The organism is Xenorhabdus vietnamensis, from assembly GCF_002127535.1.
GTDB lineage: Bacteria > Pseudomonadota > Gammaproteobacteria > Enterobacterales > Enterobacteriaceae > Xenorhabdus > Xenorhabdus vietnamensis.
On sequence record NZ_MUBJ01000006.1, the window covers coordinates 65604 to 123274 of the forward strand.

The window sequence follows — 57671 nt, forward strand, 5'->3', positions numbered from 1 at the left end:
GATCGCCGTTATCAGCACCGATTATTTGGGCGTTATAGGCCACACCATGCATTGCTTTGCCATCTCGGCTACCTGCTGCAATACCTGCAACATGGACGCCATGATCGCCTAAAGTGCCGCCTTTATCTATGGATGGTGAGCCGTCATAACGGAATGAATCGCCTTTTTTCACCTTAATATAAGGATCGGTATATTCACGTATCCCAGAGGTAACTAAGTTGATAACCTTATCTTTTCCCACAAACTCAGGATGCTTGGCATAAACGACCTGATCAAATATCCCCAGCTTGATCCCTTTACCGGTATAACCTCTGGCATAGGCTTCATCAGCATGAATGACACCAAGTCCCCATTCAGCCAAAAACTCACTGGAACGCCAGGTTGCAGGATCACCAAGCCGCCCTTTTTCAACATAATTTTCCGCATAAGCTCCAAAGCTGGCTGCTGCCAGACAGCAAGCTATGGCGTGGTAAAGTATTCGTGGCTGGGTTTTGACCGATAAACGCGTGGTAGTCAGGGTGCTCCGAGGTATTCTGTGTCGCTCATTCATCTTAGTTACCATCCATTATTAATTTGCAAAAATACCAGTTCTTATGTTTTTTATTATGTAGGCGGGTTGAAACCATCACCTGCATCACCTAAACACACCATAAAATGCCACATTTCATTAGTAGTCATTTAATGATTTTTTAATAAAAAAATAACAAAAAGTATTATTTTGAAAAATTGGCGTGGTTCTTTCTATGTTAAGCGTGACGGCGTGGTATTGAGACCACGCCGTGATTTGTTTAACTGTGGGATACTTTTGCTAATGATCGCAGGCGGGCTTCATACCCATTAGTTATCACTTTGCTTAGCTTCACTTTCTAAAGGTTTTTTTTCTGATAATGGCATACTGCCGCGCAATGTAGAATGGCGTAAAGGTTTTGCTACTGCTGCAAGCAACAGGCAGGTAAGTGCAGCAAAAGCCCCAAACGAAAAGACGGTCATTACAGGAGACAACAAGCGTCCCATAAAACCCAGCCCCAACGCTCCCAAAGAATCACCACTAACATCTTGTGCAGTAACAAAACTGTTCACCCGCCCCAATAAGTGATCCGGCGTATGGCTCTGAACAAGGGTAAATTGCAGTAAGGATGCAAACGCATTCAAATATCCATAACAAACCAAGACAAGTAATGCCAGAACGATATTTGTGACAACTCCCAGTAGGGATAAGGTGATAAAGGAGCACAGTACACATACAACAAGCAGAACTCCTGATCGTGAGCTTCGCCCTATCCATCCACTGGTGAAAGCACCTAACATAGCTCCCAAAGGAACGGCGGAATACATCAGGCCAGTCGCTGACGGCCCTTGGTGATATACTTCCTGAGATAATGCAGGAAACAGAATGCGAACCGCTCCTGCGATACTGAGCAGCATCCCCACCAATATGACACTGCCCACAATTTTATGCTGACAAACAAATTTCACCCCGCTTACCAATGCACTGATCGGATGCTCTTTATTGCTTAGCTGAGGCTTCATTTCCGGAAGCCTCATCAGGGGTAATAATGTGGCTAATGTACCGATTGCTGCAACGGCAAAGTTCCATCCTGGCCCACCAGCAACAATAATAATACCTGCCAATGCCGGTGAAATAATGGCACCTATGCGAACAGTAATCATGCTCAAGGCACCTGCAGCGGCCAGATTTTCCCGCCCTACTAAATTGGGGATTGCCGCCATTAACGCCGTCATCCCCAACGCACCAAAAAAGCCATCCCAGATAGAAAGAAAATAGAGCATATACAATGATGGCGAATCTAAAAATGCGTTAAAGCTCAATGCCACAAAACCGATACCACAAGTGCCACGGGCAAACAAAATAAGTTTACGCCGATCATAACGGTCAGCCAGTATTCCCCCCAGAATTAACCCGATAAACATACCGACTCCATCCAGTGCAACCACAATTCCTACCTGTAAGGTAGATCCCGTCAGAAACTGCATCTGGACAGGAACACCAACTGTCAGCATTCCCAATGCAAAGACAGATAACATACGGGCAACAAAAATGGCTCGGAAATGCGCATTATTTCTGAGCAAACTAAAATCCAAAAAGAGTGATGAACTGGCCATAATGCTCCATACGATGCGATGGCGTTAAACGCGATAAAGTTACTTGCGGTCTTGTTTCAACAGGCTATTGTTTTCAACAGGCTATTCTTCTCAACAGACTATTCTTCTCAACAGACTATTCAGCAGCGGTCCCCACTGTTTCAATGAAACAGGAGAAAGGATATCTGCATGTTCACAATCTTGCCGATAGACCTTCAAATGGCGAATCCAGGGTGCCCATGTCTCTTCGACATCCAAATCAGGAGGCAACGTCCGCTCAGCCACAAATAACGTGGCTTCACCATCATATTTTTGGTTAACGGCAGATAATAAACTACGAACAGCGTCTTGATAGTTAGCCACAATATCCTCGAACATTGCCTGTTTTTCCTTGCGCAGTTGCGGATCACGCTCATCTTCTGTCGTCGCCATAAACTCCGCCTGTTCACGGGCAATTTCTTGTTTGGCTTCCTCTTCGCTTAACCCTCCCCAATCCTGACCTTCCGGGGGATAAGCGTCCAATAATCCTAAGAAAACGACTTCTTCCCCTTCCTGCTGTAAACGAATCGCCATTCCCTGAGCCAACATTCCACCCAGAGAATACCCCAGCAAGCAGTAAGGCCCATAAGGTTGGATATTCCGCAAAGTCGCCAAATGACGTGTGCACATTGCATCAAGGCTGTAACAATCAGCAATCACGCCATGAGGACGAGGGGACTGTAACCCGATAATCGGAAAATCCCCCTCCAGATAACGCAACAGCCCACTGTATTGCCAGGCAAAGCCCGACGCTGGGTGTATACAAAACAGCGCTGGCCCAGAGCCTTCCCGTAACGGTAAAACCTCTCCCATTCCACTGTTTTCAGCCAAATTTTTCTTCTGTTCATCCGTGAGTTCATCAATTGCTCGTTCAGCAACCATTCGCTCGGTAACCAATAATGCACTCAATTTTTCTACACTTCGCGCGACTATGATGTTGCCAACTGAAACATGATAATTAAAGCGTCGGCGTATTTCGGCTGCCAGACGCATTGCCAGCAACGAATGCCCTCCCAGAGCAAAGAAATCATCATCAGCCCAAACAATTTCACACTCTAAAATTTCGGCAAATAACTTAGCTAGCTGACTTTCTAAACCAGCTTGTGGTAACCGGCCTGCCGTTAGTTTCTCTGGCAACGGGAGAGCCTTGCGGTTCAATTTTCCATTTGCACTCAGCGGGAAATTTTCCTGTATTACATAGCTGACAGGCAGCATATAAGCTGGCAATCGTTTCATCATCGTTTGTTGCAGTGCGGCAATATCCAATGTCACACCTGATTGAGGAATCAGCCAAGCAATCAGCTGACGTGCATCGACATTCCCCATTGCCTGACCTGATTTACCCAACTCGCGTGCAGCGACCGCGGCCTGAGCTATTCCGGGTTGTTCCAGTAAAACTTGTTCAATTTCACCCAGTTCAATACGCTGACCACGTATTTTTAATTGCTCATCACTGCGCCCCAGATATTCAACTTCACCATCTTCTGACCAGCATGCAATATCTCCTGTTCGGTACATCCGTTCGCCAGATGCAAATGGATCAGCCACAAAGCGGCTGGCTGTCAGATCGGGTCGGTTCAGGTAGTTTGTCGCCAACTGAATTCCGCTGAGATAGAGATCACCAGCTACTCCAATAGGGACAGGGCGCAACCAAGGATCTAAAATACGCAATTGGGTATTCCATACCGGGCGGCCGATAGGCACTCCAGAGCTACTGCAATGCGCCAATGCCTCGCCGAATGCCGGTTGCCATGTCACATCCACCGCCGCTTCCGTTGGCCCATAAAGGTTATGCAAAGGTGCCGCCATCAATGTCTGATAGCGATGCGCCAGTTCACATGACAAGGCTTCACCACTACAGAAAACCCGTCTCAGGCTATGGCAGAACGGCGCTTCTTGTTCTCGTAACGCTAATGAGTCAATTAAAGTTGCCAGCATTGATGGCACAAAATGCAATGTCGTAACATTGTAATCATCAATAAGTTGGAGAAGCGCTATAGGATCGCGATGTGCTTCTGGCGGTGCCATCACTAATTGGGCGCCTGTCATTAAAGGCCAGAAAAACTCCCATACAGAAACATCAAAACTACATGGTGTTTTCTGCAATACCACATCATCCCCTGTCAATTGGTAAGCTTCCTGCATCCACAATAAACGGTTAATAATAGCTTGGTGGCTCACCATAACCCCTTTGGGTTTTCCCGTAGAGCCAGAAGTGTAGATAATGTACGCTGTATGTTCAGGCGTCACATTGGCGGCAGGATGGACAGGCTGCTGTGTTTCATTCGCCAGTTTATCCAATAACAGTTTATCCAGTAACAACAAAGGCGCCTGATTGGCAAAACGTGCCCGATGTTCACTTTCCGTAATTACTAATCGAGGTTGGGCATCTTCCAGCATGATGGTCAAACGTTCATCAGGATAACCGGTATCAAGAGGCAACCATGCAGCTCCCGCTTCCAAAATCGCCTGTAACGCCAGACTCAGCCGAACCGAACGTGATAATGCAACGCCGACAATGTCCCCTGTTTGTACCCCCGCTTCAATTAGACGATCAACTAACAAGCGAGTTTGGAGGCGCATTTGCTGGTAAGTCAGACGATGATGGCAATCCAACAATGCCAAATCGTCAGGTGTTTTTCTTGCTTGTTCAATGACAGCCTGATGAAGTGTCCCGGAAGGGATATCATGATAAGTGTCATTGATTTCCTCAATGAACGCGACCTCATCAACCGATTGCAAAACCCACTCACGCAGTGCAATCTCGGGCTGTTCAATTAATTGTCGGATCAAAAGCAGTATGCGTTGTGCCAAACGCTCAGGCTGTTTAACACTTTCACGATATTCCATCAATAGACGCAGACGCTTACCCGGCAACACCAGCAATGTTAAAGGATAATGGGTATAACCACGGTTATTGACACTCTGACAGGCGATGTTTTGGATCTCTTCTTGATTCTGCTTCACTTCCGGATAATTTTCGACCACCAACAAAGTATCAAAAAGCGTGCCAGTGCCGGCAATTTGCTGGATTTCACCCAACCCAATATTGTCATGTTCAATCAATTGGATCTGCTGGGTCTGTAGTTTTTCTAGTTGTGGCAACAGAGGTTGTGCCATATCTAGAATAACCCGAACCGGTAAGGTATTACTAAACAGCCCAACATGCTGGTCTAGCCCGTCAGTCTGCCCAAACCGCCCTGAAACCGGGGAACCAAAAACAACATCAGGCGAGCCGCTGTGAATACTCAATAGCAAAGACCAAATGCCTTGCATCAGAGTATTAAGGGTTAAACCGCGTTGCTGGCACAGGCCGATTAACTGCTGTTCCATCGCTGGCTCGAGTAATACTTCAAGCTCCTTAACCTCACCAGTATGGTGTTGTTCACCGAACAAACATGTTGGTTGAACATTTTTCAATACCTGTTGCCAACATTGGCGGGCAGGCTCTGCCTCTCGCGCCAACAATTGTCGAACCACGTCTTGATAACGTCTTTCAGGTTTATTTATTTTAGGTTCATGTAAGGCCTGTTCGCCCTGATTCAGCAATGCCAAAAGGTCTTGCACCAGAATAGGTGTTGACCAGCCATCAACGATCAGATGATGGGCATTCAGTAATATCGTATGGCGTGAACTTTTACCGTGGCGAACCAGCAATGCATGTAACATCGCTGCTGGCTGCTGGAAGAGATCTCGCGCAAGTTCTGTTTTCTCCAGTTCCCGCAACGCCATCTCTTCCTCTTCCGCTGTTAATTCAGGCAGTTGATGGAAATCGAGCGTCCAATAATCTTTATCATCAGAGATGAGCGGTATCAATTGCAGTGGAGAGGGGTATTGCTCAGTATCAAATTTCGCAGCAAGCTGAGGATGATGCCGGACTAAAACTGACAACGCCCGACGTAATTCAGCAACGGTCAATGACCCGAACAGGGAAAGGCGTGTCAATGAATTATAACTGCCATGTTCGGTGGCTGTTTGTGCGTGGAATAATAATCCTTGTTGCAATGGCAGCAACGGTAATACCGCAGATAATGGGCCATAACGTTCGGTCAATTGAGTCAGATCGTTTTCCTCAAGCTCTGCCAGCCCAGTTTCTGCGGCGACTAACGTTGCCATAGCCTGTAGGGGCTGCTGTCTGGCAAACTGAATTAGGCACTCAGCCGCCCATGCCATACCTTGATGTAATTCTGCAATATCCTGATGACTAAAAATACCATCAACCCATTGCCAGTTAATTACCAACTGTGGAGTGTTCCCTTGTTCATCAACAAATAGGTTGATTTCCAAACTATGGTTCAGTGGCATTTCGGGGTCTTGGTAAACAGCAAACGCATCCCGGAAAAGATTTTTAGTCCGTTGAGGTGCCCATAAATTATCTGCCTCGATAAAACGCCCCAGGTAATTAAATAATATCTCCGGCGTTTTTTGCTTCGCCAGTATTTCCCGTCCCGTTTGGTCAAGGTAGCGCAACAAACCATAACCTATCCCGCGATCGGGCACCGCACGCAAAACACTTTTCACCGCCCTGACCATCTCAACCGGTTGGTATTCTCCTGTTTGTGGCAGACCGACCACTATCGGGTATTCAGCAGTCAACCAGCCAACAGTCCGAGCCAAATCGCCATTTTCATCTAATTCAACGCGACCATGAGATTCTAGCTGGAAGCGTAACTGACTGACGTTAAAATGGCGATAACAAGCCATTGCCAATATGGTTAATAAAACTTCTTCAACATTCGCCTGATATTGCTTGGGCAATATTCCCAATAATGCGGCCGTTTGTTCGCCGCTCAATAATGTTCGTTCCGTACAGGCGCTTATTTGGCGATCCCGCTGTACATCCAACGGACGCAGCCCTAATAGAGGCGTTTTTTTATTCAACATTCGCTGCCAAAAAGGCAATTCGGCTGCTCGTTGTGGCAGATTTTGGCGCAGATAATCGTTCCAATCGTACAGAGAATACTCTTCCGTTGGCAAAGTCATGGTTTTGCCGTTTATTGCAGCTTCGACTCCCTGACGTAATTCATCCAATAATATTCGCCACGAAACGCCATCTGTTGCCAAATGGTGAATAACAAACACTAATCCCTTAGATACATCTTCATTGCCATCACTTTTTTGTTGTAATAAACAAGCGTGGAATAGCTGACCATTCGCGGGTTCCAGATGCATAACCGCATCGTGGAAGGCTTTCTCTGCACAGGTTTCAATATCTGCGCAATTTTGCCGTATGCTGCAATAAGTTTCCTCAGATACAGAAATTGGATCACGGGTAAATTCACCAACTATAAGCTGGTCATCACGGGTCAACGCGCGCAATACAGGATGCGCTTGCACTAAAGCAATCAATGCCTGCGTTAAATGTTGCGGCTGTAATTCTGCGGGGACACGGATAAATACACCATGAGCAAAACGGGTATTAATCCCATGAGATTCAGCAAACCAACGCAAAATAGGCAGACTATCAATCGCCCCTTTCTGAATACGCTTAGAAGTCTGTTTTGCAATGGTAACAGGCGTCATTTTCAACGCCATACGCGCAGGTGTACGCTCACTGAAAATATCCCGCGGACGTAACTGCCAACCGAGACGGCGTAATTGTGTCCCCAGCGCCATCGCAGAAATACTGTCACCTCCCAGTGCAAAAAAATCATCATCTGCACTGACTTCCTGCACTGCCAATAGGCTGGAGAATGCTGCACAAATGGATTTTTCCTGCTCACTTTCCGCTTTTCTGCCCACTGGCAATGGAAGTTGCTGTGGCTTGGGTAATGAATTGCGGTCGATTTTGCCATTAATTGAGGTAGGTAAGGTTTCCAACACCATCAAGAGAGAAGGAACCATATAATCAGGCAGCTTCTCTGCCAGTGCAGCCAACAGTAAAGCAGAGATATTCGGCAGAGCGCGCTGTTGCCCATCTGGGACGGCACAATATCCCACCAACCGATATGTCGCACCGATAGGTTCAGCAATCACTACCGCAGAACTGATCCCCGGTAAATCAACCAAAGCATTTTCTACTTCACCTAATTCAACGCGGAAACCACGCACTTTAACCTGATGATCCACCCGACCAATAAATGCAAGCTGCCCGTCAGACCGCCAGCGCATAAGATCACCAGTGCGGTACATCACTTCACCATGACGGAACGGATTAGCGACAAAGCGTGTTGCCGTCATTCCCGGACGATGCAAATAACCACGGGCGATACCCGCACCTGAGAGATACAGCTCTCCCACCGCACCAATTGGCACGGGTTGTAGATAACTATCTAAAAGCCAGATATCGGTATTGGCAACCGGACGCCCAATCACTGGCTGATCGGCCACCTGAATACTGGCTCCCAGCGTATCAATGGTATATTCGGAAGGGCCATAATAGTTATGGATATCAATTTGCGGCTGCTGTTTAAGTAATTCCCATAACCGTGGTGTGGCCGCTTCGCCGCCAATCATAATAAACGCAGGTTGGTGGTTGCCTTTTTCCAACAATCCACTGTCAATAAGTTGGGTCAAAAAAGAAGGGGTAATATCCATGATATCAATCGGCAGCAGATTCATTTGCTGTACCACGCCCCACGCATCCCGTCTCAGCTCCTCATCAAAAATATAGAGTTCACAGCCTAAAATCATACAAAACAGGGGTTCCCAAGAGGAATCAAAGGAGAAAGATGCAGTGTGCCCCGCCCGTGCCCTTCGGCCATGTTGCTGATAAAAATTCTCGATAACAGGCCCGAACAGATGCGTAGCATGGGAGATTAATAAATTCAGTAACCCACCATGTGTGCTCATAACACCTTTTGGTTTACCTGTCGATCCTGAGGTGTAGATCATATAAGCCAGATGTTCACCGCTCAGTTTTTCGCGTCGTTCTTCGTCTGTGACAGGTAACGAAGATAAACCGGAACATTGTGCCACTATCTGCTGATCGTCCAGACAAATGGCCTTGGGTACTTCAGGCATTCGTGCCAACGTATTCAAGTGAGTGATCAGCAAGGCTGGCTGAACATCGTCACACATTAATTGCAAACGTTCCGGCGGGTAATCAAGATCAAGGGGAATATAAGCAGCACCACTAGCCAATACTCCCAGAATCGCAATAATTGAATCCACTGAACGAGGAATGCCGATGGCAACCACATCCTCCGCCCCCATTCCCTGTAACAACAAGAAACGTGCAAGCTGCATCACTTTTGTCATCAATTGGTGGTAGCTAAGCTGTTCATTGTGACAACGTATAGCGATAGCATCAGGTTGCCGTTCAACCTGCTGCAAAAAGAGATCCAGCACAGAAGCACTAGTTACGGGCGCCTGGATTTTCGGCCCACAAGACCATCTATCAAGCCGTTGTTGTTCCTGTGGTGGAATGAGAAAGGCGAACGCAATAGGCTGCTGCGGCTGTATCAACAATTGATTCAACAAATAGCTGATCCGTTCAGCATGCCACAGTAAAGTTTGTTCACTATATTTTTTCCGATTCGCAATCAGTACCAGCTGGAGCTGATCATCGTAACAACACAATTCAAACTCTAAATCATCCACCGGCCCCATGGCGAGTGTATGCGTTTTGATCGGTTTACCGCCTAGTTTCAACGTCTCATTGTAGATTTTGTAGTTGAAAACAGGGCCATAAAGCGCATTGCTGCTACCAGATAATCCCAGATCACAACGCAGTTGTTCAGCTTCATACCGCTGGTAACGGCGAACCAGCTTCATTTCATCCACGAACGTTCTTGCTACTTCTGCAAGAGTCATACTTTCTTGCAGTTTTATTTGCAGCGGCAAGAGATTGACTACAGGTCCCATCGCACAAAGTGCCTGAGAACCCAGACGCCGCATAAAAGGAAAACCGATTGACAGATGTTTTTCTCCGCTCATGCGATAAAAATAGATGCAGAGTGTAGCCATCACAATTTCAGCCGGCGGGAACTGCCGCAGTAAATGATCCTCACTGAATGGGGCAAATTGAGAAAGTGGGAAATAGCAATGGTGATGTAAAGGTAAGGAAGTTCCTGTATTCGCAATCTCTTCAGTGGAAAGTGAAACGGAAGCACCACGTTCACGGGTATGTTGTTGCCAGAATTCGGCTGCCTTTGCTTTTGCCGGTGATTGCTCCCATTCCTGATATTCTTTAACGACCAAATCGAATGAACAGAAAGGGTTTTCAGCGGGCTGTCTCCCCACGCTTAACGCGTTATAGATATCAATAATGCGCCGTGTCAGTGCCTCAAAACTGAAACCATCAAGCATAATGTGATGGAAACGCTGATACCAGAACCATCGTTCAGGCTGGGCATCGACCTTCATGATTACCTGCCGATAAAGCGGACGTTCCCCGTCAGCGGGCAATTCAGCGGCTAGATCTGCCTGCATTAATGCCTGTGACGCACTTTCCCCCCGCTCGTGGGTAAAATCAAACCACTCCGGCGCAACAACCTGTTGTGCATGACGGAAAGCAGGGATTTGCTGTACAGCTTCTCCCTGTTCATTAATAAAATAACGCGCATGAACGGTATCGGCCTCAGCCAAACCTTGGCGGATCGCCGTATCAAATAAGGAGCGATCCAGTTCTCCATGAATTTCAATATAATGCGCAATGGTAAACACATTACGGTGACTGGCAATTTGGTCAGCCATCCAGATTCCGGGCTGAGCAGCCACAAGCGGCAACGTCAGATTGACTGATTTAATTTCAGAAAGTTGCAATACATTAGGCACGTTTGATTTCCTTGCTTATCTACTCTACAGACTAAACCATCGGCATTATCACTTTGATTTATCTATGTTTTATGCAGATGTGTTTTATGCAGATGCAGTTCACGCAGACTGGCTGGGCGCATATCCACCCAGTGCTCTTCTATGTATGCGATACAAGCCGCCCGTGAATCCGGGCCAATAATCTGCTTCCAACCAGCAGGATGGTCAGCAAAAGCTGGCCAAAGGCTATATTGCTGTTGATCGTTTATCAGTACATAAAAAGTGGCTTCATCATCATCAAAAGGATTCTTTTGTTGCAAATTCATCGTTGGTTCTCGTCATAGTATTTGGGACTTCAATAATCGGTTTACTGCATCATTTTTCAGCCAGTAACCAACTAAGGCCATCAATTAACCCACCACGCCAGCACAGCGCATCATGCCCACCATTAAACACGCGATAATTCACGTTGTGTCCTGCCTCCTGTAATGCGGCATACATTTGCTCATTTACAAAATGGATATCTGCTTCGCGGGAACCCGCTTCCTGAAAGATTTTCAATGACGAAGGCATAACTTTTTGCTCAAGCAGTTGCTGGGTCAGCCAGCCGGGTTTATGTTCTTCGGATGGCATAAACTGTCGAACAATTTTGCTGTCAGGCCACCAAAAAGAACCCGATTGCGTGAGAACACAACCAAAGCGTTGTGGCCAATGAAGTGCGGCATACAGTGCCGCCAGCCCACCGTAACTCTGCCCTGCAATAACAGTTTGTTCAGGATCATCGCTGAAAGCGGTATGCTGTGCGGCAAGCGGCAAGAGTTCATCCTGAATCGCTTGCCAAAAATCAGAGTTGCAGGGAAGCTCCCGCTCTCGATGAGGCATATCAATAACATCAATCAAAAGCCAAACAGCCTCCGGTATCTGTTGTTTTTCAGTCGCTGCATCAATCACCGGAAAAATTGGCATTCTCTCCGCCCAATTCAATCCATCCAAGAGAATGATAAGAGGACGAGAGCATGCGTTTTCTTTTTCCGTTTCTTCACCACTGGAATAAAGCCAAACATGCCTTTGATTGTTGAGCCGCTCACTATTCCAATGCAAAAGCAAAGGCTCTCGTTTATCTACCTGCGCAATATGATTTGGGCTTATTCCATTAATTGGGGTTAATGCCCATGCGCTTTGTTCAAGTGCATAGGGCATGTGAATTGCCGATAAAGGCAAGCCAAGCCCATTACGGTGATGGCTCTGTAAATTCAAAGGATCTGGAATGGATAATGGAAAGAGTGAAATCCACCATTCACGTTGCTGTTGATTACGCTGTTTGATTTCATCGGAAAATTTGGGGGGGAGATATGTGTCAGTGGCAGGTATAAATCGATAGCTTCCTCTCCAATCATCTTCAAGGTTTACTGACCAATACCAGATATCTGTTTCAGGCAATCGTTGCAAACTTTGTGGATCCGGACGATGGTGATTGGTAATGCCATTGATATCGATATAGATTTTTCGAAAATTTGAGTTTTGTTCATTCCCGTAAGGATCTTGCCAGAAGAAGGTTGTTTGAACTTGCTGGTTCCTCGTCACTTCTATGATCGGAGTTCCTAAAATAGCAATATGTTCCCACCATGATTCACTACCAACATTAGGGGCAGATAATAAATTATCTACCGTACCTGATGGCTGAAATACTAACTTCATCCCCTTCTCCCCTGCAAAAACATCTGCTCATAAATGACATATACATTTGATACACCGCGCCTGATGCAACTCACTCGCAACGATTCACCAATGGAAATAATTATCATATAGTAATGATATTGATAATTATTTTCGTTTGCAATATCATTCAATTTATTTTATTAATCTTAATCACTGGCTAACAGAGTTAATGGAGCATTATCAGGAAATATGGCAGGAGGCCTTCACTATTCAGCTTAGCCAGAATGGTGTCGCCTTATTTATCTAACTGATTTTTAAATTTTTATTTTGAAAATATCTATATTGAGAGATGAAATCCATGGTACTGCCTATCAAGAACAAAGCATCTAAAACCGCAAAAATAATAACGATAAACTATAACTATAATAAATTATTTTTAACGTTTACTTCTGCCTTACTGCTATCTCCATATGCTTCAGCAAACAATGGGACTGTCAATAACAACGAATACACCGTAACTGTCACAAGTACAATTAAAGGGAGTTCTGAAAAACACTTTGTAGAATCAGACAGTACCGCCGGCACCAAAAGTCTCACTCCTCTTATCAAAACTCCCCAGTCAATCAGCGTTATTAATCGCACACAAATGGAAGCACAAGGTGCAACAACTGTTGCTGACTCCCTGAATTATTCAAGTGGTGTTGTGACTAACTACCGCGGCTCTTCCAACCGTAACGACGAAGTGATTGCTCGTGGTTTTCGTTATGCGCCTAAATTCCTTGACGGCTTGAGTTATGGTACGAACAGTTCAGGAGGCACCGTAGGTCAAATTGATCCCTGGCTATTAGAACGCATAGAGTTGGTGCACGGACCAGCATCTGTGCTATACGGTCAGGTCAGCCCTGGCGGTTTGGTTAACATGACCAGCAAAAGACCCACAGCAGAGACCATTCGTAAGGTCCAGATGAAAGCAGGTAATCAGAGTCTGGGTGAATTAGCCTTTGATTTCGGTGGGGCATTGGGTGATGACATTCCCGTTCTTTATCGTTTAAATGGTATCGTCAGCACCCAAAAACAGTTCGTCAAAGATTATAAAAAAGAGCGAATTGCCATTGCTCCTGCGCTAACATGGATCCCCAACAATAATACGACGTTTACATTATTGACCAGTTATCAGTACGATCCCAAAGCGGGATTCCGTAATTTCTATCCCAAAAAGGGCACTGTAACGCCAGTTCCCAATGCGGGTTATATCCCCCATGATATGAATCTCAGTGATCCTTCATATAATCAGGTCAGACGGGAACAATCCTCTATCGGTTACATCCTTGAACATGACTTCAACGATATCTTCTCTTTCCAACAAAATCTGCGTTATTCAACATCAAATGAACGTTCAAAATATTTAGTTTTTGCATCAGACCCTACTCCTCCCACCATTAAACGTTTTCCACAACGCGAGCATAATGAGTCTCAAGGAGTGAGCATGGATAACCAACTGAAAGCGTTTTTTTCAACAGGAAACTTTGAGCATAGCGTCATCAGTGGGATCGATTATAAGTGGGTAAATAACCACAATAAATTCTGGCGTGACTGGGATGAAAAAGGAAAACACAATTTTGATTGGTCAAACCCAGTTTGGGGTATTCCCGTCGATGAAAAAGAACTCTCCCTTGCTTTAAATGATAAAAAGAAACTCCACCAGTTAGGCGTTTACGTACAAGATCAACTCAGTTGGGAGAACTGGAATTTAGCTCTGTCGGGACGTTATGACTGGACCGAAACCAAGCAACAAGACATCATCAAAAATAAATCAACAACCCAGAAAGACCGTGCTTTTACAGGACGTGCGGGATTACTGTATGCCTTTGATAACGGTATTTCGCCTTATATCAGTTACAGCACCTCCTTTGAACCTAATCTGTCTCAAGGAGCACCGGGGACACCTGCCTTCAAACCAACAACAGGTGAACAAACTGAGATAGGCATCAAATTCCAGCCAAAAGATCACAATACCCTGTTAACCCTGTCTCTGTTCGATATCACCCAGAAAAACGTGACCAGTCGTAACCCTGTTACCCGCTTTAGCGAACAAATTGGTAAAATTGGCTCAAAAGGGGCAGAAGCCGAAATTAATTCCCAAATCACGCCAGAAATCAATCTTATAGCCAGCTATAGCTATACAGATACCAAAACCAAAAGCGATAACAATACCTCACGGATCGGCAAAAGAGTGCCTTCAATCCCTGAACATGCAGCTGCTGCATGGGGGAGTTACAGCTTCACTCAAACTGCTCTGAAAGGATTCACACTGGGAGCCGGTATGCGCTACATCGGCTCCACGTCTGGTGATTATGAAGAAACATTCCACGTTAAGCCCTATACCCTCTACGATCTGATGGCGAAATACGATCTTGGTGAAGCCTCCCCGCAATTAAAAGGAGCCAGTGTACAGCTGAATGTGAATAACCTGACCAACAAGCGTTATGTTGCTTCATGCACAAATGAAGGTGCTTGCTTCTATGGTAACGGACGCAGCATCGTTGCCACGGTGGAATATACCTGGTAAGCCAAAACTTATTGATCTCAGTGGCAAAAATCAAAAACTTTCTGCCACTGTAAGTTGCTTCCATCAAGGCGCATTTATACTGATTGGAATGATATGTATTGGAGTACTTTTGTATTTCAAGCGCAACAAGCCATAAAACTGAATAATATAACCAATCTATTATTTAAAAATAATAGGGAAACATCGTGCTTAATTTAACTGCTGAATATCACACATCCGAATTACTTGGCTTTAATTGTGATGATTTTGTGTTCCTGTCCTCAAATAAAAGCCTGCATGCACAAGGGTGTTTTACCAAAATAGCAACCCCCGCCAGTCATCATGACGATATTGGCAATTTATTAAGTGGTAATTCATTAAGTGGCAATCTATCTCAATTATTCCATCAGGCTGAACAGGCGGGGATTAAAAACCCCATTGCAGTAGGGGCAATTCCTTTTGATAAACAACAACCTTCTGCTCTCTATATACCTTACGAATACCGTTGGCTAGAACGGGACACCTTACGTTTTTCGGCTCTGTCCCCCCTGCCACGGTTACAATTGCAGCAGAGTCATTTATGGCCGGAAAAAGAAGAATTTTGCCGGATGGTCTTTCAGGCAGTCGACGCTATACATCATGGTCTGCTTGATAAAGCCGTCCTTTCGCGTCTGCTGAATATTGAATTTGATCGAAAGCCTGACACTATCCGGCTTTTTATGCAGCTTAATGCCCAAAATCCCTATAGCTACAACTTTCATCTTCCGCTAGAAAACAGCACGTTAATTGGTGCCAGCCCAGAACTTCTACTACGCAAGCAGGGCAATACCATTATTTCTCAACCATTGGCAGGTTCGTCACGCAGAAGCCGCAATATCGCAGAAGACAAAGCCTTGCGCCAATCGCTGCTGCATTCAGCTAAAGATCAGCATGAACATCAATTAGTGATTAGTGCGATACGAACCGCACTCACTGAACATTGTACTGAACTCATGATCCCTGATTTGCCCTCAATATTCAGTACCCCTTTACTCTGGCACCTCGCCACAGAAATACGAGGCGAATTACGCAATAAACATGCAGATTCCCTTTCGATTGCCAGTTTACTCCATCCAACGCCAGCGCTTTGCGGGACACCAAGAGAGCGGGCATACGAACTCATCGCTCAACTCGAACCTTTCAAGCGCAACTATTTCGGCGGCATTGTCGGTTGGTGTGATGCCAGAGGCAATGGCGAATGGGTTGTTACTATTCGCTGTGGGGAAGTATTCGAAAACCATATTCGACTCTTTGCCGGAGCAGGCATCGTTGCTGACTCCCAACCCAGTTCCGAATGGCAAGAAACCGGTGTGAAACTTGGCACCATGCTACAAGCGCTAGGATTATCTGATAGTAAGGAACGTGTGTTATGAGTATTGAATTTAATCGCTGGCCTGAACCATTATCACAGCGTTATCGTCAGCGCGGCTACTGGCTTGACCTCCCCCTTTGCGACATACTCAGTCGTCAGGCTGACAACGAAAATATCGCTCTGGTTTGCTCAAATCAGCAATCCGCTAATCAACAATACAGCTATCGCCAATACAGTTATCGCCAACTTAATCAACTGGCGGATAATCTGGCCGCATCCCTCAAGCGCCGAGGTGTCCGGCATGGGCAAACCGCCTTGGTGCAGTTAGGCAATATCGCAGAATTTTATATCACCTTTTTTGCTCTACTACGTTTGGGCGTAGTTCCCATCAATGCGCTGTTCAGCCACCAGCGTAGTGAGCTATTGGCTTATGCTGAGCAAATTAAACCCTCACTCTTGATTGCAGACCGTAGCCATTCACTGTTTTCTGACCATGCTTTTATTCAAGAACTGCATACCCGTTACTCTTCACTAACCAATATATTTCTGCGGGGAGATAACAACAGCCCGATAGACTTAACTGTATTGATTGATGAAAAAGCAGACAACTTTATCGCAACACCCACGCCAGCGAACGAAGTGGCTTTCTTCCAGCTATCAGGTGGCAGTACGGGTATCCCCAAACTGATCCCCCGAACTCACAACGATTACTACTACAGTATTCGCGCCAGCGTTGATATCTGCCATTTCAATGAACAAACACGCTATTTATGCGCCCTTCCTGCCGCACATAATTATCCGATGAGTTCACCGGGAGCATTAGGGGTTTTTTATGCCGGGGGACAAGTGATTATGGCTAATGATCCCAGTCCATCAAGTTGCTTCCCTTTGATTGAACAGCATCGGATTAATGTTACTGCTTTAGTACCTCCTGCGGTAAGCCTGTGGCTGGAGGCCATTGCACTGACAGGGGATAAGTCACCACTTGAAAGTCTGGCGTTATTGCAGGTAGGGGGGGCTCGCCTGAGTGAGTCACTGGCACGGAGAATCCCATCAGAACTGGGCTGCCAATTACAGCAGATATTTGGCATGGCCGAAGGATTGGTCAATTACACACGCTTAGATGATGACGAACAAACCGTTTTCACTACACAAGGCCGTCCGATTAGTGATGATGATGAAGTATGGATCTCCGATTCTCTGGGTAACCCACTACCTCATGGTACTCCTGGCCTGTTGATGACTCGTGGACCTTATACTTTCCGCGGATACTACCAAAGTCATCAATATAACAGCCAAGTGTTTGATGAGAATGGTTTTTACTGTTCGGGTGATTTAGTTATTCAAACAGAGAAAGGTTATCTAAAAGTTGTAGGCAGGGAAAAAGATCAAATTAACCGTGGTGGCGAAAAGATTGCGGCAGAAGAAATAGAAAATTTACTGTTACGCCATCCACTCGTGCTGCACGCTGCATTGATCGCTATTCCTGATTCACTGATGGGAGAAAAAAGTTGCGCCTATGTTGTTACCCGTGAAGAGATAAAGTCGGCCATATTGCGTCGCTTTTTACGTGAGCAGGGTGTCGCTGATTACAAACTTCCCGACCGTTTTGAAAACGTTCCGTCCCTTCCCATGACGCCTGTCGGAAAAATAGATAAGCAGAAATTACGCCAAATTGCACACAGCACATTCATTCATGCCGCCCCTTAACGTATCACAGAGGTTTAAAATGAGTATTCCGAAAATTAGTGATTATCCTCTCCCCACCACTCAAGAATTACCAGCCAATAAAGTGAATTGGTCACTTGATGGCAAGCGTGCCGCGCTACTTATTCATGATATGCAAAATTATTTCCTCAATTTCTGGCAGGCTGACAGCCCGCTGGTGAAGCAGGTTATCAATAATATTGCGAGCCTAAAAAAAATGTGCAAAAAGCAGGGAATACCGGTTTTTTATACAGCCCAACCCAATCATCAGAGCAATACAGACCGAGGATTGCTGAATGATATATGGGGAGCGGGATTAAATCAGTATCCTGAGCAGCAAAGTATCACTGATGCATTGACACCTGAAAGTGATGACACTGTATTAACCAAATGGCGTTACAGTGCTTTTCAGCGCTCAGATTTGGAACAACAACTAAAAGTTATGGGGCGTGATCAATTAATCATCTGCGGTATTTATGCGCATATCGGTTGCATGACAACAGCCACGGATGCCTTTATGCGTGATATCCAACCTTTTTTTATTGCTGATGCACTGGCAGATTTCAGCCACGATGAGCATATCATGGCATTACGTTATATTGCCGGTCGTTGTGGTCGCGTACTGACAACAGAAACACTGCTGAATGAGCTATCTCCACAACCTGCGCAACCTGAATGGACACGTGAGCGCCTTAGAGCTGAAATTTTACCTCTATTGGATGATGATTGCGGTGATATTGATGATCATGAAAATATGCTGGATTACGGCCTCGATTCGGTGAAAATAATGTCACTGGGGGCACGCTGGCGCCATGAGAGCCATTATCAGATTGATTTTATTTCACTCATGAAAACCCCAACTTTAGCAAACTGGCTCACTCTGCTGACTGGTAAATCAGAGTCCAAATAATGAACATAACTTTTGATTTCAGCAGTAAACATGTTTGGGTCACAGGAGCAGGACGTGGCATCGGCTATCACATTGCCAGTCGATTCAGCCAGGCCGGAGCGAAAGTCATCGGATTGGATCTCGCATTTCCAGAGCCTGATCTGCCTTTTACTGCCTATAAGTTAGATGTCAGTGACCATATCGCCGTGAGCCAACTCTGCCGGAAATTACTTACAGAAGAGCCTCATTTAGATGTATTGGTCAATGGTGCAGGCATCCTTCGCACAGGACGTACAGAAACTCTGAGCTGGGAAGATTGGCAACAATGTCTCAACGTCAATGCCGGCGGGGTATTTAACCTATTTCAAGCCGTGATCCCGCAATTTCAACGACAACGAAGTGGAAACATCGTTTCTATCTGTTCTAACGCTGCTCATGTGCCAAGAGTTGAAATGTCTGCTTATGGCGCTTCCAAAGCTGCAATGCGCAGCTTGTGCCAAAGTGTTGGGCTTGAATTGGCTCCCTACGGTGTACGGTGTAATCTGGTTTCTCCCGGTTCAACGGATACACCAATGTTACATTCTATGTGGCAAAATGATATGCGGAAAAAAGTGGCATCCAGACAAAGCATTATTGATGGTTTTCCTGAAAAATTTAAGTTAGGCATTCCTTTGAAAAAAATTGCCCTGCCGGAAGAAATTGCAGATACAGTGCTTTTCCTTGCGTCAGATCTCGCCAGCCATATCACTATGCAGGATATTGTCGTTGATGGTGGTGCAACTTTGAGTAGCTGAGCTGAGAGACCACTACTAAATATTACCCAAACAAAAATATATCATCTAGTTACTTCTTAACCGAAATTCAGGTTATACTGCTGCCCTTTTTTATCCTTTTTGTAACTTATAGAATACACAATGGAACGCTTTTTCGAAAATCTGATGTACTCCTCCCGCTGGCTACTTGCGCCGGTTTATTTCGGTTTATCATTGGCATTGCTTGCCCTTGCAGGAAAATTCTTCTATGAAATCTATGCCATAAGCATGGAATTTCATAGTATGGATGAAGCCAAGCTAATCCTGAAACTGCTTACTCTAATCGATATGGCTATGGTTGGTGGGTTGGTGGTCATGGTGATGTTTTCTGGCTACGAAAACTTTGTCTCACGTCTGGATATCGACGCACACAAAGAGAAACTGAGTTGGTTGGGGACAATGGATGCCTCTTCACTCAAAAGTAAAGTTGCAGCCTCAATTGTCGCTATTTCTTCCATTCACTTGCTGCGTATCTTCATGGAAGCCAAGGAAGTGCCAGACAATAAACTGATGTGGTATGTCATTATCCACCTCACCTTCGTTTTATCTGCATTTATAATGGGATACCTTGATAAACTTACCCGCAGTCATCACTGAGTGATCAAATTAACAATCATTCCCTTGATGTCGGTTGAATTCAATCGGCTGGCATCAGGGGAGCCGCCTCTTTGATATACTCCCGTTCATATTCTCCTTTAACAACTTTTCAATAAACTGATCCACCATCATTTCAACCACTTCACTTCTGGTTGTCTCCAGCCGATTGGCCAGACCATCAATTTTTCTGAGTACAGACATTCTCAGAGAAAGAGAAATCGGCTTTTTCTTCTCTTTATCAAGAAAAACATGGCTTATAGCTTCTTCAGCATTGAGGCTGAGGTGCTGGACAAGCAACTCTTCGATCCTTTTCACATCCTTCTTGGTCAGCATCCCTTTATCAATTAACTGATAGGTATTCCCCATTTTGCTGAACCGGATATCAGCACAATAAAGATCTCTCAATTCCCGTAATGCACGTGTTAATGTTGGCTCCGAACAATTAAGTTCCCTAATGATCCTGGCTTTACTAATCGGTTTGCCATGTGAAAGTAATAAAGTTAACTTGAAATTTCTGAATTGCTTGGGATTGAGCAGCATTTTTTATTACCAAGTTAGGGGCAAAAACCCCCAAACTTCCTACTATTAACTAAAAACTGATTTTCAGAATAACCACTATCACAGGCAAATCAATATCAAAACAAATTAAAATCATTAATAATTTTTTACCTGTTTCGGGTTCTATGCTGCTTCAGATCCTATGCCATAATGCTTTGCTCGCTCAAGAATATTCATCGCCCAACGTTGATGGGTGGCTGGTTCACACATCATCCCTTGTGATTTGAAAACTGCCTTACTGGAATTGAGAATATTCAGCGCTTCGGCGTGATCATGGGCACTGACCATCAATGCTCGTTGGATATATTTAATTTGCCTTGGATGTATAGCCGTTTTCCCCACCAGACCGTGGGCAATATCTAATTCCAGCTCTTTCTCAAGCAATTGCAAGTCATCAATATGCTCACAAACCGGCGCAGTCAGGGCAAATCCTCGCGCAACAAAAACGGCAACCAGCATTTTAATAATATATCCCATCGGCCCATCATAAAGGGTGAAATTACGGGGGCGCCGCAGAGACATAACATTCATCAGATCATTACCGCCAATGCGCAAGGCAATAATGCGATCCCTGCAAGGGTGTATTTTGAGAATGTCAGCAAGCTGATTCATTTTCTGGACGTCAAACACCTCTTCGCTTTCCAGTGTTGGCATAATGCATAGATGCGTTGATCCAATAATATCCCACCAACCAGACAACGAAGCGTGGGTAAATTTGGGTAAAACCAGCCCATCAATGACACTGAGATTAACGTTGGCAACTAGATATTTCGCCATCATTTCATTACGCGGGCGGATAAAAATCAGGGGATGATGGCGTTCAATGTTGGAAGAAAAACTCTCAGCTTCTGCCAATGTTTGCATAATTTCCCTGAGATTTTCGATGGCAGCAGGAATCTCCTGCTCACTGACGGCATCTTCCAGACAAATAACCAACGAGCGCAGATCAGGGATCTTATTCTGCAACACAATTTCTGCAATGTTTTGGCGGGTAGCTGGCATATACAGAGTCGCGCCAAGTTGATATGGAGAAGGGATCGGTTTCATCAGGCTACCTTTTTGATGATAGTTACAGCACGGTATTGGCCTATTAAAGTACCGACTTCCGTAATCACAACATTTTTCTGACGCGCCAGATGAACCAATAGAGCAACATCAGGATCATCTTCGGAACGCACGAGCACATGTTCTGGCACACGCCGTAATACTGCGCGGGTTGCTTCTGCAATGCCGGGTTTAATACGGTTAATGCTGTCAATCTGGTATTTTTCAGCAAGATTGGAAATCACCGTTTTGCTCAATTGCAGCAAAGGTGCTTTTTCCTGTGGCAGCCAAATAGCTTCAGGTATAGCAGCCAAATCTAATCGATCACGGCAATCAGCAACAGTCTCCACTAACAAACGGCTGCACTCAAACTTGATCAGATGATCACATTGCACACAACCATGCAGGCCTTCTTCACGCCAGATCGAACGCGATATCAGCCCCGATACTGGTGCTCCCATAATGCCAAAAGGTATCAGCCAATCATCATCGCTGGCTGCCAGCCACGAACAGCCACAAGGATCTGCCAGCACAACCAGACGAGGGATCCCCGAATAACCCGCCCTCCCCGTCAAAGATCGCGACAATTCTGTAGTAATTGCGCCTTTGCCAGTCCAGCCATCGACAAACACTATCCCATCCGTGCCATGTTCCTGCTCGATATACGATAGCGCTGTATTATCTATGCCACGATCCCGAATAATGCTGATGCCATAATGATAAGAATGCCTGCCCATTTTCCTGAGGGCCTGATGCAACATAACCCCCAAAGGAACACCAGCCCTGACCAAACTGACCAATACAATCGGCGTATCTCCAAAGCGGGATATCAGTGCCTTGGCTAGCATTACAACTTCCGTCACCAACCGATCGGCCCCTTGTTCAAGTGCTTTATCAAACAGTTCAAGGTGATAAGATGTTGGCTCTGGTTCCTGACTTAACATATCTGAATAATGACGAGCACCAGACTGGATTAACTGCTCCTTAACATCAACAGGCGTCATCTCAATTTGAATGGGTTCCAGCAGAAATTGAACATCATCAGAAGCATAACTCCCGGAAAAAGGAGGAAAGCTATTCATTATTTACAGCTCCAAATAAAGCATTCATTAATATGTCAGAAAACTGGCTTTGCTGGGGCATACCAAACCAATCACACAGTTGCATAAAACGGTGATCGCTCAGACTATCTCCCAGACCAATAACCGGGAAAATGCCTCTCTCGGCGCGAAGCCTTTGCAAAAGGTGATGAGTGGCCAACCCCTTGTCAACACACTTTGGCAGCACAGTAAGATTATTATTGTTTTGATGAAAGTAAAAATTATTATTAAAATCAATATCTTGATTAAAGCCTTTTTCTTGAGCCAAGGCTTCAGCCAGTATATCAAGCTCATTCAATCTATCGTGCTTACGGTGCTTAATGATCAGGAAAACCGGCACATCACCATACTCATAATCAATGCGTGCCCATGCGTCCATGCCATAAGACGCGATCAAATGCCGGCTCAGATGCTCCAACTCACGCAGTTGATCCCGATACAACATCAATTCCGATAACACTTGCGACTGCCAATGCTCATCAACAGAATCTTCTGGCGTAAGAAGTACCGCACCATGCGATGCAATGCGCCAAGAACTGAAAGGAATTTGCACACGGCTGAGCTGCTCTGTATTTCTGGCCGTGACCGGAATAATCTCCGCGCAAGCCAACAGCCAATCAACCAACATGGATTGTTCTTCGGTCATATAGCTGTGGGAAAAATATTTTCGATCCAGTGCTCCCACTCGAAGAGTCGATATATCCGATATTTTTTTCAACTTCCGGCGAGATTGAAATAATGTGTCATCAAGATCAGTCAAAAATACGGGCTTAATCATATCCAACAATCTCTACAACCGGAGAAACTTGGGTAAGCTGCGCTATCAAGGTTGGATCAACGGACATTTTTGGCGTTTCAATACAGAGTAGTACACGGTCAAATTTCTGGTGCGCAACATTGTAGAGAAAATTCGGAATGCTAAGCCCGTAATTATCTGTAAAAGCCATTACAGATTGAATAGCGTGACCACAAGAGATAGGAGAACGGGTTGTTGAACCAAATACCACCGAGGCGCCTTCCTGCTCAAGCCGTTCAGCAAGCAGGAACGGCTGCCAGACAAATTCACTGGAACCCAATACCAATACGTTTTCACCTGCTTTAGCCTTGATTTTTGCACCAATATCACACTGAATTTCATCCAATCCCAAACGTCCCCAACTCTGTTGTCCGATAATGCTGATTTCCCCCCGAGCCGTAACATTGACTTGAGGCATCACCGGAACCGGGGCAGATATATCAGCATCCCACTGCCAATTTCCTTCAACCAGAGACACCACAGAAACCGGCAATGGGCTGCGTTCCACAATCGATTTCCCGCTCCAGTCCGTCAATGTCACTGTGACAATATGTTCAATATGCTCAAGCCCTGTATTACGCAGCGCATCCAGCAAATTCAGAAATGTGTTACCCGTGGTTGCTTCATCATCAATCAGAACCAGAGTTCTGGCATTTATCACCCTTTGGCGCAAGCGATTTTCTTCTGGCCAGTAAATCAGATGATCCGTAGCATGACTGTGATTTTCCTTAAACTCACACAATAAGTCTCCATCAACTGGATGACGTGTTGAAGTCAAGAAAACTGATTCATCAACTTTGTGTTTTGTTTCCTGATACACGCCCGCCGCAAGTCCGACAGCCGTTTCTGCCATACCAATATACAGGGCTGGGCCGGGGAGATTCACAGGGAATCGTTCAGACAATTGCTGGTAAACCGAACGCATGATCGATGGCGTGACCGGAATATGTCGTCCTAAAACCTTACTGACAAACAGGAATGCTCTTTTGGGATTACGACGTTCAGCAATATCAAACAATGCTTCCAGAGATGCAGCGCTACGAGCAGCTATCACCGTCAACGTCCCACTATTTAACTTTTTTTGATAGATCTGTTTTTGATAAATCTGTTTTGTATAAGTTTGTTTCTTATAAAGACCGGTGTCACTCAACACTGTCATGATGATGCCTTTTAAAAAAACCTCATCTCATTTGAGATGATGGATAAAAGCGGTAACTATCTTTTTGTAAATCAAATCCCGCTATTCAATCAGAGACAATTGTTAAATTGTCGAAAGCCAATACGGTAACTTTCAGTATTTATTCTTAATTCGGTGAAAGATACAGCGCAGTCTAGAGTTGACGATAAGTATATGTCAATCATATTATGATTTTTTAGTTCAGAATTTGTTTGACTTTTTTTCATGAAGGAGAAATCATAAAACACGAAGCCAGATGTTCCCCAAGCATGTAGTTAACAGCCAGTCATACTGTTTTATGGGAATCATAACATGACAGATTTCAGCCATTTATTTGTCATATTATGATTTTTAAATACGTGAAATTGCCGTAATTCACCGACAAACAGAATAGAGGTGTCATTAATGGTTTCGTTAAACAAAAATCAGTCAGTTTCGCTCGCCAAACAGAGCACATCACTGGCTAAGGTAGATTTTGGTCTGGGATGGGATCCTGTGATCAAAAAGAAAGGCTTTCTAGCGGGTTTATTCGGCGGTGGTAGCGATGAAATCGATCTGGATGCAAGCTGCATGCTGCTTGATAAATCCGGCAATGCCATCGATACCGTGTGGTTTGGTCAACTAGAATCAAAATGTGGTTCTATACAACACTCTGGCGACAACATGACGGGTGAAGGCGATGGCGATGATGAAGTTATCCACGTCAATCTGCTTAAACTTCCCGTAAATGTCGAATACCTTGTATTTACGGTTAATAGTTTCCGTGGTCAAACCTTCAATGATGTTGAAAATGCCTTTTGTCGCGTCATTGACCAAAACGGTAAAGAATTGGCTCGCTATCAGTTGAATGAACAAGGTACCCACACAGGCATTATCATCTCTTCCCTGCACCGCAATGGTGGTCAGTGGGATTTCACGGCACATGGCGTTCCTTGTATTGAACGTACCATTGACGCAATGCATTCGCAGATCGTGAAGACGGTGGTGGCGTGGTAATGAATTTAACTCCTGGGGGCAATGCCCCCGTATCCAACCAAACTCTCACTGTTCGGGTTCTGTCCGGTTCAGACATTGACGTTTCTGCATTTCGTCTATATGCAGATGGCAAAGTCAAGGGCGATCCTGACATGGTGTTCTATGGTCAGCCGGTCAATAACGACAATACCATTCGCTTGACTGGCGGCAACATCAATACCTCATTCAGCATCAACTTGCCCGCATTGGGCCAGGATGTTCAGAAAATCGCGTTCACCGCAACCTGCGACGGCAACCAAACGATTTCCAATCTGCGCAATCTTACTATTCGGGTTGAACTGAATAGCAGCGTGATTTTGCAAGGAGATGTTGAAGTTCAAGGACGTCCAGAAGCAGCCTTAATCCTCGGTGAACTGTATCGCCGTAATGGCGAGTGGAAATTCCGCTTCATCGCCCAAGGTTTTAATGGCGGCCTCAAGCCACTGGCGGAACATTTTGGCATGGATATCATTGATGATGCGCCAACCTCAACACCTGCTCCGGCATCCACGGCACCAACGCCAAATAATGTTAATTTGAGCAAAGTCTCTCTGACTAAAGAAAAGCCGGCTATCAGTCTGAGCAAACGCGACAACTACGGTAAAATCCGCATCAACCTGAATTGGAATCAAACCTCTTCATCTTCCTCAAGGGGGATATTGCAGGGCATATTTGGCTCAAACAACAATGTGGATTTGGATCTTGGCGCATTCATCCGGCTGAAAGATGGAAACCTAGACGTTGTACAGGCATTAGGAAATAGCTTTGGCGATTACCGTTATGAACCTTATGTAGAACTACAGGGCGATGATCGCACCGGTAGTGTAAGTGACGGTGAATGGCTTCACATCAATGGCCTTGAATGGAAAAACATCAGTGAAGTTTTGATCTACGCCTTTATCTACGAAGGTGCGCCTAGCTGGAACAAAACCGACGGTGTAGCCACAATCTATGTCCCTGACCAACCACCAATTGAAACTCGCATGACAGAAGGAAACAACAACAAGGGCATGTGTGCCATTGCCCGTCTTGTTAATGAAAACGGAGCCATCAAAGTAGAACGTATCAATCAATACTTCAAAGGGCATAAAGAGATGGACAGAGCGTTTGGATGGGGCTTTAGCTGGACATCAGGTAGTAAATAATACTCTATTATACACAAAGCGTTTTTACACAAGTGGAGGGACTTATGTCCTTTTTAAACAAAATCAAATCGGCATTCAACTCAGGACGTGAAGAACTGACCACCCATGTTAGTCGCTTCAAAAACAGAAAGTTCATGGAAGGCACGGTAGCGGTATGTGCACATGTTGCCATGGCGAGCGATGGTGTCAGCTCAGAAGAAAAGCAGAAAATGATAGGATTCATCAAAAACTCTCCTGAGTTAAATGTTTTCGATACCACTGAGATTATCGAATTCTTTAACAAGCTGGTCAGCAGCTATGAATTTGATACTGACATTGGCAAAGGCGAAGCGATGAAATTCATCATGGCCCTGAAACAACAGCCGGAAGCAGCGCAGCTTGCTTTGCGCGTAGGGATCGCAGTCGCCAAAAGTGATGATGACTTTGATGATGACGAAAAAAATGCTGTCCGCGAAATTTGCTTAGCCCTTGGCTTTGCACCAGCTGATTTCGAACTATAATCGCAGATAATTTAAGAGACTTACTCTATGTCATCCACGCACATTGGTTTTCCGATGGAAACCGTTGCTGTATTCATTATTCTGTCGGTTGGCGCGCTCTTTCTCGACCTATTTATGCATCGTCATGATAAGCCGATTTCGCTGCGCAGTGCCGCTCTTTGGTCTATTTTCTGGATTGCGATTGCTTTTGTTTTCGCGGGATTTCTCTACGTTCATCATGGTGCAGAAGCAGCGAGTCTGTTTGTAACAGGCTACGCATTGGAAAAAGTGCTCTCTGTCGATAACCTGTTTGTCATCATGGCGATTTTCTCTTGGTTCGCTGTTCCTGACCGCTATCGCCACCGAGTCCTGTATTGGGGGATTATCGGTGCCATCGTCTTCCGCGGCATTTTCGTCGCCATCGGGACAAGCCTTTTGGCACTCGGGCCGTGGGTTGAACTCGTGTTTGCAGTTATCGTTGGCTGGACAGCAGTCATGATGCTGAAAAGCGGTGATGATGGTGATGAAATCGAAGACTATTCACAGCACCTTGCTTACCGTATGGTAAAGCGCTTCTTCCCAATTTGGCCGAAACTGCACGGTCATGCTTTTGTGCTGAACCAAAAAGAAGTAGATAAAGAGCTGGCTAAACCAGAAAACGCCAATGTGAAAGTGGGTCGGGTAGGCAAATTAATGCTTTATGCTACACCACTGATGCTGTGTCTGGCAGTGGTTGAACTATCTGATGTGATGTTTGCTTTTGATTCTGTACCTGCGGTTATTGCTGTCAGCCGGGAACCTTTAATTGTGTACAGCGCCATGATGTTTGCTATCTTGGGCCTACGTACGCTCTATTTTGTGCTTGAAGCATTGAGGAAGTATTTGGCGCATTTGGAAAAGGCAGTGATCGTTTTGCTGTTCTTCATCGCCATTAAGCTGGGCCTGAACGCCTCTGAGCACATATTCCACCACGGCTATTCAATTTCAGCGACAACCAGCTTGTTTGTGGTAATTGGAGTACTGGTAGCCGGTATTTTTGCCAGCCTGCTGTTCCCACAAAAAGAAAACGCAAGCTAAATCCGGTATAAAACCTAATTAATTAACACGTAATAAAATGAGGAAATAATAATGGGTGTATCTCTTTCTAAAGGTGGTAACGTTTCTCTAAGCAAAGAAGATCCAGGCATGAAAAACGTTCTGATCGGTCTCGGTTGGGATGCCCGTGCAACTGACGGACAAGACTTCGACCTTGACGCATCAGCTTTTCTGCTAGCAGCTAACGGCAAAGTACGCGGTGATGCAGATTTCATTTTCTACAACAATCTCAAATCATCTGATGGCTCCATTATGCACACTGGCGACAACCGTACCGGTGAAGGTGATGGCGATGACGAATCACTGAAAATCAAACTGGATCAGGTTCCTGCTGATGTAGACAAAGTGATATTTGTTGTCACAATCCATGACGCACAAACTCGTCGCCAGAGCTTCGGTCAAGTTTCCGGTGCATTCATTCGTCTGGTTAACGATGATACTCAAGTTGAAGTCGCTCGCTATGACCTGACCGAAGATGCTTCTACTGAAACCGCTATGCTGTTCGGCGAACTGTATCGCCACAACACAGAATGGAAATTCCGCGCAGTAGGTCAAGGTTATGCTGGTGGTCTCGCTTCTGTTTGTGCTCAGTATGGCATTAATGCTGCTTAATTTAGGTATTACTCAATTAAGCATTTCAATGTGAAGATGTAAGTTAACATGAAATTAAAAGCCCTGCTTAATAATACAAGCAGGGCTTTTTTTAGGGAAAATAAAAATAAGTGCATTAATTATGTATTATCCAAAATAAGTCCAAATCTACCTAATTGATAGTGAATCTCCCAACTTAAATGTAACCCTTTTTCGCTTCCCTCTTGCCCGCCAGATTCCATCAAAGCGACCTGCATTACTCGCGGTATACCTGACTGTATGACGAATATTGCGATGACCTAAATAGTCTTGAATCAATCGGGTATCGACACCATTATCCGCTAACGCATAACCACACGAGTGACGTAACATGTGCGGATTAGCGCAAATCGCAATTTCTGCCTTGATACTTGTATTCCTAATAATTTTATAGAACTGTTGCCGTGATAAAGGCTCACCAGTTCTGGAAATAAATAACCATTCACTTTTGCCAAATTTCTCGAATTTTTTACGTATAATAAACCACTTACGTAATAATTGAATTTCCCGGGAGACCATTGGGTGGATAGTGGAAAAACCATTTTTCAGACGATTAACGCTCAAACTCCGGTCACGCAGATCTACATCAGACACACGTAGCCCCAACAGTTCAGAAACGCGAAAGCCATGAATAAATCCCATAAAAAGCATACAAATATTACGCTCAGCATTAGCACCTTTTTCTAGTTCAGCCAATAATTGTTCAATTTCATATTGAGTTAAATATTTACGTTTTAGCATAGTGTATGATTCTCTGTGGTAGTTAGTTATCTTCTCTTATAATTAAATTCATTCATGAAGCAAAAACCCTTCATTTGAAATATTGACTGCCAAAATAAAATATATTTGGATATAGACCTATATAATATAATATTTAATATGGCTACGAGAGGAGTGGTCATGATTACTGTCAGGTAAACCATGAAATTACTTCGATAAAAAACCATCTTAATCCCCCAATTATAAAAAACACAATAACATTACAAAAATAGAATTAATCATATAAATAAATTATATTTTTACTGCCTTACATTAAGCAAAGGCATTGAAGAATTTCAATTTATTTAAAAATAACTCCAACAAAGCAAGCAATCTATTTAGCCACAAAAATACGTATAGTGGAAGTCACGGAAATATATTCCACAATACTATTCATAAATAAAATAGGGCGTTAGTGAAGAAAACGAATGACAATTAAATGACCAATTCATTTCATAAATATGACAATATGATTACAAGAAGATGAATTGGTGAAAATATAAAAATAACCACTTGAAATTTATTAATCATAAAAATAAAACCAAAACTTTATATTAAGTAATCCATATATAATAAACCAGAAAACCACATAAATATTTACCGAGTTCTTACTTATTCAGATTTTAGATAAGTATTTCAAATGGATAAATATACAGTTATTTTTTGCGAGTTGCTTCGCAAAGAGTAACATTATCGATGGCACATTAGCCAGCTAACCGCTAGGGTAGATATCTATTCTTAACCAATGAATGCGATACAGATGAAAAACACGTATGAATTCACGGTGCAGTACGGGCGAAGTGCTGATAGAGTATCGTTATATATCCCAATAACACAAGGAACGTACAAATGAGCCTTCATGTTTCATTTCGCCAGACTGACATTGGTATCCCAGAATTAATACTGAATGGCAGTACACTCAGCGATGCTGGATTTACCGCGAATGAATTATTTCATATCTCACAATTTTCCAATGGTGTTATTATCTCCCTTGTTGATCCCAACGCAGACTTAGCCAGTTTGATCAATGAAGTAGAAGATAATCCATACGAAGGAATCGACAATATTCGTGAAAATGGTGAACTTTATATTGCAGGAGATTGGCTAACCATCAGTAATTTAGTGGAACAACCAATTAACATTGAAATGGAACCTGGCAAGATTATTCTTAAACCTAAATTGATGGAGATGCTGGCTTAAAAGCAGTGCTATAAAAAAATAGTTTTTCATCAATTAGCCGGAAAATATTAATAAGAATTCCGGCTTTTAATGTTCTCCAGTATTAAATACAGTATTATTCAAAGCTGTATTTCAAACTCTGTAACCTATTTTCCACCAGCTAAATCAATAAAATTACCAGTGACATACGATGATTCATCAGACAGCAACCATGCAATAGCCTGAGCAACTTCTTCCGGCTGCCCTCCTCGTTTCATCGGTAAGGAGTCTTTGATTCTCTCAACCCGCTCAGGCTCCCCACCATCGGCATGCATTTCGGTATAAATGAACCCAGGGCGCACAGCATTAACTCTAATTCCCTGTGCCGCCACTTCTTGCGCCAGCCCGATTGTCATCGAATCAATAGCACCCTTTGATGCCGCATAATCAACGTATTCATGGGGAGATCCCAGTCTGGCAGCAGCAGATGAAACATTAACAATGACGCCACCTTGCCCACCGTGACGCAAAGCCATTCTCTTGACCGCCTCACGCGCACAGAGAAAAGCCCCAGTGACATTGTTTGCAAAAATTTCATTCAGCCGCTCTACCGTCAACTGTTCAATGGTGGCTTGAGGCTTTAATATTCCGGCATTATTCACGAGTCCAGAAATATACCCCAACTCTTTTTCTGCCCTCTGGAATAATGTTATCACTTGTTTTTCATCTGCTATATCCACCTGAACCGCAATTGCTGACTGCCCAAGGACACGGATCATATCCACAACTTCATAAGCTCTATCTTCACGATTACGATAACCAATACAGATATGATGCCCACACTTTGCCAAACAGAGTGCGGTGGCCTTACCGATACCACGGGAACCACCGGTCACAATCGTCACTTTTTGCGCTTTTTGCATTTCTTTCACAATGCCACTCTCCATCTGCTGTATTATTTTTTCACATCAAAACTTTGGATAGCCGTTATCCATACTTCAAATGGCTATCATATTTATTTGATTTTCACTGTTTTTTCCTAAGTGTAAATGACAGAGCATAATCTAAGAATTAAATACAATTCATTATCTAATAAAAAGGTTAACTAATTAAAAATAAACATCTATAAGTATATAGTTATAATGTCTCCAAACATAATCACTTGTTCTAAAAAGAAATACAAATACGTTGTCTATAAAAATAGAAATACTCCTTCTGCTAAATTTGCAATCATAACATTCAAAACTATACTCCAAACTGCAAGAGTAGATTTCGGGTTTCAGTACTCTAATCAGAGGAAATATATGATGAAAAGCTTGAAGTTATCAGTTGCAGCATTACTGGTGTTGTTTTCAAGTACAACGCTTGCAGCACCAGCAATATCAACCTCAGCCGAAACTGTGCCAAAAACAGCAACGGCAGTAAAATATGATGTTAAGACAGCAAAAAACAAAACTAACTCGTTAGAAAAGAAAGTAAACAAAAAGGCAAAAAAACAAAAAGCGTCAAAGAAGAAAAATAGATCAGTAAAAAAAGGAGCTAATACGGCTCTTTGTAAAGATGGGACTTATAGCAAAAGTAAATCCCGCAAGGGGGCCTGCTCTCGCCACGGCGGAGTTTCTAAGTGGCTATGATATTTTAATTGATGTTTCATCATACACAATTAGGGAGCTAATGCTCCCTAATTATTTTTTAATCTGAATCGCATTATCTAACTGGATATAATAAAAATTTAAATCATTATACATAGTTAAAATGAAAACCAAAAATTATGAATATGAGCCTTAGTTAAATACAAACACCAAAAAATGACACAATCAGATAAAATTTTTAAAAAACAGCAAAGTAATAACCACTAGATTAAGAAGTACAAATGTATACATGAAAATAAATGTAGATTACATTAATTTTAAAAATGTATTCATTAGATAAATCATAATAATTATTACACTAATTTACTATACGAAGTGAAAAATATAGATATTTGTTAGTAGAGTGCTAAGGTTTATTGTAGAAATTAAACTTATGAATGACGAATAACAGTAGCTATATATCGCTTACTCTGCTAATATTCGTTTGTTTTTTATCCAGAGTAATAAAACGAGGAGAAGCAAATGCCCTCTCTCATGATGAGGACAAGTGCGGTCTTCGCTTTCTTTATCTCATTAATCTTCACCGGTTTGAGCCATGCCTCGACCAGTACCTCAACAAGGCAAGAGTATTCTCACAATGGTATGCAAGTAAATTTGCCCGATTTGCGAAAATACCCTTCAGGTACACCTCGAAAGAAAGCGTTTTTAAATATTATTGTCCCTGTAATTGATCAACATAATCACAAGATTATGCAAGACCGCAAATGGCTCCTGACACACCAAAAAAATCATCATTGGTCTGTACAGGATAGTAATCGATTAAGAAAGATCTGCATGGATTACAAAATGACCTGCAACTCACCAAAACAGGTCAATTGGAATATATTGCTAAGTCGGGTTGACATTATCCCTACCCATTTTGTCGCCACACAGGCAGCTGCTGAATCGGGTTGGGGAACGTCAGAACTCGCTAAAAAAAATAATAATCTGTTTGGGATGCGTTGTAGCTCTTGCGGCAGAACCAAAGGAAAAGTCAAAGGTTATTCAGATTATCCAACCATTAATGCTTCTGTCGTTGCTTATATGAAAAATTTGAATACGCATCGTGCTTATGAGTCATTGCGTTCTTCACGTGCAAAGCAGAGGACAACACAGGAGCCACTGAATACCAGTAAGCTGATCGATAATCTCAACGGTTATTCTGAGCTGGGAACTGACTATAATCGCTATTTACATAAAGTACTTAATGGCAATAGGCAGCTGATCTTACAGGCTCAAGGGCTGACTATTCAATAACTCTCCCCCAATAATCCACCTTGTATTAATTACAAGATGGATTATTTTTTTATAACCTATCTCTATATTACCTACTATAAACATAGGTAAATTCCATACTATAATACTCACCAGAATTACATTCTTTCTCCCAACGATAAATGATTAGCCAGAGCCTGATATGAACTTTTTCTCTTTTGAGTTTCTTGGATCGTTTGTTATTCTGCTGGTTGTCTATTGGCTTTTACAGAAAGCTCCAAGGCTACAGAATGGCGTATTAATTTTAGTTAGTTATTTATTTTTATTCTCTTTCGCAGCAAAGTTCGCCTATATTTTATTCGCCTATACCTTATTTATTTACTTTTTGACGAATATTCTTAGCCGTTATTTATCCAACAAAGTTATATTCACTCTGCTGACATTCGGGATTCTCGGCTGTTTCACGGCTTTCAAATATTACTCTTTCTTCCAAGAGGCAATTCAGCAAACATTGGCTAACGTTGGGATCAGCGTGGAACTACCTGTACTTGAATTATTGATGCCGCTGGGGCTGTCATTCTACGCTTTCCACTCAGTCAGCTATGTCGTATCAGTGTGCAAGAAAGAGCTACCTGCTGCTCCACTGCCTGATATCATTTTGTATCTTTGCTTTTTCCCCAGCATCGTCGCCGGGCCGATTAATCGGGCCAAAGATTTCATGCCACAGATTCAGGCATCATCCAGAATTATACAGGAACCACTGAAAGCGCTGTTATTGATAGCACTTGCCATCACAAAACTCTTTTTGCTCAGTTCCACACTCTCTGAATATTTTGTGAATCCTGTCTTTGAAGATCCAACCAGCCATCATGCTGGGCAAGTGCTTGTGGCAATTTATGCTTATGCCTGGAATATCTACTTTAACTTTTCTGGCTATACCGACCTTGTTACAGGCCTCGCCTTACTATTAGGCTTCAAAGTGCCACGCAATTTCGATGCTCCTTATCTTGCCGAAAACTTACAAGTATTTTGGCGACGCTGGCATATAAGCCTGTCAACGTTCATCCGTGATTATGTCTATATTCCATTGGGCGGTAATAAAAAAGGAATATTGCACAAAAATCTGAATATGTTCATAGCCATGGTGATTTCAGGGTTATGGCATGGTGCCGGTCTTAGTTTTATTATTTGGGGTGCCATTCATGGATTAGGTTTAATTCTTCAAAATATCAAGAATGCCTTCTTTCCTGCTTCAAAGAAACACTATGAACCACAAACCAAGAATCCCATTTCTTTATTTTTATCCCGCGTAGTGACATTCCATTTTATCTGTTTTGCATGGATCTTTTTCCGTAGCCCGACGTTTAATGATGCTCTGGCGGTATTAAATCAATTGTTCTCCGGCGAAATATTTTCCTCCTTACTATCCAGTGGTTATTTATTAATGGTTTTCTGGGGATTCTTTATTATCTATCCCTGGTTGGTGAATCTCAGAAACCAAATTGAAAAAAATCATGGCCTAATCTCTTGGGTTTATTATCCAATTCCCTTAGCCCTGATCCTTACTTTGGTATTTATTTTGTCACCTTCAGGAATGCCAGGATTTATCTATGCCAACTTCTGAATTTAGATCTAATCTTAAAAAAGTCGGACAAGTGGTTTGTATCGTGACCTTGACCAGTTTGATGCTAATCTGGCTGAATCAGGGTTCACTGGATAACTTCTGGCAACAGAAATATCACCGCAATAGCCCTTGGGCATCTATCAAGGGAGAACCATTGTGGGATTTAGGTAATAATATACAGCAGGGTGCTATTGCTGCCGGTGGGACTTTTTTGGCATATGCACAAGGAAAATATCAGGACAACCCATCATCGGCCATGAATACCGATAACCATCGGACAGTATTCCCACCTGAATTTCAGGTTGGTCTGCGCTTCCTAAAAGGTTACTTGTACCCCATAGAAAATCTCTCTTACACCTTTCCTGAACTGCTGAACAAAGACATTAAACTCGTTCAGCCTTTCGCACTGCCAACTAATCCAGTAGAAAGTTCTGTTACTGAAATAACCCAGAAAACCCACGTTAATCTGAGCGTAAAAGATAAGGTGTTATTTGCCGGTGACTCAATGATGCAGGGAGTAGCCCCACATTTAAAACGTCGGCTGTCTCAGGAATATGGTATTTCCAGTATTAATTTAAGTAAGCAAAGTACGGGTTTATCCTATCCTGGCTTCTTTGATTGGCCAAAAACTATCAGCGATGCCTTGAGAACTAACCCTGATATTAAGTTAGTGGTCGTGTTTTTAGGCCCAAATGATCCATGGGATATACCATCAAGGCGCGGAGGCCCTTATTTGAAATTCGCCAGCGAAAATTGGGAGAGCCTCTATCGCCAAAGAATCGAAACTATCTTAAATGATGCACGTCAACATAAGGTCGATGTTATTTGGGTTGGCCCACCAAATATGCGCCAGAAAAAACTCTCCAGCGGTATGGTGTACCTTAATAAATTATATCAAACAGAAGTAGAAAAAATGGGGGAGATCTATGTTGCGGTTAATGATATGTTCAAATATCAATCAGATAATTATTCAGACTATGTTGGCGATGGCAGTAGTACAATCAAACTCCGCAGTGGAGACGGTATTCATTTCAGTTTGAAAGGGCAACAAACCATCTCTGATTATCTATTTTCATTGATCACATTTATTCAGGAACCAGTTAAAGAAAATGCGACTATTTAGCATGTTCCGTAGGTTTTATCAGATAATGGGGGCAAGTCTGGTTATCGCGCTCTCAGTGAGCCTATTATCGTGCCAAGGAAAAAAATCCAAGCCTTCATCGGAACTTCAAACAACACAAATACACCGCCAGCAGCAATTAACGGATTTTGGTGATCCCAACCTCGCGCTATTGGCAGATAAATTACGCCACAGCGATACTCGCCAGCTCCATTTTGTGCAACTGGGTGATTCACACACTGCTGCCGATTTCTTTACTGGCAAGTTACGCAGTTTATTGCAGAATCGTTATGGCGATGCAGGGCCGGGATTTATTCCGCCAATGAGCATTCCCGGCCAGCGTAACGCCTTAGTGCAATTCACTGGGGATAAAACTGGCTGGTGGCTTTCAAGCAGCCGCAAAGACAATCGGGCGGATTACCCTCTGGGGGGATTTATTGCTATCCCGGAAAGTGCCAACAGCGCGATACAACTCGATTCCTCCACTGCCCGTGGCAAATACTGGTTGAGTGCACTTTATCAATCCCATGATACAACTCAAATCAAGACACCAACTACCACAATGAACTTATCGGCGACACAAAGTGAATGGCGTTTCTCGCCAGAACAGACCACGAGTTTCCCCACCAATCTTTATCTACAAGATACGCAATTGAAAATTGGTGGCTGGCTGATAAAACGTCAAAATCCCGGTGTTATGTTATCCGCATTGGGCATTAATGGCGCTACCATTAATATGCTGGATAAATGGCAACCACAATGGTTTGAAACACTGGCTCAGATGAAACCGGATATGGTGATCTTCTCCTATGGCACCAATGAAGCCTTTAACGATTCGCTGGATCTGGCCGCTTATCAAAAAGACCTGATATCCAAAGTACAAGACATTCGTAAGACAATACCGCAAGCCGTTATCCTGCTGATTGGGCCGAATGATTCACTGAAAAACAAAACCGCAGCAAGTTGTAGTGAACAACAACCCGCCCTGCTTGATAACGTGATTCAGATTCAGCAAGCCGTTGCAAAAAAACAACGCACTCTGTTTTGGGATTGGCAGGAATATATGGGCGGGTCATGTTCAGTCCGAGGATGGGAACAGCAAAACCTTGCCCGTCCGGATTACGTTCATCTCTCTGCAGCCGGTTATGAACGCAGTGCCGAAGCGCTTTATAAGCAATTTATGGGGTTAGTTGAACGATAATTCAAACAATGAGCACGATATGTCTTATCAAATTCTGACAACAATAGCAGCCAGTGAACGTAAATAGCACGGGAATAACATAAAACGGCATCTTATCCATCATAAGATGCCGCTTGAAAAGGCTTTATCTAATCACAGCATTGCGAAATAGATCATGCCAATAATCGCGCCGGTTGTACCGAGAATGGTTTCCATCATCGTCCAGGTTTTCAGGGTTTGTACTTCTGTCGCACCGGTAAATTTACCGAACAGCCAGAAACCGGAATCGTTCACATGGCTAAGTACCAAAGAACCACCGGCAATACACACTGACAATGCCGCCATTTGTGCACCGGAATAGCCCAGTTCCCCAATCACTGGCAGAACCAGCCCCACCGTAGTTAAACACGCCACAGTTGCTGACCCCTGAATCACACGTACCGCACCCGACAGAATAAAACATGCCAATGCGATTGGCAGACCAGCACCAATTAAGGCATTACCCAACGCAGGGCCAACACCAGAATCCACCAGCACTTGTTTGAATACACCGCCGGCACCCGTTACCAGCAGGATAATCCCCGCTGGTTGAATCGCCGCAGAGCAAACATCCATCACTTTCTCTTTGCTCATGCCACGACGGATTGCCAGACCGTAAATCGCCACCAGACAAGCGATCAAAATCGCCGTGAAAGGATGACCAATAAATTCCAGCCAATGGTATAGCGTAGATTGTTGATCAACAAAACGCGCACCAATGGTTTTTAAACCAACCAACGCCAATGGGAACAGTACTAACGCCAGACTGAAACCAAAGGAAGGCATCTGGCTTTTTCCAATGCTTGGTGTGCTCAGATCTTTCGGTAAATCCAGAGTTACATATTTGCTGATAAAGTCACCGTATAGCGGGCCAGCCAATAACATGCCGGGAGCTGCGGCACTCAGCCCAATCAGGATCATCCAGCCAAAATCAGCCCCCATTTGGGAAGCCAGCATCATCGGAGTTGGCCCCGGAACCAAAAACGCTGCGGCGGCTGCAATACCCGCAAACAATGGGAGCGCCAGTTTCACGACATTGCCATTAGTACGACGCGCAACCGCAAATACCACACCAATCAACAATACGACTGCCACGTCAAAAAAAAGTGGTAATGCACAAATAAGCCCAGCCATACCCAATGCATAGTTAGCTCGCTTTTCACCAAAGCTACCCAGTAATTTTACTGCAATCTGGTCTAAAGCCCCTGTTTCATGCAGGATCTTGCCAAACATCGCACCGAGAGCCACAACAACGGCAAGGAATCCCAAAGTACCTGCCATACCATTTTGCATTGTCTGAGTGATTTGCTCCAATGGCATACCAGAAAAAATCCCTGCCCCCATGGAAACCAGCATCAAGGCAATAAAAGCATGCATTCTGGCTTTCATCACCAGAAACAATAATAGAAGAACAGAGCCGACAGCTGTCAAAACCAGAGTTAAAGTGCTCATGAATGCCCCTCGCTGATACGACCAACGGTTTCTATATGATCAATGGCTTCTACATGATCAATAGCTTCTGCATGATTGATGGATTGAATGTGTTCAATGACTTTAATCGCATTTTTGATGACGTCATCAAGATCAGGTTTGATATCAATATGTCGGACATCTTTTTCATCACTGTCTGGCTCTTCCAGTGTTTCAAATTGTGAGATCAGCATTTGCGGTTTGAAGAAGTGCCCTTTGCGTGCTTTCAGACGGCTTTCAATTAAATCAAAACCCCCTTCCATATAGAGGAATGACAGGTTGTTATTGCCATCACGCAATATATCCCGATAGCTTTTTTTCAAGGCAGAACACACGAGCAGAGAGACAGGGTTAGTACGCTGCATGGCAAAAATGGCATCATTGAGTGCCTTCAACCACGGCTGACGATCATCATCATCCAAAGCGTGGCCTTGCGCCATTTTGGTAATATTAGCGCGGGGATGAAGAAAGTCTCCATCCAGAAATGCAGCCCCAAGTTCATGGGCAACACCACTGGCAACCGCGGATTTACCGCTGCCGGATACCCCCATAAATACAAAAACATGGTTTGGCTGTTGGGTATCACTCATATCAAACTCCTTTATGCAGATCTTACTGCTTAGCGATCTCTGTGACTTACCTGCAAAATTTTAGCTATGAAATATTATCTATAAAATATTACCCACAAAAATGTTACCGGTAACTTATTACCGGTAACATTAACAGCAGCGCAGGATGGTGAGCAATCAATCAAGATCGACAAAAAAGGAAAATGTGAGGCTTATCGCACTTGAAGATGAGAAAGCATCATTTTGAGCTACAAAAATTAAACACTTTTATTTATTAAATGCTTTCGCCCAATGAAAGGGTAAATCCAACATCGATAAGAGTTTGCTCCAGCTTTTCCCCCTTCAAACGAGCAAGCAGAGATTCCGCAGCCTTGCGCCCCATTAGCTCACGAGGAGTCAGCACGCTGGCAAGTTTTGGCGTCATTACCTGACCGATATCATGGCCATGGAATCCGGCTACCGCAATCTCTTCCGGCACTTTGATCCCCTGTCGCTGGCACTCGAAAATCGCTCCGATAGCGATATCATCATTCGTACAAAACAGGCCATCAACGTCGGGATATTTCTGGCAGGTTTCCTGTAAAAGCTGCGCTCCCAATGAATAGGATGAACTGGCTGGCGTCATTATTTTTCTCGGTTGCAGCCCAGCGCTGTACATTGCCATTTCATACCCCTGCAAACGGATCAGTGTTCGCTCGTCCTGTCGTGCACCAAGATAAATCACGTTTTTGCGACCACGTTTGATCATCGCCATCGTCATCTCACGTGCGGCTTCAAAATTATCGATCCCAACGGCAATATCAAGGCAGGGTGATACACTGTCCATCAGTTCAACCACGGGAATGCCTACTGTCTGCAACACTTTCAACGTCTTGGGCGTATGCGTGCGCTCTGCCAGAATCAAGCCATCAATATTGTAAGAAAGCAGGGAAAGCAAACGTTCTTCTTCTTTCTGGGCGGAATAACCATAGTGGGCAAGCATGGTCTGATATCCGTTGCGATCAGTTACATGCTCAATGCCACGAATAACTTCGGCGAAGACCTGATTAGTCAATGAAGGAAGCAAAACACCTATTGCACGGCTGGTGGAATTAGAAAGGATATCTGGTACACGGTTGGGGATGTAACCAAGTTGCTCCACAGCTTCCGCGATTCGTTTTCCCAATGCTTCAGAAACCTGATCTGGATTACGTAAAAAACGGCTGACCGTCATTTTAGTGACCCCAACGAGGTCGGCAACATCTTGCAAAGCTGGGCGTTTTTTCTTCATGTTAAATGTGATGCAATCAGTTATTGATAGATACAGATGAATAGCAGGCGGTTTTAACATATTTATACACAATAACAACATGCTTTTTAGTGAAAAATGCCACCCCTCTCTCATCTCGTTAAGTAACAATTTTTGAAACTGTGATGATTTACACTCGCCTGAGTGAATTCCGATAAATAATTTGGGGCGTAAATGCGGGATGTAGCGTATCGGGTTCAAGCAGCAGGCGCATGGCAAAACGCGCCATATCCGTGATGGGAAAATGAACACTGGTCAATGCAGGATGAATAAATGCCGCACGTTCCCCACTGTCGTAACAGATAATGGAGATATCTTCGGGAACATTCAAACCCTGCTCAGTTATCGCCAACAGTGCGCCAAGAGCCATTTCTTCACTACAGAAAAACAGGGCATCAGGCCGTGACATTACCGATGTTGCCAAAGAAGAGCTTGTTAAAATAGCGCGAGTTTGCCGATAGCCACTTTGCAGATCATATTCTCCCTCCAAACAGGCAATCGGCTGTAATCCAGCATCCTTCATCGCATCCAGAAACCCTTGACGACGTTGCTGGCTTGGATTTCGGGACAAAGAACCACTGATACAGGCGATACGAGTATGTCCATATTCAATTAATGTCTGGGTTGCGAGATAACTGGCTTTATGATGATCAAATACGACACAACGCTCTTCCAGCCCTGCCACCAAACGATCCAACAACACAAAAGAGCGCCCTGCATGGGCAAGTTGTCGCAATTTATCATCGCTGATGGTACGCACATGCAGAATCATTCCATTGCAGCGCAAACTGTGCAGATGAGTAATGGCCTGCCATTCATTTTCCGCACTATTTCTCCCCTGCGTAACCAAAAGCTGTTTGCCATGCAATTCTGCTTCTGTCTGAATGCTATCCATCAAAGCACCGAAAAAGCCGCCCCGATAGGACGTTGTCACTAATCCCAGAGTATTGCTCTGATTAGATGCCAATTCACGCGCGGCCAGATTGGGACTGTATCCCAGCGCCATAATGGCATTTTCCACTTTGGTACGTGTTACCGCCCTCACATTTTTATCACCATTGACAACCCTTGATACCGTGGCGCGGGAAACACCAGAGTAAGCAGCCACATCTTCCAGTGTTACCATGCTTTTTCCTTGTAATTCCAAATGAACCAGTTCCTGTTTTATTGAAATGTTGATAAATACATGTGATTGATTTCCAATATTTCATTCAATAGTGACGAATCCAGAGCAACATCAGCAATCAAGGGGTGTGTCACCAATGCCAGCAGAGCAGCCTTGCGATCACCATGCACTGCGGCTTCAATCGTCAAACGTTCAAAGGCTTTCACCTGCTGCGTCAAAGCAAACATGTTGCCCGGCAAGCGACCAAATGCCAGAGGGTGTGCTCCTTGAGCATCCACAATGCAGTTAGTTTCAACCACCGCATCATCTGGCAGCCCATGAATAGCTCCGCAATTTACTGTATTGACAACCAACTGTGTGCCGAGATTATTGTGGATTGCAGAAATCAATTCCAGTGCGACCTCAGAATAGAAAGATCCACCACGAAAACGCAATTGCTCAGGCTTGTGATCCAACTTTGGATCAGCATACAGCTCAAACAATTCTCGCTCCACTTGCATCACTTGCTCTGCCCGTGTTCCTTTATTCGCCGCACTCTCTTTTTCTTCCTGCAACATTTTATCGGTCTGGTAGAAATAGCGATGATAAGGACACGGGATCGCCCCCAATGCCCGCAAAAACTCCGGCGGCCAAGGTTCTTCCCTGATATTGTTCATCGTCAATTCTGCGCCGTTGCACAGCAACTCCAGCACTTTCTCTGTTTCATCCTTGCCATTCACCAATACCTGATGCACCCAAACCATATGGTTGAGACCAGCAAAACGCAATTGAACATCCTGATATGAGTGCTGCAACATATTGGCGATCATGTGATGCATCGTGATCGGTACATTGCACAATCCGATGATCTTGGCCTTGCTATAACGAGAAACGGCTTCTGTCACAATCCCTGCCGGATTGGTGAAATTGATGATCCATGCATCCGGTGCAAGATGTTCAACTTTATGCGCTATCTCCAACAAAACGGGGATCGTGCGCAACGCTTTGGCAAATCCACCCACCCCCGTTGTCTCTTGCCCGAGCAAACCATATTTCAATCCCAAACGCTCATCAGCAGCGCGGGCGGGAAGCTGACCAACACGAAGCTGAGTGAGGACAAAGCTGGCTCCTTTGATCGCTTCATCTAACGAATAGTGCACACGAACCACAACCTGCTGTAAACCATGATGATCCAGCATACGGCGCGTCAGTCCCGCAATGATCTCCACCTTCTGTCGCCCAGCTTCCACATCCACCAGCGCCAATTCAGAAAGTGGGATCATTTGGATACGTTGAATAATTCCTTCGACTAATTCAGGTGTATAACTACTGCCACCACCAATCACAGTAATTTTGATCGGTTTCATATTTCCCCCTTTTTTATGCTGTCTGACGATCAGATGCTGGCAAGCGCTGATAGAGATCAATTATGTTGTCGGCAAGATCTTGAATTACCATCGCGTTCATCAAGTGATCCTGGGCATGAACTGTGATCAAGTTGATAGGCAATTTTCCGCTTCCTTCATCCAGCCCAATCAGTTTTGTCTGGATAACATGAGCAGCACGGGTTTCCCGTCGAGACTCCTCCATCAACACTTCGGCCTGCCGGAAATCTCCCTCTTTCGCCTGCTGCAAAGCCATTAAGGCACTGCTACGCGCACTACCGGCATGTACCAGTAACTCAATAATGTGTTGTTCAAAATTCTGTTGTTCAAAATCAATAGACACGTTTCCATCCCCCTGAAATTATTGCTTCACCGAAGCCTGTGCCCGCTGCTCTTCAGCCAAAAGCTGTTTTTCATACACCTTGAAGAAGGGATACCAAATCAGCAAATCAATCACCATCAATAACCCGACCAGTACAAGTGCCCGATAATCCCAGGCAGCAGAAATCAACGCGCCAATCGGGGCTGGCGCAGTCCACGGTGCGATGGCAATCATCTTTTGCACTAAATCCAAATGCAGGGCACCATAAGCCAACACCGCATTTACCAGAGGCACAAGCAGCAACGGGATCAATAATGTGGGATTCATTACGACCGGAGAACCAAACAGCAACGGTTCATTGATATTGAACACGGCCGGCACAACGCTCAGTTTGCCAATAGTTTTCAAATGAATTGAGCGACTACGCAGATAAAGGAACGCCAATACCAGTGTCGAACCTGAACCGCCGATGCAAACATAAAAAGACCAATAAGGCGCGGTCAGAATTTGAGTGGTTGCCATTCCCTGAGTCATTAACGCAGCATTGGCAGCGATATTGGTCATAAAGATCGGATTAAGCAGCCCGGTGACAATATTGTCTCCGTGAATACCGGCAAACCACAGTAAATTAGCGATCAACACCAACAACATAATGGCGGGCAATGTATCTCCGACAGCAATCAGTGGCTGAAATAGCTGCATTACGGCAGCGGGGAGCAACAGATTAAACTCACTTTGCAGCAACAAACTAATGGGATAAACCGTCAGCAGAATACCAATAACGGGATACAGCAATTCAAAAGATCGGGCAATAGCAGGTGGAACCTGAGAAGGCATACGGATGGCGATATTGTATTTTTTAAGTAATCGAATCAACTCTACCGACCAAATTGCGCAAATCAACGCAGTAAATACCCCTGCCCCTCCCAGAAAATCTAGCGGCATTTTATTTTCAACCTGTGGCGCTGCCGCCAGCAAAAACGCCATTAAAGACAATAAAGCAGAAGTCAATCCATCCAATCCATAAGACTTTGCCAGACTATAGGCCGTCCCGATGGAGACAAAGACACTCATCAATCCCATCGTCATAAAGAAAGGCATCGTAATGGTTGTCCAATGGGTTTTGGCAAACGCCAGCCAAGCCTGACCGAAGGAAGATGAAGTTTGAGCATCAAAAGGTGGATTAGCCACAATCAACATAATACTGCCGATAATCAGAAAGGGCATGGCGGAGATAAAACCATCACGTATCGCGATAATATGCCGCTGCCCACCGATCTTGCCTGCAATGGGAGCGATATGGCTTTCTATAATACGTATCATGGAAGCATAAATACTCATAGACCCACTCCGTTTGATGAAAATTTTATTCCAACAGACTCAAGGCATGTTCCAATACCTTATCACCGCGAAGCGCGCCGTAATCCAACATATCAATCAAGCTGATGGGCTTACCCAGCGGTTCAACCAGCGCGGTAAAACGGGCAAGCTCATACCGAATTTGCGGCCCGAGCAAAATCACATCGGCTTCATGGATACATCCTTCCAATTCCATAGCTGGAACAGCCCTGATCGCCACTTCCAGCCCCTGTTTTTCAGCTTCCGACTGCATACGTTGCACCAACATGCTGGTGGACATCCCTGCCGCACAACACAATAAAATTGTTTTCATAGTTTTGTTCTCTTTGTTGTTATCTCGTTATTATTTCTCTTAAATAAATTATGAGAGCGCTCTCATTTAGGTTAAGGTAACAGGTTATTTTGCGATTGCTGCGATGGGAGTCTCATAATTTAATAAGCCATGATGAAGTAAGTAGATGAAACGCTCGGTAATACAAATAATAAGTAAAGAAAAATAAAAGGAAGAATTTGACTGATTTATAAGCGAAAAAAATGGTAGAATTTTTCCGCCCTAAAAAATTCTTACAAAACAGCTGGATAAAATTAGAGTGTTCCCCGTACCTACGGGGATAAACCTGCCGCTCGTCAGTAAACCCGCTTCCTTTGCCTGTGTTCCCCGTACCTACGGGGATAAACCGGTAAAATACAAGACAAAAACAGGCGTAATCAAGTGTTCCCCGTACCTACGGGGATAAACCTATGCATTAAAACCCCACAAGAAGCCTGTCCGTGTGTTCCCCGTACCTACGGGGATAAACCGGACAATGTGCAACTGAATTTCAGTGAATCCTGGTGTTCCCCGTACCTACGGGGATAAACCGATCTTATGGAATTCGTCCAAAATAGTTGAACAGTGTTCCCCGTACCTACGGGGATAAACCGGACAATGTGCAACTGAATTTCAGTGAATCCTGGTGTTCCCCGTACCTACGGGGATAAACCGATCTTATGGAATTCGTCCAAAATAGTTGAACAGTGTTCCCCGTACCTACGGGGATAAACCGGACAATGTGCAACTGAATTTCAGTGAATCCTGGTGTTCCCCGTACCTACGGGGATAAACCGATCTTATGGAATTCGTCCAAAATAGTTGAACAGTGTTCCCCGTACCTACGGGGATAAACCGGACAATGTGCAACTGAATTTCAGTGAATCCTGGTGTTCCCCGTACCTACGGGGATAAACCGATCTTATGGAATTCGTCCAAAATAGTTGAACAGTGTTCCCCGTACCTACGGGGATAAACCGTGGATAAATAATCAGCTATCCTGAGATAGATGGTGTTCCCCGTACCTACGGGGATAAACCGGGTATTCTGAGGTGCTATCTGTGGGACGTGTTGTGTTCCCCGTACCTACGGGGATAAACCGCCACCAGAGAAGATGGCTGGTTGGATTCAAGCGTGTTCCCCGTACCTACGGGGATAAACCTGGATGAACCCATCGGGATTTATACCGACATGAAGTGTTCCCCGTACCTACGGGGATAAACCGAAAATATTAGGATGGGAAATAAACGATGAGTGGTGTTCCCCGTACCTACGGGGATAAACCGCAATTTACATCATGAGTAAAAAAGAAGTGCGCGTGTTCCCCGTACCTACGGGGATAAACCGGTCTGCGCGGCACTGGACGAATTTCTGATTGAGTGTTCCCCGTACCTACGGGGATAAACCGGAACTGAACCAGAAACTGTTCTCAGTGATGGGGTGTTCCCCGTACCTACGGGGATAAACCGGTGCGGCCTATATTAAAATTTATGACATAGTTGTGTTCCCCGTACCTACGGGGATAAACCGGAAGCTTTTCTCGGTACGGTCGTGATTGACGGGTGTTCCCCGTACCTACGGGGATAAACCGTTTCACAATCTGGTGACTCTGCAATGTCATGCCGTGTTCCCCGTACCTACGGGGATAAACCGGTGCTATCAAAATCAAAGGATGGCAAAAAATGGTGTTCCCCGTACCTACGGGGATAAACCGAAACCGGAGGAACGCCGGAACAGTTTGCAGAAGTGTTCCCCGTACCTACGGGGATAAACCGCTAACCGGATTGCCTCCAATGCAAAATTCCCCGTGTTCCCCGTACCTACGGGGATAAACCGTTGAACCTGTCCGCCTAATATCATGTACTGTGGTGTTCCCCGTACCTACGGGGATAAACCGCCTAGTCATATCCAAATCACTAGCAGTCCATAGTGTTCCCCGTACCTACGGGGATAAACCGAAATTATCAGAAATAAACCATCAAAATCTAAAGTGTTCCCCGTACCTACGGGGATAAACCGTTGAGATTTTTGCGTTCTACTCTTCGTCGATACGTGTTCCCCGTACCTACGGGGATAAACCGTTATCGCGGTGATAACGACAGCATTGCCAGCAGTGTTCCCCGTACCTACGGGGATAAACCGTCCTTAGTTGTTTTAGATATTAAGTTGGAAAAGTGTTCCCCGTACCTACGGGGATAAACCGAGGTTACAGATAATCCCAATGGATTCATTAAAGTGTTCCCCGTACCTACGGGGATAAACCGTTAATTCGGATAAAATGAAGCAATAACATGAGGTGTTCCCCGTACCTACGGGGATAAACCGGGCTTTACGAAAATATCTTTAGCTTCCCGATGGTGTTCCCCGTACCTACGGGGATAAACCACAAAAAGCTGGCCGCCAAACTATTTGTTGTGGAACCAGCTTGCTTAAGATTAAAACTATCAGGATTCAGATGAGAATGCTGATGCAGACGCAGATACTGATGCCGAGTACAGGTAAGCAGCCCATTCACCATATTGACAAACAAATATAGCAGCAGCTTTTGATGATAATGGATCTGCTAATCTCTTAACTTTATCTCTTATCTGTGCCGCAGTATTTAACGAGGTTCCTACATAAGTTCCTGTAGGTAAAGCCATTATCTGACCATCGGAAGATCTGATGTTTCTATTAAAATCAATTAGCTTCATTGATTCATGAAGTAACTCGTATTCTCTTAAGCCTGCCCCAAAAATTTCAACACGAACCATGTAAGTAGCCATTTTTTAGCCCTCTCAATATTATTTAAGAAAAAACCAAACCATCTACTTTCTTGATCACAATAAGTTATAGCCACATCCCATATTTCTGAGGGGATTGTGGTTCGTTGGTGAATGTAGCAGTCATTAATATCTTCACGCCATATCAATAAATCACAGTTATTTGAGGAACCACTCTCCCTATAATTCAAGGCTGAGATTCCCTTAATTTAAAAAATGGTAGGATTAAGCATTAATTAGAAAATAATAGAGTATTTTGTAGCTATAAAATTTATAAATATCTATTCTTTAGTAAGGAAACTTGCTCAAAATACCATCCTGTTAAAAGCGGTCTAAACTCGTCAAAATGCCGTAATACCTTTCAGTATAGCAGTGCTAAAAAATGTAAGGAGTAGAAAACTCCTCATAATAGCTTACATATGTCTTTTGTAGAATAAACAGGGTATTTATAGCTATTAACTCCGTAGATACGGGGAACACAAATAACCTATTTCCTCGTGATAATAATGTTAGCATTGCCAAATTGACGAATAACAACAGCGGTCATTTCTATCTCTCCTTCTGTTTAAATAAAAGTAAAACCTTTCTCTGATTTCTACTACACTATGGGACTAGGCTATAAAGACATATTTATGGTGATTTACTAAAATTCAATCTCACTGATTCTGGCAAATACAGAAAAGTATTCCCCGTAAGTACGGGGATAAACCGTTATTATTTTCACTTTTATGGCTTATCTATTTATGTTCCCCATAAATACGGGGATAAATACCTACTTGGATAAAAAAATTTATACGCTATATCGACTTGAATAATTGATGATTATATTCTTATTTTTATAAGTTATTTTTTTCTTTTTTATGGCATCTTGCATTTACACATTGACATCCAATGAACATAGGCTACATTTTACAACAATCGGACAGAAAATTTTTTATGGGGAGCAGTTATGCCACGATATCCAACCGAATTTAAACGTGCTATCCAAGAAAAAATTATATCACCTCGTAGCGTCAGTATTTCTTTTCTAGCTAAAACACTGGGAATATCTAAAAGTACGTTATATAGATGGCTCAGAGAGGCTATGGAAATGACAAATAAATTCCCAAGAGAAAAAATTAAACATCCAGAACAAACAATGTCACTAAAATCCACTCAGGAATTATTACAGATCACTATAACGACAGTCATTAAAATTTAAATCGTGATGTTATATAACTTTTACTATTACTTCCTCACATAATTTTAAATGTGATCAATATTCCATATAAGGAAAATACTAATGAGGGAACAATATAAGATAGGGTAATTTATCCAAATCCGTTGTTAACGGAAAATATTTGACTGATTTTTTAATTAAAGCGCTATTTTTTTCAAGCAGGAAAACACTTTGATCACCAACACAACAGAAACAACTTACTGGAATCGCATGGTGCCGGAACTCACTGTGACTGATTTCTCTGCATCCCTCGATTTCTATCAACGAGTATTAGGGTTCAAAATACTAATTCGACGCGAAAATCCTGATTTTGTCTATTTAAGTTTAGGTGAGGCACAATTAATGCTGGAAGCATTCCATGATAGTGGCTGGAATACCGGAGAACTCAGCAAGCCTTTAGGTCGTGGAATCAATTTTCAAATTGAAGTGGATGATGTCGCCCCAATTCTAGCAAACCTACAAATTAACAAAATCGAGCTCTATCGCCCACTGAAAGACAATTATTACAACATAGGTGATACCCAAGCCTGCCAGAGAGAATTCCTTGTTCAAGACCCAGATGGTTATTTACTCCGGTTCAGTCAATATATCGAACACAAATAAGATTAACAGTATTTTTTAATAAAATCCGATTGAAATTTTATTTCAAGGTAAAAAAACATGCCTGAGTTAATAAATAATTTTGCTTACCTCACTCAATATTGGGGAAAAGCCAAAAAGAATCCATATTCTGATGAAAATTATCATCTGCTGGCCTATCACTGTCTGGATGTTGCCGCAGTAGGCCAATTATTATTGGCCCCACACAAAAAAATCACCCAAGATCTCGCAGAATTTTTGGAGCTATCACCAGAGTCATTGCAAAATCTGTTTTCATTCTTTCTGGTTCTGCATGATATCGGCAAATTTGCCTCCGCATTTCAGCAATTATATTCACCAGAAGATACCGTTCTGATTAAACCTAATCAGCTTAAACCCTACGATTCCAGAAAGTTCAGACATGATCAGCTAGGATTATTTTTCTGGAAGAAAATTCAGGACGATGTACTGTTTGCATTAGTGGGAAACGATAATCTGCAATTCAGAGAAAAAGATCGTGCTCAGGATACTTTGATGATATTAATGCAGTTTATGCTCGGTCATCATGGTAAACCCATTGATGATGGTAGCTGGAAAGCGGTTGTTGACTTTACTGAACCCCAAAATATTGATGATGCAACAGCATTTACCCATGAGCTGCTTAAACTTTTTCAACCTCATCTGCCACTGGAAAAATTACTGTCAGAAGAGTGGCAGCACCGCCTGAAACAAGTGAGCTGGCAACTTGCCGGTATTGTGGTGCTGGCAGATTGGATAGGCTCTGACAGTTATCATTTCCGTTATCAAACCAAAGCTCTTTCACTGGCAGAATATTGGCAGCTTACCCAAAAACAAGCTCAGATTGCCCTGAATGACATTGATATCCATAACACTCCGGTAATATCTCCTTACACTTCTATCCAAGAATATTACCACTTCGCTCCAACCCCATTGCAAAAATGGGCTGAGGAAGTTCCGATTGATGATTCCCCGCAACTTTTTATTCTGGAAGATGTAACCGGAGCAGGCAAAACAGAAGCTGCCCTTGCCCTGACCCATCGCTTGATGCAGGCCGGCGCTGCGGACGGCTTCTATTTTGGCCTGCCGACAATGGCAACATCCAACGCTATGTTTGACCGGATAGCCAAACACTATTTTAAAATGTTCGAGGAAAAAAACGGCAAACCGCCCAGTCTCGTTCTCGCTCATGGCGCACGTGAGATGAATGATGATTTCCAAGACATCATCCTGACTTCTGAACACAATGACAGTAATTACACCAGAGACGATACCACCGCAACAGCGCAGTGCCATCAATGGCTGGCTGACTCTAACAAAAAGGCTTTATTGGCATCAGTTGGCGTAGGCACTATCGATCAGGCATTGCTTGCGGTTTTGCCGAGAAAATACCAGTCACTCCGGTTGATCGGGCTAAATCGCAAGGTATTGATCTTCGATGAGGTACACGCCGCAGATGAATACATGTTTGCGTTGCTGGAAAGTCTGCTGAGCCTACACCTGCATCAAGGGGGTTCCGTCGTATTACTGACTGCCACACTCTCTTTAAAACAGCGCCAACGGCTGGTGAATATCTGGTTATCCACCAGAGGAATACCTCCACAGAAATTGCAGGAAACGGCCTTTCCATTAGCAACTCAGGTCACATTGAATCCAGAAAACCCGCTTATTGAAACACCCTTGCGCAGTCGCGCGGATGTCAGCCGTACCGTCACGGTAAAAACAGTCAACCATCTGGATGAGTGTGTACAAATCGCCCTGAACGCCGCTCAAAATGGGCAATGCGTGGTTTGGGTTCGCAACTCCGTGGATGATGCTCTGCAAGCCTTCCAGCTTATTCAGTCACAAATGGATAAACCGGAAAATTGCCTGTTATTCCACAGCCGCTTTATTTTGTATGACCGAAAAACAATCGAAAACCGTGTACTGGATATATTTGGCAAAAAAAGCACACAGGAAGATCGACAAGGAACGATCCTAATTACAACGCAGGTGTTTCAGGAAAGTCTGGATGCAGATACCGATGTGATGATTTCTGATATCTGCCCAATCGATTATTTGATCCAGCGGGTTGGTCGCCTACACCGCCATACCCGCGATACAGAGGGAAAATATCAGAAAGGCATTGCCGACAATCGCGCTGCTCCTGAGTTATATCTCCATACACCAGAATGGGACGATCAACCTAAAACTGATTGGCTGAGCAAAGATTTTCGCAATACCCAATATGTTTATCATTCAGGCGGGCGTTTATGGCTTGGCTTGCGCGAACTGCTGCGCTTAGGAGCCATTCGTATGCCAGCCGAGGCCCGAACCTTGATCGAAGCAGTTTACGGTGAAGGTGCGGATGAACAAATTCCCGATGCACTCAGAGCCAAAGATAATGAAACAATAGCGGAAGGTCGTAGTAAAGACGCCATCGCACGATCGCAAGTCCTGCAATGGCAGAGCTATGAATACAGTAAACGCAGTGCTGGCGGCTGGTATGACGATGACAGAGATATCAGCACCCGACTTAGCGATATCGAAACGGTAAGCGTATTGCTGGTCAAACTGACCGAAAGCGGTGAGCTGATACCGTGGATAAATGATGAAAAATTCCCCGTTCAACTCAGTACCGTCAAACTCTCAAAAAACAAATTTGCCGATAAGTTGCAACCTGTACCGGAGTCTCTTTCTCTGGCAGTAGAACGGTTACAGGAGAAATTTAAAGCCGTCAAATACCTGCAAATCTGGCTGCCTGAGCTTGACCCCAATTTTACTTACGATCCCAACATGGGTTTTTATGAACCCCCTAAGCAGGAGACGTGATGAATCTCGTTAAAGACGCATGGCTGACTTTTAGAATGAGAAATGGCGGTGAACAAAAGCTGCCGCTGGCGGCAATCTGCGATCCCGCCGTGATGGATTTTTCCCTGCCACGGGCAGATTTTCAGGGGGCGGCTTACCAACTGGCAATAGGCTTGCTGCAAACAGTTTTTGCTCCCGAAGATAAATACGAGTGGCATGACTTTTATGAGCAAGCCCCCACACAAGCCGATTTGCAGACCGCTTTTAATCGCGTGGAACATGCCTTCAATCTGATAGGGGATGGCCCGCTGTTTATGCAGGATTTTGATTCGTTAGCTGAAAGAAAATCCACCAGCATTTCAGGATTACTAATTGAATCACCTGGTGAAAAAACATTAAAGGATAATACCGACCACTTTATCAAACGCGGTCAATGTGAAGTGATTTCCCCTGAAATGGCCGCCATTGCCCTATTCACATTACAGATTAATGCCCCTGCCGGCGGTGTCGGGCATCGTGTCGGGTTACGAGGCGGTGGCCCATTGACAACGTTAATTCAGCCACAAGAATTGGGCGCTTCACTATGGCAAAAACTTTGGCTCAACGTCATTAATCGAAAACGTTGGTCTTATTCAGACCCTGATCTCAATAGCTCTGCTATTTTTCCGTGGCTGGGTAAAACCCATACCAGCCAAAAAGCAGGCACAGAAATCTACGCACATAATGTCCATGAACTGCATATGTATTGGGCAATGCCACGGCGGATTCGTCTGGAAGTAGACGATAAACCAGCCATTTGCCAATTAACGGGGCAAGCAACCAGCCAGTCTGTTTCTGGTTATCGCACTCAAAACTATGGCAACAATTACTCTGGCACATGGAAACACCCCTTAACGCCCTATCGATGGAATCCGAAAAAATCGGATGAAGAACACCTTTCCATCAAAGGGCAACCCGGCGGTATTACCTACAAGATCTGGGATAGCCTGACTTTTTCCGATAACGAATACGGTCAAGATGCAGCACAGGTTGTCGAGCATTTTAACCTACTCAGTGATTATTTTGCGGGTGAGCAGAGCGCCACCCCACGGTTATGGGTTTTTGGCTACGATATGGACAATATGAAAGCCCGAGGTTGGTATTCCACCATCCTGCCTCTATTCTCCATGCCGATTGACAAAAAAGATGCCATTTTCCGGCGTGTCAAAACATTACAAAACCTTTCTATCTATGCATTGACTCAGTGTCGTACCCAAATCAAAAGTGCATGGTTCAATCGCCCGAATGATGTCAAAGGCGATATGTCGTTTATCGACGCTGCTTTCTATCAACGTACCCAAGCCGCTTTCTTTAAGGCAATACAGCAAATTGTCAGCAGTCAACACAAGGCTTCCTCTCTATCCACGAAGGAAGCCACAATCTGGCTCTATCAACTCAAAAACACCTGCTTTGATCTCTTTGATGAGTTCGTACTGTCAGAAGAAACCGATCCCAAGCATCTGCCTAAAAAAATCGAGGCACGGCAAATTCTTACCAAATGGCTGATGGTCTCCAAAGATATCAAATCATTTATGACAGAACACAAGATAGAAACCAAATCATCTAAAAAGCAGAAGGAGGTCATCAATGAATAATCTGAGTGAAAGTCGCTTAATGCTCTGGTGGGAAAGCATGTTTTTATCCCCTTCGGAGTTGAAGGAAAAAAATATTATCCCTGCACCAACGCTCTATAAAGCCGAATTAAAGCGTTGCCAGGATATTGACGCGGTGACATTGGCCGAAGGTTTTCGGGCGCTATGGTTCAATTTGCCTAAAGACATTACCGGCATTACCAAAGAAAACGTTACTGAAGAAAATATTACTGAAGAAAACACTACTGAAAAAAGCACGGCTGAAACAGAGATTACCGAAGAGACCAAGCAGAAGAACATAATCCTGTGGGCAATGATTGCCATGACTCTGGTGTATGTAAAAACCAACACCACCACCAATCTGGCAACCGCCGCAGGTACTAAAACCGAAAATGATAAACCGACTGTCAGCACACATCGCTTCGCCCAATTGCAAGCCGCCAAAACGCCAGAAGAATTCATCATTCGTTTGCGGCGTATTTTGCAACAACTAAAAGGTCAGGTTTCTGTGCTATCCCTCGCCAGAGATATTGAAAAATGGATGAAGGAACACCACCAACCAAGACCGCGTAGAGCCAATAAACGCCTCAGCGTGCAATGGGCGATGGATTACTACAAGGCTGCTAGATAACCCGCAAAGGGCATTATCTTGAATCACTTTTTAACTCGAATAGTTTTTTATTAACTCGAATAACTTTTTGTCTACAAGGAATTCCAAATGAGCCAATTTATTCAGCTACACCTGTTAACCTCCTACCCGCCAGCCAACTTGAACCGTGATGATCTGGGACGCCCTAAAACCGCCCAAATGGGCGGGTTTGAGAGATTAAGGATCAGTTCCCAGAGTTTGAAACGTCATTGGCGAATCTCTGATCTGTTTCAGGAAGCCCTTGCTGACCATCTTGGTTTTCGCACTAAACGTTTTGGCTTTCAGGTTTACCAACGCTTGCTTAATGGGGGAGTAAAAGAAAAGCAAGCCACAGAATGGGCTGTCGCTATTGCAGAAGTCTTTGGCAAAAATAAAAAAGATGAACCGCTGGAAATTGAACAACTGGCACATATCAGCCCAGCAGAAAAAGAGGCGGCCTTTGCGCTGACAGACAAACTTATTGCGGAAAATCGCGCACCCACAAAAGAAGAGTTGCAGTTACTTAGCATAGCAAAAACGGCCGTGGATATTGCACTGTTTGGTCGTATGCTGGCTTCCAGCCCGGCCTACAGTGTCGAAGCAGCCTGTCAGGTTGCCCATGCTATCAGTGTTCACAGTGTTACCGTGGAAGATGATTACTTTACTGCCGTGGACGATCTCAATAACGGTAAAAGTGATTCAGGCTCAGCCCATATCGGCGAAACGGGTTTTGCGGCTGCCCTGTTCTACAGCTATATCTGCATCAACAAATCTTTATTAATGGAAACACTGGCAGGCAATGAAGCACTGGCAAATAAAGCCATTGCTGCCCTGACAGAAGCCGCCGTCAAAATTGCTCCATCCGGCAAACAAAATAGCTTCGGCTCCCGCGCTTATGCCAGTTATGTGATGGCAGAAAAAGGCGAATATCAGCCCCGTTCTCTGTCTGTCGCGTTTTTAAAACCTATTGACGGAGAAGATCAGGCAACCGACGCCATCACTGCACTGGAAAAACAGGTGAAAAACTTCGATAACGTTTATGGCGCTTGCGCTGATATACGCTATAGCATCAATGCCGTTACCGGTGAAGGTAGTTTTGCTGAGTTGGTTCAGTTCGTGACTGAATAAAAAGGGGCCAATATGAAGAATTACTTGGTCTTTCGCTTATACGGCGCATTAGCCAGTTGGGGGGTGGAGGCGGTTGGTGAAAACCGGCCAACAGGCATTCATCCCACCCGCTCAGCTATCTTGGGGCTATTGGGCGCAGCGTTGGGTATCCGGCGTGATGACGAAGCACAGCTTGCCGCGTTGCAGCAGAGTGTCAAAATTGCCATCAAACAGAACGTTGCTGGCTCATTGATGCGGGATTACCATACTTCTCAGGTTCCCTCTCAAGAGAAAAAACGAACTCATCTTACGCGCAAAAGTGAGTTAAGTGATAAATCTAAATTAAACACCATACTGTCTTCGCGGGATTACTGTTCTGATGGCTTGTGGATTATCGCCATTTCATTGACAGAGCAGGCCAGCTTCACACTTTCTGCCTTGCACGACGCGCTGGTAAAACCAGTCTTTACGCTGAGTCTTGGACGAAAATCCTGCCCTTTGGCACTTCCGATGATGCCGAAACTGGCAGAATATCTGTCATTAAAAACAGCTCTTGATACGCCTTTTCCACCCTTAACCCAATCAGAGAAAGCTGATCGCTATCTGTTAAGCAGTCATGACTATGATGTAGTGAGCTACTTCTGGGAGGGAGATAAAGATGAGATCGATATTCCTGATACCACAGTATTGACCAGCCAGCTCTGGGATGAACCATTATCACGCCGCCGCTGGCAGTTTACACAACGCACGATGCATCAGATATCGATAACGGAGGGAACACATGTATCTGTCTAAAGTCACTTTGCGACCTTCTGTTTATCATATACAAGCACTGTCACGACAGACGAAAAATGATGTCTATTCTTCCCACCAGCTCTTGTGGCAACTGTTTACAGAACAACAAGAGCGCAATTTCCTTTTCAGGGAAGAGATAAATTTAAATGGCAGACCTGAATTTTTTGT

General features: G+C 44.1%; 46 protein-coding genes and 1 CRISPR repeat array (2 of these 47 cut by a window edge). Of the genes, 25 read left to right on the forward strand and 21 right to left on the reverse strand.

Annotation, left to right across the window (positions count from 1 at the left end; translation table 11 throughout):
- The 5 genes from Xvie_RS07460 to fes form a co-directional block, all read right to left on the reverse strand.
- Positions 1-550 carry the start of an autotransporter outer membrane beta-barrel domain-containing protein gene (locus Xvie_RS07460; RefSeq protein WP_086108708.1) on the reverse strand. The gene continues 2570 nt to the left of window position 1, outside the view, so 550 of the gene's 3120 nt are visible here — the first part of the coding sequence; it begins with the start codon at positions 548-550; its stop codon lies off the left edge, out of view.
- A gap of 287 nt (positions 551-837) precedes the next feature.
- A complete protein-coding gene (gene entS / locus Xvie_RS07465) occupies positions 838-2124 on the reverse strand; it encodes an enterobactin transporter EntS (protein WP_086108709.1) in 1287 nt (428 codons plus the stop codon).
- A 90-nt stretch (positions 2125-2214) separates the two neighbouring features.
- Positions 2215-10860, reverse strand: a complete 8646-nt coding sequence (locus tag Xvie_RS07470) for an amino acid adenylation domain-containing protein (protein WP_244175532.1) — start codon at positions 10858-10860, stop codon at positions 2215-2217.
- 62 nt (positions 10861-10922) lie between these two features.
- Positions 10923-11165, reverse strand: coding sequence for an MbtH family protein (locus Xvie_RS07475; RefSeq protein WP_086108710.1), 243 nt, complete (start codon positions 11163-11165; stop codon positions 10923-10925).
- Between the two features lie 49 nt (positions 11166-11214).
- Complete coding sequence (gene fes / locus Xvie_RS07480) at positions 11215-12537, reverse strand: enterochelin esterase (RefSeq protein WP_086108711.1); 1323 nt, start codon at positions 12535-12537, stop codon at positions 11215-11217.
- A gap of 319 nt (positions 12538-12856) precedes the next feature.
- On the opposite strand from fes, the gene Xvie_RS07485 reads away from it, so the two are divergent.
- From Xvie_RS07485 to Xvie_RS07510, 6 genes are all read left to right on the forward strand, one after another.
- Positions 12857-15067 carry a TonB-dependent siderophore receptor gene (locus Xvie_RS07485; protein WP_086108712.1) on the forward strand — a complete coding sequence of 737 codons (2211 nt, stop codon included), beginning with the start codon at positions 12857-12859 and terminating at the stop codon, positions 15065-15067.
- Positions 15068-15249: 182 nt separating this feature from the next.
- Positions 15250-16458, forward strand: a complete 1209-nt coding sequence (locus Xvie_RS07490; protein ID WP_422645960.1) for an isochorismate synthase — start codon at positions 15250-15252, stop codon at positions 16456-16458.
- Entirely contained in the window at positions 16455-18107 is a 1653-nt protein-coding gene (locus Xvie_RS07495; RefSeq protein ID WP_086108714.1) for a (2,3-dihydroxybenzoyl)adenylate synthase, read from the forward strand. Before Xvie_RS07490 ends, Xvie_RS07495 begins: the two co-directional genes overlap by 4 nt.
- Positions 18108-18126: 19 nt before the next feature.
- A complete protein-coding gene (locus Xvie_RS07500) occupies positions 18127-19014 on the forward strand; it encodes an isochorismatase (protein ID WP_086108715.1) in 888 nt (295 codons plus the stop codon).
- A complete protein-coding gene (gene dhbA / locus Xvie_RS07505; protein ID WP_086108716.1) occupies positions 19014-19787 on the forward strand; it encodes a 2,3-dihydro-2,3-dihydroxybenzoate dehydrogenase in 774 nt (257 codons plus the stop codon). The genes Xvie_RS07500 and dhbA overlap by 1 nt, the downstream gene beginning before the upstream one ends.
- Positions 19788-19907: 120 nt before the next feature.
- Positions 19908-20402, forward strand: a complete 495-nt coding sequence (locus Xvie_RS07510; RefSeq protein WP_086108717.1) for a TIGR00645 family protein — start codon at positions 19908-19910, stop codon at positions 20400-20402.
- A gap of 54 nt (positions 20403-20456) precedes the next feature.
- On the opposite strand, the gene Xvie_RS07515 is transcribed toward Xvie_RS07510, so the two are convergent.
- From Xvie_RS07515 to Xvie_RS07535, 5 genes are all read right to left on the reverse strand, one after another.
- Positions 20457-20942, reverse strand: a complete 486-nt coding sequence (locus Xvie_RS07515) for a tellurium resistance protein TerW (protein ID WP_086108718.1) — start codon at positions 20940-20942, stop codon at positions 20457-20459.
- 141 nt (positions 20943-21083) lie between these two features.
- Complete coding sequence (locus Xvie_RS07520) at positions 21084-22007, reverse strand: HpcH/HpaI aldolase/citrate lyase family protein (RefSeq protein WP_086108719.1); 924 nt, start codon at positions 22005-22007, stop codon at positions 21084-21086.
- Positions 22007-23086, reverse strand: coding sequence for a cysteine protease StiP family protein (locus tag Xvie_RS07525; RefSeq protein ID WP_086108720.1), 1080 nt, complete (start codon positions 23084-23086; stop codon positions 22007-22009). Before Xvie_RS07525 ends, Xvie_RS07520 begins: the two co-directional genes overlap by 1 nt.
- Positions 23079-23882 carry a hypothetical protein gene (locus Xvie_RS07530; RefSeq protein WP_086108721.1) on the reverse strand — a complete coding sequence of 268 codons (804 nt, stop codon included), beginning with the start codon at positions 23880-23882 and terminating at the stop codon, positions 23079-23081. Before Xvie_RS07530 ends, Xvie_RS07525 begins: the two co-directional genes overlap by 8 nt.
- Positions 23875-25059, reverse strand: a complete 1185-nt coding sequence (locus Xvie_RS07535; protein ID WP_086108722.1) for a phosphoribosyltransferase domain-containing protein — start codon at positions 25057-25059, stop codon at positions 23875-23877. The genes Xvie_RS07530 and Xvie_RS07535 overlap by 8 nt, the downstream gene beginning before the upstream one ends.
- A gap of 423 nt (positions 25060-25482) precedes the next feature.
- On the opposite strand from Xvie_RS07535, the gene Xvie_RS07540 reads away from it, so the two are divergent.
- Genes Xvie_RS07540 through Xvie_RS07560 form a run of 5 tightly spaced genes read left to right on the forward strand, consistent with a single transcriptional unit; the run spans position 25483 to position 29422 of the window.
- Entirely contained in the window at positions 25483-26073 is a 591-nt protein-coding gene (locus tag Xvie_RS07540) for a TerD family protein (RefSeq protein ID WP_086108723.1), read from the forward strand.
- Complete coding sequence (locus Xvie_RS07545) at positions 26073-27236, forward strand: TerD family protein (RefSeq protein ID WP_086108724.1); 1164 nt, start codon at positions 26073-26075, stop codon at positions 27234-27236. The genes Xvie_RS07540 and Xvie_RS07545 overlap by 1 nt, the downstream gene beginning before the upstream one ends.
- Before the next feature lie 44 nt (positions 27237-27280).
- Positions 27281-27736, forward strand: a complete 456-nt coding sequence (locus Xvie_RS07550; protein WP_086108725.1) for a tellurite resistance TerB family protein — start codon at positions 27281-27283, stop codon at positions 27734-27736.
- Between the two features lie 27 nt (positions 27737-27763).
- Entirely contained in the window at positions 27764-28792 is a 1029-nt protein-coding gene (locus Xvie_RS07555; protein WP_086108726.1) for a TerC/Alx family metal homeostasis membrane protein, read from the forward strand.
- Between the two features lie 51 nt (positions 28793-28843).
- A complete protein-coding gene (locus Xvie_RS07560) occupies positions 28844-29422 on the forward strand; it encodes a TerD family protein (protein WP_086108727.1) in 579 nt (192 codons plus the stop codon).
- A gap of 147 nt (positions 29423-29569) precedes the next feature.
- Here Xvie_RS07560 and Xvie_RS07565 read toward each other — a convergent pair whose 3' ends face one another.
- The gene (locus Xvie_RS07565) at positions 29570-30181 is read right to left on the reverse strand and encodes a tyrosine-type DNA invertase (RefSeq protein ID WP_086108728.1); all 612 of its coding nucleotides are present in this window, start codon (positions 30179-30181) and stop codon (positions 29570-29572) included.
- Between the two features lie 867 nt (positions 30182-31048).
- On the opposite strand from Xvie_RS07565, the gene Xvie_RS07570 reads away from it, so the two are divergent.
- Entirely contained in the window at positions 31049-31399 is a 351-nt protein-coding gene (locus tag Xvie_RS07570) for a SymE family type I addiction module toxin (protein WP_086108729.1), read from the forward strand.
- Between the two features lie 125 nt (positions 31400-31524).
- Here the strand turns inward: Xvie_RS07570 and Xvie_RS07575 are convergent, their stop codons facing one another.
- Positions 31525-32280, reverse strand: a complete 756-nt coding sequence (locus tag Xvie_RS07575) for an SDR family oxidoreductase (RefSeq protein ID WP_086108818.1) — start codon at positions 32278-32280, stop codon at positions 31525-31527.
- Between the two features lie 384 nt (positions 32281-32664).
- Between Xvie_RS07575 and Xvie_RS07580 the strand changes: the two genes are divergently transcribed.
- The 5 genes from Xvie_RS07580 to Xvie_RS07600 all read left to right on the forward strand — a co-directional run bounded on the left by Xvie_RS07580 (position 32665) and on the right by Xvie_RS07600 (position 38148).
- The gene (locus tag Xvie_RS07580; RefSeq protein WP_086108730.1) at positions 32665-32991 is read left to right on the forward strand and encodes a DUF3761 domain-containing protein; all 327 of its coding nucleotides are present in this window, start codon (positions 32665-32667) and stop codon (positions 32989-32991) included.
- A 480-nt stretch (positions 32992-33471) separates the two neighbouring features.
- A complete protein-coding gene (locus Xvie_RS07585; RefSeq protein WP_086108731.1) occupies positions 33472-34245 on the forward strand; it encodes a protein bax in 774 nt (257 codons plus the stop codon).
- 160 nt (positions 34246-34405) lie between these two features.
- A complete protein-coding gene (locus tag Xvie_RS07590; RefSeq protein ID WP_086108732.1) occupies positions 34406-35827 on the forward strand; it encodes an MBOAT family O-acyltransferase in 1422 nt (473 codons plus the stop codon).
- The gene (locus Xvie_RS07595) at positions 35814-36950 is read left to right on the forward strand and encodes an SGNH/GDSL hydrolase family protein (protein WP_086108733.1); all 1137 of its coding nucleotides are present in this window, start codon (positions 35814-35816) and stop codon (positions 36948-36950) included. Before Xvie_RS07590 ends, Xvie_RS07595 begins: the two co-directional genes overlap by 14 nt.
- 1 nt (position 36951) lies before the next feature.
- Complete coding sequence (locus tag Xvie_RS07600) at positions 36952-38148, forward strand: SGNH/GDSL hydrolase family protein (protein WP_422645959.1); 1197 nt, start codon at positions 36952-36954, stop codon at positions 38146-38148.
- Between the two features lie 132 nt (positions 38149-38280).
- On the opposite strand, the gene gntU is transcribed toward Xvie_RS07600, so the two are convergent.
- From gntU to Xvie_RS07645, 9 genes are all read right to left on the reverse strand, one after another.
- On the reverse strand, positions 38281-39618 hold the full coding sequence (gntU, locus tag Xvie_RS07605) for a gluconate transporter (protein ID WP_086108735.1): 1338 nt from the start codon (positions 39616-39618) through the stop codon (positions 38281-38283).
- Positions 39615-40226 (reverse strand): gluconokinase, encoded by a 612-nt coding sequence (gene gntK / locus Xvie_RS07610; RefSeq protein ID WP_086108736.1) that lies wholly within the window; start codon positions 40224-40226, stop codon positions 39615-39617. The genes gntU and gntK overlap by 4 nt, the downstream gene beginning before the upstream one ends.
- Positions 40227-40479: 253 nt before the next feature.
- The gene (gene gntR, locus Xvie_RS07615) at positions 40480-41475 is read right to left on the reverse strand and encodes a gluconate operon transcriptional repressor GntR (protein WP_086108819.1); all 996 of its coding nucleotides are present in this window, start codon (positions 41473-41475) and stop codon (positions 40480-40482) included.
- 148 nt (positions 41476-41623) lie between these two features.
- Positions 41624-42619, reverse strand: a complete 996-nt coding sequence (locus Xvie_RS07620) for a LacI family DNA-binding transcriptional regulator (RefSeq protein WP_086108737.1) — start codon at positions 42617-42619, stop codon at positions 41624-41626.
- A 38-nt stretch (positions 42620-42657) separates the two neighbouring features.
- A complete protein-coding gene (locus Xvie_RS07625; RefSeq protein ID WP_086108738.1) occupies positions 42658-43965 on the reverse strand; it encodes a 6-phospho-beta-glucosidase in 1308 nt (435 codons plus the stop codon).
- 13 nt (positions 43966-43978) lie between these two features.
- Entirely contained in the window at positions 43979-44326 is a 348-nt protein-coding gene (locus Xvie_RS07630; RefSeq protein WP_086108739.1) for a PTS lactose/cellobiose transporter subunit IIA, read from the reverse strand.
- An 18-nt stretch (positions 44327-44344) separates the two neighbouring features.
- On the reverse strand, positions 44345-45646 hold the full coding sequence (locus Xvie_RS07635; protein ID WP_086108740.1) for a PTS sugar transporter subunit IIC: 1302 nt from the start codon (positions 45644-45646) through the stop codon (positions 44345-44347).
- Positions 45647-45671: 25 nt separating this feature from the next.
- Complete coding sequence (locus Xvie_RS07640; RefSeq protein ID WP_086108741.1) at positions 45672-45977, reverse strand: PTS sugar transporter subunit IIB; 306 nt, start codon at positions 45975-45977, stop codon at positions 45672-45674.
- A gap of 277 nt (positions 45978-46254) precedes the next feature.
- Positions 46255-48360: direct repeats of the CRISPR family, unit length 29 nt; unit sequence GTGTTCCCCGTACCTACGGGGATAAACCG.
- A gap of 58 nt (positions 48361-48418) precedes the next feature.
- Positions 48419-48739 carry a type V toxin-antitoxin system endoribonuclease antitoxin GhoS gene (locus Xvie_RS07645; RefSeq protein WP_086108742.1) on the reverse strand — a complete coding sequence of 107 codons (321 nt, stop codon included), beginning with the start codon at positions 48737-48739 and terminating at the stop codon, positions 48419-48421.
- A 946-nt stretch (positions 48740-49685) separates the two neighbouring features.
- On the opposite strand from Xvie_RS07645, the gene Xvie_RS07650 reads away from it, so the two are divergent.
- The 8 genes from Xvie_RS07650 to cas6e all read left to right on the forward strand — a co-directional run.
- The gene (locus tag Xvie_RS07650; protein WP_086108743.1) at positions 49686-49937 is read left to right on the forward strand and encodes a transposase; all 252 of its coding nucleotides are present in this window, start codon (positions 49686-49688) and stop codon (positions 49935-49937) included.
- Between the two features lie 228 nt (positions 49938-50165).
- Positions 50166-50558: a bleomycin resistance protein gene (locus Xvie_RS07655; RefSeq protein WP_086108820.1), complete on the forward strand. Its 393-nt coding sequence runs from the start codon at positions 50166-50168 to the stop codon at positions 50556-50558.
- Between the two features lie 57 nt (positions 50559-50615).
- A complete protein-coding gene (locus Xvie_RS07660) occupies positions 50616-53363 on the forward strand; it encodes a CRISPR-associated helicase/endonuclease Cas3 (RefSeq protein ID WP_086108744.1) in 2748 nt (915 codons plus the stop codon).
- Complete coding sequence (gene casA / locus Xvie_RS07665; protein ID WP_086108745.1) at positions 53363-54976, forward strand: type I-E CRISPR-associated protein Cse1/CasA; 1614 nt, start codon at positions 53363-53365, stop codon at positions 54974-54976. Before Xvie_RS07660 ends, casA begins: the two co-directional genes overlap by 1 nt.
- Positions 54969-55604: a type I-E CRISPR-associated protein Cse2/CasB gene (casB, locus tag Xvie_RS07670; RefSeq protein WP_086108746.1), complete on the forward strand. Its 636-nt coding sequence runs from the start codon at positions 54969-54971 to the stop codon at positions 55602-55604. Before casA ends, casB begins: the two co-directional genes overlap by 8 nt.
- Before the next feature lie 87 nt (positions 55605-55691).
- Entirely contained in the window at positions 55692-56729 is a 1038-nt protein-coding gene (gene cas7e / locus Xvie_RS07675; RefSeq protein WP_086108747.1) for a type I-E CRISPR-associated protein Cas7/Cse4/CasC, read from the forward strand.
- A 12-nt stretch (positions 56730-56741) separates the two neighbouring features.
- Positions 56742-57503: a type I-E CRISPR-associated protein Cas5/CasD gene (gene cas5e, locus Xvie_RS07680; protein WP_086108748.1), complete on the forward strand. Its 762-nt coding sequence runs from the start codon at positions 56742-56744 to the stop codon at positions 57501-57503.
- A protein-coding gene (cas6e, locus tag Xvie_RS07685; protein WP_086108749.1) for a type I-E CRISPR-associated protein Cas6/Cse3/CasE crosses the window boundary here: on the forward strand, positions 57490-57671 show its 5' portion. 493 nt of this gene lie beyond the right edge of the window; the window shows 182 of its 675 coding nt (coding positions 1-182); it begins with the start codon at positions 57490-57492; its stop codon lies beyond the right edge, outside the window. The genes cas5e and cas6e overlap by 14 nt, the downstream gene beginning before the upstream one ends.

Coding starts and splice junctions, on each gene's coding strand:
- Xvie_RS07650 (WP_086108743.1), top strand. CDS start 49,686: ATGCCACGATATCCAACCGAATTTAAACGTGCTATCCAAGAAAAAATT.
- Xvie_RS07530 (WP_086108721.1), bottom strand. CDS start 23,882: ATGATTAAGCCCGTATTTTTGACTGATCTTGATGACACATTATTTCAA.
- cas7e (WP_086108747.1), top strand. CDS start 55,692: ATGAGCCAATTTATTCAGCTACACCTGTTAACCTCCTACCCGCCAGCC.
- Xvie_RS07495 (WP_086108714.1), top strand. CDS start 16,455: ATGAGTATTGAATTTAATCGCTGGCCTGAACCATTATCACAGCGTTAT.
- Xvie_RS07600 (WP_422645959.1), top strand. CDS start 36,952: ATGTTCCGTAGGTTTTATCAGATAATGGGGGCAAGTCTGGTTATCGCG.
- Xvie_RS07620 (WP_086108737.1), bottom strand. CDS start 42,619: ATGGTAACACTGGAAGATGTGGCTGCTTACTCTGGTGTTTCCCGCGCC.
- casA (WP_086108745.1), top strand. CDS start 53,363: ATGAATCTCGTTAAAGACGCATGGCTGACTTTTAGAATGAGAAATGGC.
- Xvie_RS07535 (WP_086108722.1), bottom strand. CDS start 25,059: ATGACAGTGTTGAGTGACACCGGTCTTTATAAGAAACAAACTTATACA.
- Xvie_RS07590 (WP_086108732.1), top strand. CDS start 34,406: ATGAACTTTTTCTCTTTTGAGTTTCTTGGATCGTTTGTTATTCTGCTG.
- Xvie_RS07580 (WP_086108730.1), top strand. CDS start 32,665: ATGAAAAGCTTGAAGTTATCAGTTGCAGCATTACTGGTGTTGTTTTCA.
- Xvie_RS07545 (WP_086108724.1), top strand. CDS start 26,073: ATGAATTTAACTCCTGGGGGCAATGCCCCCGTATCCAACCAAACTCTC.
- Xvie_RS07585 (WP_086108731.1), top strand. CDS start 33,472: ATGCCCTCTCTCATGATGAGGACAAGTGCGGTCTTCGCTTTCTTTATC.
- Xvie_RS07560 (WP_086108727.1), top strand. CDS start 28,844: ATGGGTGTATCTCTTTCTAAAGGTGGTAACGTTTCTCTAAGCAAAGAA.
- casB (WP_086108746.1), top strand. CDS start 54,969: ATGAATAATCTGAGTGAAAGTCGCTTAATGCTCTGGTGGGAAAGCATG.
- Xvie_RS07475 (WP_086108710.1), bottom strand. CDS start 11,165: ATGAATTTGCAACAAAAGAATCCTTTTGATGATGATGAAGCCACTTTT.
- Xvie_RS07575 (WP_086108818.1), bottom strand. CDS start 32,280: ATGCAAAAAGCGCAAAAAGTGACGATTGTGACCGGTGGTTCCCGTGGT.
- Xvie_RS07635 (WP_086108740.1), bottom strand. CDS start 45,646: ATGAGTATTTATGCTTCCATGATACGTATTATAGAAAGCCATATCGCT.
- Xvie_RS07510 (WP_086108717.1), top strand. CDS start 19,908: ATGGAACGCTTTTTCGAAAATCTGATGTACTCCTCCCGCTGGCTACTT.
- Xvie_RS07645 (WP_086108742.1), bottom strand. CDS start 48,739: ATGGCTACTTACATGGTTCGTGTTGAAATTTTTGGGGCAGGCTTAAGA.
- Xvie_RS07525 (WP_086108720.1), bottom strand. CDS start 23,086: ATGAATAGCTTTCCTCCTTTTTCCGGGAGTTATGCTTCTGATGATGTT.
- fes (WP_086108711.1), bottom strand. CDS start 12,537: ATGAAGTTAGTATTTCAGCCATCAGGTACGGTAGATAATTTATTATCT.
- Xvie_RS07485 (WP_086108712.1), top strand. CDS start 12,857: ATGGTACTGCCTATCAAGAACAAAGCATCTAAAACCGCAAAAATAATA.
- Xvie_RS07625 (WP_086108738.1), bottom strand. CDS start 43,965: ATGAAACCGATCAAAATTACTGTGATTGGTGGTGGCAGTAGTTATACA.
- Xvie_RS07660 (WP_086108744.1), top strand. CDS start 50,616: ATGCCTGAGTTAATAAATAATTTTGCTTACCTCACTCAATATTGGGGA.
- entS (WP_086108709.1), bottom strand. CDS start 2,124: ATGGCCAGTTCATCACTCTTTTTGGATTTTAGTTTGCTCAGAAATAAT.
- Xvie_RS07520 (WP_086108719.1), bottom strand. CDS start 22,007: ATGAAACCGATCCCTTCTCCATATCAACTTGGCGCGACTCTGTATATG.
- gntK (WP_086108736.1), bottom strand. CDS start 40,226: ATGAGTGATACCCAACAGCCAAACCATGTTTTTGTATTTATGGGGGTA.
- Xvie_RS07655 (WP_086108820.1), top strand. CDS start 50,166: ATGGTGCCGGAACTCACTGTGACTGATTTCTCTGCATCCCTCGATTTC.
- Xvie_RS07570 (WP_086108729.1), top strand. CDS start 31,049: ATGAGCCTTCATGTTTCATTTCGCCAGACTGACATTGGTATCCCAGAA.
- cas5e (WP_086108748.1), top strand. CDS start 56,742: ATGAAGAATTACTTGGTCTTTCGCTTATACGGCGCATTAGCCAGTTGG.
- Xvie_RS07550 (WP_086108725.1), top strand. CDS start 27,281: ATGTCCTTTTTAAACAAAATCAAATCGGCATTCAACTCAGGACGTGAA.
- Xvie_RS07640 (WP_086108741.1), bottom strand. CDS start 45,977: ATGAAAACAATTTTATTGTGTTGTGCGGCAGGGATGTCCACCAGCATG.
- Xvie_RS07555 (WP_086108726.1), top strand. CDS start 27,764: ATGTCATCCACGCACATTGGTTTTCCGATGGAAACCGTTGCTGTATTC.
- gntU (WP_086108735.1), bottom strand. CDS start 39,618: ATGAGCACTTTAACTCTGGTTTTGACAGCTGTCGGCTCTGTTCTTCTA.
- gntR (WP_086108819.1), bottom strand. CDS start 41,475: ATGAAGAAAAAACGCCCAGCTTTGCAAGATGTTGCCGACCTCGTTGGG.
- Xvie_RS07540 (WP_086108723.1), top strand. CDS start 25,483: ATGGTTTCGTTAAACAAAAATCAGTCAGTTTCGCTCGCCAAACAGAGC.
- Xvie_RS07595 (WP_086108733.1), top strand. CDS start 35,814: ATGCCAACTTCTGAATTTAGATCTAATCTTAAAAAAGTCGGACAAGTG.
- dhbA (WP_086108716.1), top strand. CDS start 19,014: ATGAACATAACTTTTGATTTCAGCAGTAAACATGTTTGGGTCACAGGA.
- Xvie_RS07515 (WP_086108718.1), bottom strand. CDS start 20,942: ATGCTGCTCAATCCCAAGCAATTCAGAAATTTCAAGTTAACTTTATTA.
- Xvie_RS07565 (WP_086108728.1), bottom strand. CDS start 30,181: ATGCTAAAACGTAAATATTTAACTCAATATGAAATTGAACAATTATTG.
- Xvie_RS07500 (WP_086108715.1), top strand. CDS start 18,127: ATGAGTATTCCGAAAATTAGTGATTATCCTCTCCCCACCACTCAAGAA.